The organism is Syntrophales bacterium (genome assembly GCA_023229765.1).
Taxonomy (GTDB): domain Bacteria; phylum Desulfobacterota; class Syntrophia; order Syntrophales; family UBA5619; genus DYTH01.
On record JALNYO010000011.1, the window covers coordinates 57,672 to 99,106 of the forward strand.

Below are 41,435 nucleotides of genomic sequence, written 5' to 3' on the forward strand. Positions count from 1 at the left end.
ATGAAATGGTGGGAGCGGATCTGGTTTGCCTTGGCGGGACTGCTTTTGATCGATCCCGGCGCCGTAACCGATCTGATCGGCATCGGCATGATGGCGCTGGGGATTCTCTATCAGTGGCGCACCAGCCGGACTGTAAAATCCGTCGTTCCGGCCGGATAACAAAAACTTTCTCTCTCACCCCTCCCCCCTCCCTCGCCAAGGGGGAGGAAAAGCAATCGGCGGATTATAGATTCAGAATGACTCGCTTGCAAGCGCAGAGTCGATCAGTTTGCCGGAGATGGCCCCCTCCCGGAGAATTCGGGGTGGAAAGACGGTGACGTCGAGAATGGTCGAGCCGGGCGCACCCGGCGTTTCACCGCCATCGATTATTGCATCGGGAAGACTGTCGAGTGAGGTCATTACCCCTGCGGCAGTGGCATTTTCCGGTTCCCCGGAGAGGTTGGCGCTGGTTGCGGTAAGAGGGGCGCCGAGTTCCCGGGCAAGCAGGGCGGCGATTGGGTGACTGGAGATACGGATTCCAATCTTCCCGGTTCCTGCGGTCAGGCGGGGGGAAACAGCGGGCGCTGTCCCAAAAACCATAGTGAGCGGACCGGGCCAGAATCGCTTCATCAATATTCTCGCCCCGTTCGGTATTTCCGCCACGAGAGGAAGCAGATCATTTTCGCCTGCAACTATAACCGCAAGGGGATTGTTGAAGGCCCGCCCCTTGATGTTGAATATTTTCTCAACCGCGTTTTCATTGTTTGCAGCCGCACCCAGGGCGTAGAAGGTCTCCGCCGGGTAGGCGACGACGCCGCCATCCTTAAGAATGGCAACGGCCGCGGCGATTTTCTCCGGTTCCGGATTCCGGGGATCGATCGTAAGCAGAATCGTCATGTCACTTTTTGAGGTGGAGCTGTTTTTTCTCTACATCTTCGGCCATCTTTACAACATAGGCGTCGAGCTTTGCAGCAAGGGCCGGATTCTCCCCGGCCAGTATCCGGACAACAAAAAGGGCGGCGTTTTTTGCCCCGGCCTTGCCGATAGCCATAGTTGCCACGGGGATTCCGCCGGGCATCTGGACCGTTGCCAGCAGCGCGTCAAGACCGTGGAGCGAGGTGGCATCGATGGGCACTCCGATCACCGGTAGCGGGGTCTGCGCGGCGATCACCCCGGCAAGATGGGCGGCGGCCCCCGCCCCGACGATGATTACCCGAATCCCCCGTCCGGCGGCGGCGCGGGCAAATTTGGTTGTCCGTTCCGGTGTCCGGTGCGCCGAGGTGAGAAAAAGCTCATAAGAAACGGAGAAAGACTCCAGAATTTTTGCTGCCTCTTCCATAACGGGGAGATCGGAATCGCTTCCCATTACAACGCTGACCAGCACACCTGCTTTTTTTGGCATATTTTCACCTCAAAACGACGTTTAATGTTGATAAACCCCCATGCCCGAAGCGGGCACAACCAAGCATGAAAATCCCCCCCATCCCCCCTTTGGCAAAGGGGGGATGGGGGGATTTTCATATAAATTTTTATCAGTGTTTGAAATGCCTCATGCCGGTAAACAGCATGGCGATGTTGTGCTCGTCCGCCGCCTTGATCGCCTCTTCATCCTTCAGCGAGCCTCCCGGCTGGACGATCGCGGTGATTCCCGCTCGGGCGGCGATGTCTATCCCGTCGCGGAAGGGAAAAAAGGCATCCGAGCCGACCACGCAGCCGGAAGTGGGAATGACCGCCTTCATGATCGCCAGCTTGACCGAATCAACCCGGCTGGTTTGACCGGCGCCGAATCCGACAAGCTGATCGCTGGTTGTAAAGACAATCGCGTTGGATTTCACGTGTTTGACGATCCGCCAGGCAAAATCGAGCGCCTGGTATTCAATTTCGGTAGGGCTGCGCCGGGTAACAACGCGGGCCTTTTTGATGTCATATTCAGCGCTGTCCCTTTCCTGCACCAGCAATCCGCCCATCACCCGTCTAAAATCATGGCCGGCGGTGCGCCTGTCGCACGCGGCGGGTATTTCCAGAACCCGGACATTCTGACGGGTTCCCAGAATTTCTGCCGCTTCGGAGGAAAAAGCGGGGGCAATAATCACCTCAAAAAAGGTTTTAATCAACTCTTGGGCCGTTTTGGCATCCACCGGACGGTTCAGGGCGACGATGCCGCCAAAGGCGGAGACGGGATCGCCCGCGAGCGCCTTCTGAAAGGCCACCGTCATGTCGCCATCCGAAGTCGCGGCGCCGCAGGGATTGGCGTGTTTGACGATCACCGCCCCAGGGAGCGAAAAATCGGAGACGACCTGCCAGGCGGCGTCGCTGTCCATGATGTTGTTGTAGGAGAGTTCCTTTCCCTGGAGCTGCCGTGCGTTGGAAAGCGCGGAGAGGCTGGGGTTGTTCTCCCGGTAAAAGGCCGCTTTCTGATGAGGATTTTCCCCGTAGCGGAGCTCCTGCGCCTTGGCAAACTGAAACGTGAAGGTGTCGGGGAAATCCTTTTTCTCCTCTTCGCCGGCGGCAAGCAGTCCGAGATAGTTGGAAATTGCCCCGTCATAGCGCGCGGTAAGCTGGAAGGTTTTTTTGGCCAGTTCGAAGTTGGTCGCCTCCGAGATCCTGCCCCCCGTTTCTTGCATCGCGGCGATAATTTTCGGGTAATCGGCTGGATCGGTGACAACGCTCACGAAGCGGTAGTTTTTGGACGCGGCGCGCAGCATCGTCGGCCCGCCGATATCGATGTTTTCGATCGCCTCCGCAAGCGTGCAGCCCGCCCGGGCGACTGTGTCCTCAAAACGGTAGAGATTGATGACGACCATATCGATCAGACCGATTCCATGTTTTCTCAAGGCTTCCAGATGCCCCGCGTTGTCCCTCAGCGCCAGCAGGCCGCCGTGGATCTTAGGGTGCAGGGTTTTGAGCCTGCCGTCCATCATTTCCGGGAACCCAGTGTAATCCGATACATCGATAACGGCAATCCCACCGTTGCGCAATTGCGCGGCGGTGCCGCCGGTAGAGAGTATCTCGACGCCGAATTCCTGAAGGCCCCTGGCGAATTCGACGATCCCCGTTTTGTCCGTAACGCTGATCAGCGCCCGTTTTATCTGATTTTGTTGCATCATAACCTCCCGTGTAGATTACCGAAACGGCAGTTGTGGCCATCCCTGCCTTTTATCTTAAAATACATTTTTCAGTTTTTTCATGTGATCGATGCGTTTCTGAATAAGCTCTGCGCCGCCGATGTCCGGGCGGTGATCAACCGGCCCCCGGATCGCCTGGACGGCGCCCTCCGCAATGCTTTCCGCAGCGGCAATGTCGGCGGCGATTCCGACCACCCCGATCGCCCGTGACGATGTCATGTAGAGCCCGTCCGGTTTTTGGTCAACGGAGGAGTAGTACAGCCTTGCCCCCGTTGTGTCGCCGATTTCGATCCGGGCAGCTCGGGACGTATCACCCGAACCGCGTTCCGCAAGACCGTAACCTTGCGGAACGACATATTTGCAGACCGTAGCCTTGCCCTCGAATTTTACGTCAAGATCCTCCAGCCGGCCGGTTATAATCGCCTCGCAGAGCTTAATGAAATCGGTTTGCAGAAGCGGGAGGATGTTCATCGCCTCGGGATCGCCGAAACGGGCGTTGTATTCGATAAGCCGTACCCCGGAGCTGGTTGTCATGAACCCGCCGTAGAGCACCCCTTTGTAGGGCGTTCCCGTTTCTATCCTCAGCGCCTCGGCCACCTTGCGGGTGATCGAAAGACCATCGGCAACGGCATCGGCAGCAAGAAACGGCAGAAGATGGTCGGCGCCGGAATAGGAGCCCATCCCCCCAGTGTTCGGGCCGCGATCCCCGACAAAACGCCGTTTATGATCCTGCACCGGCGGAGTGGCGACGACCGTCCAGCCATCGCACAGACATTGCAGGGAAAACTCCTCCCCCTCCAGCTTTTCCTCAATGGTAACGCCTGGATGTGCGGTGATGATTTCACGGCAGAACTTAATTGCCTCCGCCTTTTCATGAAAATGATCCCCCTGGACCAGCACCCCCTTGCCCCCGGTAAGGCCGTCCGGCTTGAGGACAACCTCTTCGAGCTCGTTGAGAAATTCCGGAATTCCGTCCATTGTCGTGAAATTCCGGAAACGGGGATTGCCGGCGATGCCGTATTTCGCAAGCAGATTTCGCGTAAAAGACTTTGAGGTTTCCAGTCGGGCAAGAGAGCTGGTCGGCCCGACGGCGGGAATTCCCTTTGCCGCAAGCGCGTCCACCACGCCGTTGCTCAGCGGCTCTTCCGGACCGACGAAGGCGAAATCGGCTTTGCACTCCCCAGCGAACGCCGTTATCGCCTGCGGGTCGTCATAGCGACCCAGATGAATTTTTTCCGACAGGGATGCTATCCCGGGGTTGTTTGCCTTCATAAAAGAGTAAAGGCAAGGGGCCTGTTGCGAGCGCATGATCGCCTCCGCGAGCGCGTGTTCTCTTGCCCCGTTACCGACAAGCAGGACTCTGGTCATAGGGTAATCTCCTTTGATGCAATTGTAAAACCATTTGTCATTCCCGAATGTCTCTATCGGGAATATGGTTTTTCAAGCAGTTAGAACCAGATTCCCGCTCAGAATCGTTGCGGGAATGACAAGAATGGGGAGTTTTGCAATTACCTCCTTTTATTGCTACAGCAATGAACAATCGCAAAACGCCTTTTTTCAATCCCCTTTTGCGACGCATTCAGGTTGAAAGGCACAAGCTTTCTTTGTTACATAACGGAAAAAGGGATGTTAGTCAAATTAATCTGCTTCTAAGAGTTGACCACCGACAGGATTGACAAAACCTTATCGATCATGATAGCGTAGTACAAAATTGATCGATAGAGGAAATGCCATGCAATCAGTAACAGTATCGCCAAAATATCAGGTTGTTATACCAAAAAATACCAGGGAGGCATTGAACATCCATCCGGGCCAAAAAATGCAGGTTATTGAATATGCCGGAAGAATTGAATTTATTCCCGAGCGGGATATCAAGGAACTCCGTGGTTTCCTCAAGGGCATCAATACGGAATTCAAACGAGAGGCAGACAGGGTATGAATGTCGTGGATTCTTCCGGCTGGCTTGCCTATTTCGCGGATGAGCCTAATGCCGATGCTTTCATGAACCCGCTGAGCAATTCAGCGGTACTCGTTGTCCCAACGGTAACCATATATGAGGTTTTTAAGGTCATTCTTCGGGAAACCGGCGAGGATGACGCACTGCAGGCGGTTGTTGCCATGCAGAAGGGAACGGTTGTAGGTCTGAACGCGCAATTGGCGATCGCCGCTGCAAAACTCAGCATCGAGCATAGTCTGCCGATGGCGGACAGCATCATTCTCGCAACCGCGCAGGCATTCAAAGCCCTGCTCTGGACTCAGGATGCAGATTTTAAAGATATCGGCAATGTTAAATATTTCCCAAAGAAATAGCTAACTTATTCAGAGGTTATTGATGATCGACAAAAAAACGGGATTTTCGACCATTATTCTCGCGGCCGGCAAGGGTACGCGGATGAAATCGGATATTGCCAAGGTATTGCACCCCCTCGGCGGCGTTCCGCTGCTTTCCTGGCCGATCAAGGCGGCGCGGGAAGCCGGTTCCAGCAGAATCGTTGTGGTGATCGGCCATCAGGCGGAGCGGATTCGCGCGCTGTTTCAGGAGTCGGATTTGATTTTCGTGGAACAACGGGAGCTCTTGGGAACAGGACATGCCGTGCTTCAGGCCCGGGAGGCGTTTCAGGGACAAAGCGCAGAGGTTGTCATCCTGTGCGGCGATGTTCCGCTCATCAGGCCTTCCACCATCAGGGCCCTTTACGAGAAGCGTAGAAACGACCGGGCAGTGGTCACAGTGCTCACGACGGTTGTCGATAAGCCGACCGGTTATGGCCGGGTGATAAAAACGGGAGATGGCCAGGTGGCCAGAATCGTTGAGGAGAAGGACGCGACCGCCGAGGAAAAGCTCGTTCGGGAGATAAACACCGGCATCTACTGCATTGAGAGCCCCTTCCTTTTTACTGCCGTCGCCAGCCTCGGCGACAAAAACGCGCAACGGGAGTATTACCTCACCGACATAATTGAAATTGCCTGTAAAAATGGCCTGTTGGCCACCTCTTTGCTGGTTTCTGATCCGGCGGAAGTCGCAGGGATCAACACTCCGGAGGACCTGCAGCGAGCGGCTCTTGTCCTTGCCAATCTACCCTGACGGCGCAGCCTTTGAAAAATTTACGCAAACGAGGTAATTGCAAAATTCCCCATTCTTGTCATTCCCGCAACGATTCTGAGCGGGAATCTGGTTCTAACTGCTTGAAAAACCATATTCCCGATAGAGACATTCGGGAATGACAAATGGTTTTGCAATTGTCTCAAACATTATTCGCTTTCTGCCTTCCCCGCTTTGCCAAGCAGAAGCGCAACTATTTTGCAGACCCTGCGACGGCATTGTTATGGATAGTAAAAATATTCAGATGAAAATAGGTAATTTGCAACTGAAAAGCACGATTTTTCTGGCCCCGCTGGCGGGGATCACGGATTTGCCGTTCCGCACCATTGTGCGTTCGTTCGGCTGCGACCTCGCCTATACCGAGATGATAAGCGCGGTCGGACTGGTCAGGAAAACGGGCAAGACCCTGCGGTATCTCGCTTCCAGCCCCCTTGACCGCCCACTCGGGGTGCAGCTTTTCGGAAATGACCCGGAAGTTATTGCCGAAGCGGCAAGAATCGCCGAACAGCACGGGGCCGATTTAATAGATTTTAATATGGGATGTCCGGTAAAAAAGGTGACCAAAGCCGGCGCCGGCTCAGCGCTGATGAAGGAGCCCCAACTCGCTGCGGCGATTATGCAAGCGGTAAGAAAGGCGACAGCCCTGCCCTTTACGGTAAAAATTCGTTCCGGATGGAGCGGCCGGCAGGTAAACGCCCTGGAGATCGGCAAGCTTGCCGAGGATGCCGGATGCGATGCCGTGACCCTCCACCCCCGCACCGCCGACCAGGGTTACAGCGGCCGGGCGGACTGGGATTTGATTGCAGCGTTGAAAGGGCAGATCGGGATTCCTGTTATCGGCAGCGGGGATATCCGCAAACCCCAGGATGCCGCGAGGATGTTTCAGGAAACGGGATGCGACGGCGCCATGATCGGCCGGGGAGCTTTGGGAAACCCGTGGATTATCGCCGAAACCTTAGCTTTTCTCGCAGGAAATACGTTTTCGCCGCCCACCCTTGCAGAAAGAGAGGAGATAATTATCCGCCATCTGGCTCTGGTCGCTGATTTCTACGGAGAACAGACCGGAGTCCGTGATTTTCGCAAGCACCTGCTGTGGTACACAAAAGGACTTACAGGGGGCGCCCGGTTTCGGGAGGCGGCAGGGAAGATAAGCAGCCGGGAAGCGGCAATAACGGCCCTGCACAACTACTTTTTGGCGATTGAAAGTGACAAATGAGTCAAGCGCCTGCCGATAATTCCTGTAAATAATTCCTTGACTTTCCGATGGCATCCCGGCATAATCGCGCCGAATTTTGCAGTGTCGGAGTTTTTTCCGGCATGATAATAATATTAACTGAAAAGGAGATTTTAAGAGCCGTGGAATTTCAGAAATTTTCCGAGCTGGAAAGCAAGATAAGCGGTCTGTTGGGTGATTATGCCCTGCTGAAGAAGAGAAATCTCGAGTTGGAGGAAGAACTTCAAAATAAGACCAGTGAGTTGGAAGAGGCTAATTCGAAATTGGAGGGGTTAAAGGAAGACAAGGATGCCGTGCGCTCAAAGGTGGATTCGCTCCTTGACTTGCTTCAGGAAATAAAGGCGCCCTGACAACAAAGTCCATGTTCATAATTTGTTGAGAGGTTTATGGTGAACAAGCGCTTTGAATTTAATATCCTGGGGCAGCAACTGTCGGTAGTAAGCGATTCGGGGGATGAGCATGTAGCCAATGTTATACGGTATGTCGGCAGCAAGGTTGAAGAAGTGCAGAAATCAGCCGGTAGCAATACCCTTACTGTCGCCATTCTGGCCGCTTTGAATATCGCGGATGAGTATTTGCAGATTGCTGAAAAAAATGAGCATATTTACGACAATTTGGAGAGTAAAGCCGAACAGTTGATACGTTCGATAAATGAGACAAGATAAGCGGGCAATCCCCTGAAATGTAAGTTATCAATATTATTTCTTTTTAGATGAGGAGTTACGGTCGGTCGCTCTTTAATGGCTGTATGCAAATCTGCCTTTTCGGAAATGATTGATATCATACGTCGCCTTTCCAAATAGTTCCAGACAACTGCCGATTACGACACAGGACTTTTTTTCATAAGCACCCCACCAACGGCGCCTCTTGCATCCCTATAAATGCCAGACAGTTTTCCTCTGTCCAGTCTTTACGTTTGGACGCAAAAACAAGGAGGTGACAACTTTGTTATATACAACAATCTTTATACTGTCCCTGCTGGCGGCCCTTGCCGCAGGCGGGATAATCGGCTTTGCCCTGCGGCAAAAACTCGCGCGTAAGAAACTGGAATCCTCCGAAAGTCTCTCGGCGAGAATCCTTAACGAGGCAAGAAAAGAAGCAGAGACAATTAAAAAGGACGCCATCCTGCAGGCAAAGGAAAACCTGCTCAAGGTCAAAACCGACTTCGATAAAGACGCAAAAGAAAGAAAGGAAGAGCTGGAATCACTGGAACGCCGACTCCGGTCGAAGGAAGAGAACCTCGAACGGCGTTCCGATACTTTCGCCCAGAAGGAAAGCGCGTTAGAAAACAGGGAGCGGTTGAGCCTGCAGAAAGAGACGCAGATTAACGAAAAAAATGAAAAGATTGAGCGCCTGTTACAGGAGCAGCGGGTAAAGCTGGAGCAGGTCGCCGGCCTTACCGCGGAAGAGGCAAAAAATGTTCTCATTCAGTCTATGGAAGCCGAGGCGAGGCGCGAAGCGGCACTGATGATTAGGAAGATAGACGAGGAGGCCCGGCGAACCGCGGATAAAGCGGCCAGGGAAGTAATCGCCTACGCGATCCAGCGCTATTCCAATGATTATGTTGCGGAAAACACCGTTTCCGTTGTCAATTTGCCGAATGACGAGATGAAGGGGCGCATCATTGGCCGCGAAGGCCGAAATATCCGGGCCATTGAAGCGGCAACAGGGATAGATCTGATTGTTGATGACACCCCGGAGGCGGTGGTTCTGTCCAGCTTTGATCCAGTCCGGCGGGAAGTGGCGCGTCTTTCGCTGGAACGCTTGATCACGGATGGGCGCATCCATCCCGGGCGGATAGAGGAAATTGTCAAAAAGGTCCGGTCAGAGGTGGACGCGATCATCAAGGAAACCGGGGAAAGGGTTTGCTTCGATGTCGGCGTGCATGATCTGCATCCGGAACTGGTGGCGATGATCGGCAGCCTCAAGTATCGGACGAGTTACTCGCAGAATGTTCTCGAACACTCCATCGAAGTGGCACATTTAACGGGGATGATGGCGGCCGAACTCAAGATGAACGTGAAGGAGGCCAAAAGGGCCGGGTTGCTGCACGACATCGGGAAATCGATCGACCACAAGGTGGAGGGCTCACATGCCGCGATTGGGGCGGATTATGCGAAGCGTTTCGGCGAACCTCCGCGCATTGTGCAGGCAATCGCCGCCCACCATGAGGATCCGATGATCAATACCCCGCTCGGTGTCCTGATTCAAGCGGCGGACAGCCTGTCGGCGGCGCGGCCGGGGGCGCGGCGGGAGATGCTGGAAAACTACGTCAAGCGTCTCGAAGAGCTCGAAAGCATTGCCAATTCCTTCAGCGGCGTGGACAAATGCTTTGCAATCCAAGCCGGACGGGAGATCCGCATCATGGTCGAAAACGAAAAGATTTCCGACAGCGATGCGGTCATGCTCTGCAAGGACATCGTCAAACGAATCGAAGCGGAATTGACGTATCCCGGGCAGATCAAAGTTACCGTAATCCGGGAAACGCGCGTTTCCGAACTCGCGCGATAGAGGCGCTTTTATGAAGATCCTTTTTATCGGCGATATTGTCGGAAAACCGGGGAGGCTGGCCGTCCGGGAACTGCTTCCCGAGCTCATCGAACAGCGGGGCATAGACTTCGTAATCGCCAATTGCGAAAACGCCGCTGCCGGGTTCGGCGTAACGGCTGATATCGTGAAGGAACTCTATAACGCCAATATCGACGTTCTGACCTCCGGAAATCATATCTGGGACAAAAAAGAAGTACTGGGTTTCATTGATAATTACGAAACCCTGCTCCGCCCGGCCAACTATCCCGAGGGGGCGCCCGGCCGGGGAAGCGTTCTGGCTTACACCGAAGGCAGAATTCCCGTCGGGGTCATAAATCTTCAGGGCCGCATCTTTATGAACCCGATAGACTGCCCGTTTCGCACCGCCGACCGGGAAATCGAAAAGCTGCAGAAGGCACAGATCATTATTGTTGATATGCATGCGGAGGCTTCCTCGGAAAAGATCGCCTTGAGCTGGTATCTGGACTCCCGGGTAAGCGCCGTTTTCGGCACGCACACCCATGTGCAGACGGCTGACGAGCGCATTCTGCCCGGAGGAACCGCCTGCATTACCGACGCCGGCATGACCGGCCCCCTCGATTCGGTCATCGGCATGCAGAAGGATGCGATCGTGCAAAGGTTCTTGCTGCAGATACCCAACAAGTTTGATGTCGCCAAAAACGACGTGCGCCTGCAGGGAGTGATTGTGGAAGTATCGCCGGAGGGCAGGGCCCTGGAGATAGAGCGCCTGAGCGTGCCTTTTCGGATGCGCTGATTAGAAAGTTTAAAGTTTAAAGTTGACGAACTCGTCGAAAGTGAAAAATGCCCAGGAATCGTCATTCCGGTGAAAACCGGAAAGCGGAGTTTAATGTTCATAACCGAGAGATTTCAAGGTGTTACAAAAGCACTGGATACCGTCTTTCGACGGTATGACGACTTGAGACCTGAATTTCTCCCGAAATGTTGTTAATTGTCATTCCCGTGAAAACGGGAATCTGGTCTTTTCGGGAACTTATAGATTATGAACATTAAGCTTCGCTTTCCCGCCTGCGCGGGAATGACAAAGAAGGGGCGTTTTTCAAAGGTCTCGACTTTTGACGAGAGCATCAAAGTTAGCGATGCAGGCTGTTAGACTGCAGGCAATAGGCTATTGGGAGGAAAAGAGTTTTGAGAAGCGTTTACGACATATTCAGGGAACGGGGTTTTATCGAACAGATCACCGACGAAGCGGAAATAGATGAGCTCCTTCAGGAAAAATCCATAACCTGTTATATCGGCTTTGATCCGACGGCGGCTTCGCTGCATATCGGTTCGCTCGTCCCGATCATGGCCCTGGCCCATATGCAACGACAAGGTCACCGCCCCATCGCGCTTGTAGGAGGCGGCACCGCGCTGATCGGCGATCCGTCGGGGAAAACCGAGATGCGCAAGATCCTCTCCCGGGAACAGATCAACGCCAATGCGGAGGGCATTAAAAAACAGCTCTCCCGCTATCTGGATTTCAGTGAAGGCAAGGCGCTGCTGCTCAATAACGCCGACTGGCTGACGCCGCTTAACTATATAGAATTTTTGAGGGATATCGGCAGGCACTTCAGCGTCAACCGGATGCTCGCCGCCGAGAGCTACCGGGTGCGTCTGGAAAAGGGGTTGAATTTCATTGAATTCAACTACATGCTGCTGCAGTCTTACGACTTTCTGCATCTCTTCAAAAACTGGGATTGCCTGATGCAGATGGGGGGAAACGATCAGTGGGGCAATATGGTCGCCGGCATTGACCTGATTCGCCGGATGGAAGAAAAGAAGGCCTACAGCCTCACCTTCCCGCTTATCACCACCTCCCAGGGACACAAGATGGGAAAAACGGAGAAGGGGACCGTCTGGTTAGATGCTTCTCTTACCTCCCCTTACGAATATTACCAGTTCTGGATCAACACGGAAGATGCCGATGTGGCGCGTTTTCTTTCCCTCTTCACCTTCCTGCCGATGGAGGAAATAGACGCGGTGAAAGGGCTTGCCGATGCCCGCCTGAACATGGCCAAGACGGTGCTGGCCTTTGAAGCAACAAGGATCACCCATGGCGAGGAGGCAGCGGCCGCCGCCTGGAAGGCATCTGCCGGCGCCTTCGGCTTGAAGCCGGTAGAAGCAGGGTTATTCCCCTCCAGCGCCATACCGCGCACAGCCGCAGGACTGGATACCGATGCGATTACGTCATTTCAAAAAAGCCGGGCTGAGCTGGAGGCGGGCATACCCGCTTTCGAACTGTTTCAGGAAGCCGGCTTGTGTTCCTCGCGGGGAGAGGCCAGACGTCTGCTCTCGCAGGGGGGAGGTTATGTAGGCGACCGGCAGATTAAGGCCTTTGATGAAAAGATTTCCCTTGCCGACGCCGACGCGAAGGGTGAAATAAGGCTGCGTAAGGGAAAGAAGCATTACGTTATCGTGACCGCTGTTTAAAACCCCCGTGCCCTGGGCGGGCACAACGAACGATGAAAACGTAGAGGTAATTGCAAAACTCCGTGTCATGCCCGAAAGCAAAGCTTAATGTTCATAATGTTTTTGTCGGGCATCCATGATTTCAAATAGTTAAAAACTGGATTATGAACATTAAACTTCGTTTTCCCGCCCAGAGTTTACCCCCGCGTAGGCGGGGGCGGGAATGACAGCGTTGGGAGTTTTGCAATTGGCTCCGTAGTTTAATGTTCACAAAGCGGAGCTTAATGTTCATAAAATGGAGGGACGCGCTCCGTCGCGTCCGGTCAGCCATTCAGCCTTTCGGTAAATTCATCAGGCTTAAAACTGTATTCCTGAGTGCCGTAACACTCCACCGCGAACGACGCGCAGACGCTTCCCATTTTCGCGCTCTGTTCAAGTTCCAGTCCCCGGACAAGCCCGCTGATCAGCCCTCCCCGGTAGGAGTCGCCGGCCCCGGTCGGGTCGGTAACCCTTCTCGTCTTTGCCGGAGCAATGCTGATATCGCCCTCCTTGGTGGAAATCCGTGAACCTGCTTCTCCCAACGTGGTGATGATCGCGCCGGCCAGTTCCAGCAGGTCTTTTTGCTTCATCCCTGTTTTATTGACGATAAGCTCCAGTTCGTAGTCGTTGACGATCAGTATTTTACAGCCCGAGATCGCCCGGAGCAGTTCGTTTGCATCCCAGACAGGCAGCGATTGCCCGGGATCAAATATGTAACTGATTCCCTTTTGCTTGCAGGCGGTTGGGTAATTGATCATATCGTCCATATTGCCGGGGGAGACGATAACAATGGTCTCTTCCGCCTTCATGCCCTCAAAATTCATGCCGGCGGGATGCTGCATGGCGCCAGGGTTGAACCCGGTAATTTGATTGTCGGCAAGGTCGGTCGTGATATAGGCCCCGGCGGTGAATTCCTCTTCGATGATCTTTATGGCCTCCGTTGAGATCCCGTTCTGGGCAAGCCATGCGAAGTAGCGCGCATAGTCCTGACCGATCGTCGCCGAGATGATCGGCTTTTCACCCATTAATCCCAAGGAGTAGGCAATATTTCCCGCGGTGCCGCCATATTTTTCCTTCATCCCGTTTACCTGAAAGCAGACGTTCAGAACGTGTATCTTGTCAGGCAGTATATGGTCGGAAAAATGTCCGGGAAAAGACATGATGCGGTCATAGGCAAGCGATCCGGAAACAATTATGTTCATAGCTGATCCTTTCTTGTGCGCTGTGGAGTGTTATTGGTGAAGACTAAGGAAGTTTTCCTTCATTTAACAGTTTCCGCTGAATTTCAATTATTTTTTTCATCAGATGCCGTTCATATTCCCTGCTGCTGCCGACAAATTTTACACAAACATGACGCAGGCTACGATCATGATGCAGGGGCGTCGTTATCCTCAAAACATTTGCCTTCAGCCGTAAAGAATCGCCATCTATAATCAGGGTCATTTCAAAATCTTCATTGATTCTCGGTAAATCATCGCCCCGATAGCTGAACTGAAATCCGCCGGCGGAAACATCGATGATGCTGAGTTTTCTGCCTTTCATTTCAATGGCGAAATTGCTGTCTGCGGGGGAATGGACGCGAAAATCCATCCTCAGGTTGCATATTTCCGGGTTGGTTGTGCGTTCCAGACCGACGGCCACAACCTCGGTGGAAGCCAGCTTGTAATTGGGGATAAAATCGGTTACCCTGGCCTGCAAACCATAACGAAAAGGGGTTCCCCCTTGCTTGAGAATAAAGGTTAGCGTTATTTCCCGGTTTAAATTATATTTGGTAAGCGGGGGGGCGGTTTGGGCAATAATGATCCGGCGGTCTATTACGTCATAGGCGATGGACTTCATGTGTCTGTCCTGATCTACCACATCGATGGATATCCCTGGTCTGATTGCTGTCCTGCTTTTTTCCATACTATCTTCTCTTATCGCCTGTTGCCAAAGTTGCTGCTGCAAGTTTTTACAAATGAGGTAATTGCAAAACTCCCAACGCTGTCATTCCCGCGACGCTTCTGGGCGGGAATCTGGTTCTAACTGCTTGAAAAACCATATTCCCGATAGAGACATTCGGGAATGACAAATGGTTTTGCAATTGCCTCAAATGGCTGATGAAAGAAATAATTGACCATTTGCGCGCCGGGTATATAGAAAGAACGGGCGCCGCCCGTCAAGGAATTTTTTCTTTTTCGGAGGAGTAGGTAGGTGGAAGCAAGCAGTCAGGACATTGCCGAACGGGGGAAATATAGACATAGCTTACCAGAACCAAGCGTAAATTACCAAGCTGCAACTGGAGAGAACCCATGAGAAGAGCGGACAAGGAAATAACAGAGCGGAAGCTTATTGATTCCATTATCCACAAATCCCTCGCCTGCAGGATAGCCATGTGCGACGGCAAGATGCCCTATGTCATTCCCATGTCATTTGGCTACGACGGGAAAAACATCTACCTGCACAGCGCCAAAGAAGGAAGAAAAATCGAGATACTCAAGGGCAATCCCCTTGTCTGTTTTGAGTTTGAAACGGACTGCGAGGTTCTCCCCACTCCCCGGGCCTGTTCGTTCACCATGCGCTACAAAAGCGTGATCGGCTTCGGAAATGCTTGTTTCCTCGAGGATATTGAAGAGAGAAGCGCGGCGCTCAGGACAATCATCAGTCAATATACGGACAAAATCGTTGCCTTGAGCGAGAATGATCTGGAAAAAATAACAATTATAAGGATTGATATCGAGCAGATCACCGGCAAACAGTCCGGATTTAATCGCGACATCTGAAACGCGCAATTTACCGAAAATCGCATTCTGCCAAAGGCCGGGGGAATGCCCCGGTAAAGGCGCAAAGACTTTAAGAGAAGCATTGCAAAACAGAAAAGGGAGAATCCCATGTACGGTTTTTTCAATCGTCTGCTAAAAATTGATGTCGGCGAGCGTTCCTTTTCGATCAGGGAGTTATCCGACGGGGAACTGGAAGAAACCCTCGGCGGAAAAGGGCTGGGCGCAAAGTTGCTTCTGGAGGAAAACCCGCCTGGCGTTGATCCCCTCGCCCCGGAGAATAACTTGATAATCGCCGTCGGCCCCGTCACCGATACCTTGATTTACGGCTCCTGCCGTCACGGAATTTTTACGAAAAGCCCGCAGACCGGGCTTTATTCCGAATCATATTCAGGGGGCAAGGCGGCGGAGAGGATCAGTCGCACCGGCTACGACGCGATCGTCATCCGGGGCGCTTCTTTGGAACCGATTTTCCTCGAGATCAGCGACGAAACCGTCCGCTTTCATTCCGCGGTGGATTTATGGGGCATGGACACCTACGCCACGGAGGACAAGGTCCTCGAAAAGATCGGAAAAAAACGCACCGGCGGGGACTCACAGCGGGCCGCCGCCCTCGTCATCGGCCCGGCGGGGGAGAATCTGGTCCGGTTCGCGCTGATCGAAAACGATTACTGGCGTTCGGCGGGACGTACCGGCGTCGGGGCGGTGCTGGGCTCAAAAAAGATCAAAGCCCTCTGTTTTCATGGAAATCGGAAACGCCCCCTCGCCTTTCCCGACGAGGTTGCAGCCTTCGCCCGGGAGATTCTGGAGAAGGGCAAAACCGACGCCGGGGCCGCCAAATACCGGAAGCTGGGAACGCCGATGATGGTGGAAGTACTGAACAAGGCGCAGGCGTTTCCTACCCGGTACTGGTCAAAGGGGGTGCTCGATGGCTGGGAGGCGATCAGCGCCGAATCGCTTAACAAACGGTGTAACGTAACCCCGAGGGCCTGCGCCCGCTGTTTTATCGCCTGCGGTCGGTTGAGCACCGTCCAGGAGGGCCCCCACAAGGGGTTGACGATCGAAGGGCCGGAATATGAAACCCTGTACGCTTTCGGAGGTTTGTGCGCCATAAAAAGCGTGGAGGAGATCATCTATTTAAACGATATCTGCGACCGCCTGGGAATAGACACGATCACCGCCGGCAATCTGGCCGGTCTGACGATCGAGGCTTCGCGCCGCGGGAAGATAAAAGAGAAGCTTGATTACGGCGATGCCAACGCAATAGCCTCGCTGCTCAAGCAAATCGCCTATCGTCAGGGCATCGGCGCCATTCTGGCCGACGGGATCCGCAGCGCCGCGCAAACGTGGGGTCTGGAGGATATCGCCATCCACGTCAAGGGAATGGAGCCGGCCGGCTATGATCCACGGGTGTTCAAAGGAATGGGGCTCGGCTACGCCACCTCTGACCGGGGCGCCTGCCACCTGCGCTCCACCTTCTACAAGGCGGAATTGGCAGGAATAATCGCCCCCGACCGGATCGATGGGAAAGCGGAACTCTTTATTGATTTCGAGGATCGTCTGATCCTTGCCGATTGCCTGATCACCTGTCGTTTTTACCGGGATCTTTACTCCTGGAAGGAACTATCCAGCATTGTGCATATGACAACCGGATTGGACTGGGGGAAGGAGGAAATCGGCAAATTTTCCAATCATGTCCTCTCCCGCTGCCGGGAATTCAATCTGCGGGAAGGAATGATGCAAAGTGACGATTCCCTGCCGGATCGTTTTCATAACGAGCCCCTGCCGGAAAGCGGCAAGGTAATCGCCAAGGCAGACCTGGAGCGGATGATCGGGGATTACTATCAACTGCGGGGCTGGGATGAACAGGGGCGGCTGTCGGATAGCATTTCTTGATTGACGAGATAGCATCGAATATAATGCGGAAAGGATTTTAATGCGGGGCTTTTCACGTTGTTGTCCACCAAAGGCTGGACATCTATCGCTGAATCCGTGATGGGAACGCCCGCTTCCAGATTAGCCTTCTATTGTTTGGCCGCCATGCGTTTTGCCGCCTTGTCCAGTTGTTTCTGTTGTCTTGCCTTTTCTTTCGTCTGCTTCCCGAAATTATACATGGATCTTCCCATTTTCAGCTCCAATTTTAGTTGGCTTTATGCCCGTGACCGGCGTTAAGTACGGTATCTGACTTCTATGGAAACCTTTTCAAGTTTCTTTTCTCGCTACGGATCCCCGTTTCCATCCTTAGTTTTAGGTGCACCCAACTCAAGCGCCTTTGTTAATTTGCACGTTACTCCCTGCTCATAGTCAAGGCATACTTCATGGCCTCCGCCCTTTCAATCGATAATCATGCTGCAATTTCAAGGTATTTTAGTCTTGACGTGGTGCGTCATAAGTGTTACCCCTGCCCAAAAAGGAGGAAGACTATGCCCGCCAAAAATCCGAGAGTGAGCATTGTTGTTGAGCCGCCGCTATATAGTGCTATGCATGACCTGGCAGCGATTGAGGGCCTTTCCATGTCCACTATTGCTCGTGACCTTATCCGGGAGGCAATTGACCTGCGGGAGGATGTCGCCCTTGCAGCTTTTGGCGATGCACGCATGAAGACCTTCGACAGAAAAGCGGCGCTCTCGCATGACGATGTGTGGAAATAATCCATGCCTTTTACATTACACTACCATCCCGATGTTTGCGTTGAGGATTTGCCTCTTATTGATCGAAAGACAAAGGACAGAATCCGTAAGGCCATCGAGGACCGATTGCGGAGTGCGCCTCACAACTATGGCGAGCCTTTGCGTAAATCGCTGAAAGGATACTGGAAGCTCCGCGTGGGTGATTACCGGGTCGTGTTCAAACTGGTCGAGTCCGAGGTGTGGATTCTGGCCATCAGGCATCGGAAGTCGGTTTATATGGATATTGGCACAAGGTTGTAAAATCTGTCTTAAATATTTACAGAAAGGAAAGAAATGTCGTCTGACCTCACCTTTCTCACGAATGAATCCGGAAACAGTCTGCGTGAAACGAGAATTACATTATGAAGCGCGCGTATTACGATGACTCCATCACAAATTTCCTGATTACCTCGCCTGAAGAGATAATAGGAAAAATAGCGCTAAAAAACGAATTTTCCTTGGACCAAACTCAGAAGGATGCTTGGTTAGCAGAAATCATCATTTTGAAAGCAGTTTTACCGTCTTACCAAGGGTCAATTTATTTTGAATATTCTATCCCTCGCATGGGGCAGCGTATTGATGTGATAATTCTTATCGGGTCGGTAATCTTTATTCTCGAATTCAAAATTGGTGAAAAAGAATACAGCTCATATGCTATCGATCAGGTTATGGATTATGCTTTGGATCTAAAGAACTTCCACGAATCAAGTCACGAGCAATTCATTGCCCCAATTCTAATCGCAACAAAAGCGAAAAGCATCTATTCGATTGTCGCAACAACACCACAAAACGACAAGCTGCTTCTTCCTATCAAGAGTAATATTGGATTACTGGGCAAAGTAATTGAAGACGTATTGTGCTTTAGTGAAGGAAGCGAGATTAACCGAGCCCAATGGGAGCAAGGACGATATTGTCCAACTCCAACAATCATCGAAGCAGCAATGGCACTATATAACAATCATTCTGTTGAGGACATCTCCCGGAGTGATGCCAGCGCCATAAATCTCAGTCAAACATCAGATGCGGTATCTGCCATTATCCGTTCTTCAAAAGAGAATTCCCGCAAATCCATTTGTTTCGTAACCGGTGTCCCTGGCGCCGGCAAAACATTGGTCGGACTCCATATAGCAACTACACACATTGATAAATCCAACGATCTCTATAGCGTTTTCCTTTCTGGCAATGGTCCTCTCGTAGCAATTTTGCGCGAAGCATTGGCTCGTGATAAAGTTAAACGAGAAAAAGAGAAGGGAGCAAAGATCAAAAAAGGTGAGGCGATGAGTGAGGTTAAGATGTTTATCCAGAATGTACACAATTTCCGGGATAATTGCCTTATTGAATTGGATACACCACCAATAGAACATGTAGCGATTTTTGACGAAGCTCAGCGCGCTTGGAATTTAGAACAAACCGCAAATTTCATGAGCCAAAAAAAGAAACAGCATAATTTCAATCAGTCTGAGCCGGAGTTTCTGATGTCATGTCTTGATCGACACAAAGATTGGGCTGTGGTTGTGTGCTTAGTTGGAGGCGGTCAGGAAATCAATACTGGCGAGGCAGGAATCAGCGAATGGATTCAATCACTGGAACGCTCATTTACTGATTGGGATATTTATATTTCGGATCGGCTCAACGATAGCGAATATAGCGCAGTAGAGATGTTGAAAAAATTAGAATCTCGTCCAAATGTGGAGTACAATGAGTCATTACATCTTGCGGTTTCTATGCGTTCTTTCCGCGCTGAGCATGTTTCACTTCTAATGAAGCAATTGCTCGATCGCAACATCGAGGAGGCGAGGAGTACACTCGAAAAAGTGAGAGCAAAATATCCAATTGTCATCACCCGCGATCTTGCCAAGGCAAAACGATGGCTAAAGCAGCAGGCACGCGGTACAGAACGATATGGAATGGTTGTTTCATCGCAAGCCGAGCGATTAAAACCTCATGCAATATTTGTAAAATCTACAATGGATCCAATCCATTGGTTTCTTGATGGGAAGGAAGATGTCCGCTCCTCATATTACTTAGAAGATGTAGCAACTGAATTTCATGTGCAAGGGTTAGAACTTGATTGGGTATGCGTAACATGGGATGCTGATTTTAGATACACTGAAAAAGGTTGGGGTAATTGGTCATTTGTTGGAAGTCGCTGGAATCAAATAAGAAAAGAAGAACGTAAAAATTATCTAAAGAATGCTTATCGCGTACTTCTAACACGCGCTCGTCAAGGTATGGTGATTGTTATTCCCCCGGGCGATATAGAGGATTGTACCAGACCGCCAAAGTTTTATGATTCAACTTTTGAGTATTTAAAAGAAATAGGTTTTACTGTGATTTAAATATTTTTTAGGTTCACTTAAATACCGATATAGTTGTTTATACAATCGCCTGGCTTGCAGAAAAAGTTTCCCGAATGAAGATGGCGGTCGACTTTTTGAAAATCTGGGAAAAGCAGACAATAAGCGATACTTTTTGTATGAAAATCCCCCCATCCCCCCTTTACCAAAGGGGGGTAAGGGGGGATTTTCATGCTTCGTTGAGCCCGCACCGGGCATGGGGGTTTATAAGACGCTGGAAGATGTTTCATATCAGATTCAACAGATAATCACTGACACGCCAGCCAGCATTTCCAACGTAACGGAATGGTGCAAGAAAGATGGTTGCTGGTTAAAGGTGAAAGCGTTCGATATGGATCTGAGTAAGGCTTTTTTAGCAGAACTTATTGGAATAGACGAAAGAGATGCTGTTGAGAAGGATGCGAAAAAGGTCCAGAAGGTTGATGACGGAATAACTTGTCAAAAAATGGTACTTGAGATTGGACCGGAAAAATGGAAAGAAATCAGCAAATTTGGAGTATTAAATAAACACCTGAACGAGAAGGATATGGGTATTTTACAGGTTGCAGTATCAATACCATCTATGATGCCAACGGAAAGTCGGTGTAAATATTTAATGAAATTGTTGATCAGACTCAAAGAGGAAGGATTCCAGTTGAATTAGAAATGTTATACGTTATTACCAAATACATAAGAGTGACGTAACATGGTGAAGCGTATATAATCTTATCAAGAAAAAACTGCCTGATCAAGTATTTCATGTTTCATACGATTCACGGAAGAAGGCGACTACGGAAACAATCAAACATTTTGAGGGAGTTTGCATATGAATGTCGTCTATGAACCGAAAGGACGGGCGCGGGAATACTCCGAACTGGCATGCAATCTTTATCGCGGATGCACACATGGCTGCCGGTACTGCTATGCGCCGTAGTGTATGCGAACAACAGAAAAAAAGTGGCATGCGACAGCGGCGCCGCGCCGTGATGTGCTGCAAAACCTCGAAAAAGACGCCATAAAACTGCGTGGCGATTCGCGGCGCATTCTCTTTTGCTTTCTGAGTGATCCGTATCAGCCGATTGAGCGCACGGAACGACTGACACAGCAGGCGCTGGGAATTGTTGCAAAACACCGACTGAACAGCCAGATATTGACCAAAGGATGTGTGGATCTCATTCAGGAAGACATAGGACTGATGAAGGATACTCACACGCAACTGGGCATTACGCTTTGTTTCGCCGATGACTCTATCCGCAAGGATTGGGAACCGCGCGCCTCGACCGTGGATGACCGGCTGACCGTTTTGAAAGCCGCTCACAAAGCGGGCATTTTTACCTGGGTCAGCCTTGAACCGGTGATCGATCCCGCGCAAGCGCTTACGGTGATTCGGATGGCGCATCCCTATGTGGATTTCTGGAAGGTAGGCAAGCTAAACCACATGAAAGAACAAGAAAAAACTGTGAACTGGGGTAAATTTCTTTACGATGCGGAAGAACTTTTTACGAAATTTGGGGCAAAATACTATATCAAAAATGACTTGCAAGCTTTTGCACTGAAGCAATGAAGGCAGCGGCGTTAATGATCAAAAACCATCACTCGGATATGGAGAAGGGGAAAACTTGCTTACATAAAAGTTACAAGAGCTTACGGGTTCGTTATTTGTTGGGAAAGCTATCGCGTCGGGCCGGGTGACCCGGCCTGCATTTTGCTGACCCATCGCAGTTTTGGTCTTGGGAGTCTCCGGTTTTTTGGAGGGATGCCGGTCAACCGGCATTCGGAAGCTTGCGATGTTATTGCGTTATTGACGAAGCTGAAAAAGTTTTGCCCTGTAGAAAACCGGCATGAAATGGGTGGAAGCAGACGTGCTGGTGTCGGATACCAGCAAGGGAAAACGGGGAACGAAGTATATGAGGGTCGGTGGTGGCTATGTACAGCAATCTTTTCTTTCATTATCCGAGCTGGTGGATAATAAACTTTCTAATGGTAAATAATGAAATGAAATAAGATAGATATGTTTTTGTTTATTATCCAATGACAAGGGATCCTGTAAAATCGGTAATCGCCGGACTCCGCAGAGGGTATTGTTTGAGTATGATGAGCAATAAAACGAAGCATGTTTATCAATAAACTTTACCGATGTTACGAAATAAATATAATCATTCAAGAGAGATGCTTTTGTTAACTGCAAGATATGGAGATTGGATTAAACAATGCGACTAACAATAAACCCTGTTGGGAAAGTTTCATCGCGATTGCACTGGGCGCGGTGGGATGAGAGCTACCTGGAAAAGATACGGCAGGAAAACGGATTTTAATGTTCATAAAGCGGACTGCTGGAAATAAAAAAACCCCAGTCTTAACGGCGACTGAGGCACAGCCACGGTTCTAAACCTTAGGCAAAGGGCCACCAGCCTTACGGCTTGATTGTCGATTTGCACATTGCGGCACGGAAGTCAAAGTAATTTTTATTTAAAAACAGGCGTTATAAAAAAAGGCTCTAAAATACAGCGACCGCCTTTTGAGGCGGTCCCCGAGCTCCTTCTACCTCCATTGGTAGATGACTGGGCCGTTTTGTGAACCTGATTGCCACCTGTTGTAAAGAAGTTTTTTACAACGCTTGCGAAAAGGTGAAATAGTGCCGAGAAATTACGGCAACCTTCTCGACTGTGTTGCCGCCATCTTTATCCAGGCAAGACGCAAGGCGATTCTGGCGTCAATTTGCCGCAGGCTTGTTACTCATACCTATTCGTCAGACACTGTCTGACGAATGAATCTGAGGGGCTATTTGAAAACGAGGCGTTATTTCCCGGTAATGTGATTTATTGGACACTCTCAGGTCGTTATTGGATATCTTAAATCGCCGTATGTCCAATCAGACGATGTCCTATTCCATGAACGCATCGCAGTGAGGTCGGGCATGAAAGAAATCCAGTCGTTCACGTATGCAATGGATGTGGGGGGGCGCATTCTGAAGGTGCGTGCCCTCGGCATCGACGTCGTCGCCTACCAGGATCCCCTCGGTACGACGATTCCGCGCATCAAAATCCAGATCAAGCGTCGCGAGTCACCTGCTTCCGTTAACGAAATCCGCGAACTTATGGGGCTTCTCCAAAAAGATGGGGATGACCGATAAATTAAACAGTCTTATCCCCCGATTGGTACCAGTCGCCCCGTGTCAACGGAAGGCCGCTTTTCCCCTGCACCCCGGGCTTGCTGAGCAAGGCCTGATAGACGTTAATTCTGCCGCGGGCAAAGCCGTTCGCCGAGCCGGACATATACAACCTCCATACCCGGTAGGTTGGCTCATCGACATAATTGAGCGCCTCTTTGTGGGCCTTTTCGAGGCGCCTCACCCAGTGGCGCAGCGTCAGCGCGTAGTGTTCGCGAAGACTTTCCAGATCCCGAATCTCAAAACCGATATCTTCTGCCGCTTTCAGGGTGACGCTGACCGGGATAAGCTCGCCATCAGGGAAAACGTATGTGTCAACAAAGTTCCGACCGGCGTGGGGAACATCACCCATGCATCGCACAATTCCGTGATTGAGAAAAACCCCGCCCGGCTTCATCAGGTCGTAAGCCTGCCGGAAATATACGGGCAAAAGCGCTTCGCCTACATGTTCGAACATGCCCACGCTCGCCAGCGCATCATAACCTTCCTTTGTTTCAAGATCACGATAGTCGGCAACCAGGACGCGGCAGCGATCGCCAAGCCCCGCCGCCGCTATCTGACCATTGGCCAGTTCCGCCTGGGGTTCGGACAAGGTGATCCCGGTGGCGTCAACCCCGTAACGCTCTGCCGCATGCAGCACTAAAGCCCCCCAGCCGCAGCCGATGTCGAGAAATTTCTGCCCCGGCTTAAGGCGCAACTTCCGGCAGATGTAATCCAGCTTGCCTTCCTGCGCACTATCGATATCTTCCTTGGGCGATTGAAAATATGCGGAAGAATAGACCATTCTCCGATCGAGCCAGAGTTTGTAGAATTCGTTGGAGACGTTGTAGTGAAAAGTTACCGCCTGACGGTCCCGCTCTTGTGAATGAGGTCTGCCGGTAAGTTTGACCGGGGGGCGGCGAAATGCGTCGCCATGAGCCTTTAACCAGGGGTGCTCGCCATCTGCCGGCAGGCTCAGAAGCTCCTTGGCTGCCCGCAATTTGACGCGCCACCCGGAGGTGCGGCGCGCCAAATCCTCGGCGAGATCGAATACCTCCTCGCAATTGCCCTCTATGTCGAAATCGTCATAGAGATAGGCCTCGCCCAGTCCCAGCTCATGCCCTGGCAGAAACATGGCCCGCAGTGCCCCCGGGTGCTTCAAGACGATCTTTGTGGAGGTGGAAACATCTCCCGGCCAGTTTGAGCCGTCCCATAAGCGAACGCCGATCCGCGGCCCCTCGTCAACACAAAACAACTCGTCAAGCAAGTGGACGGTTCTTTCCTTTTCATGACTATTCTGGTTAGCAGTTGCTGGCGCCATATTTTCCTCCTTGTTTATGAAAGATCCTTGCAATCAACCATGCATAAACATAAACTGTCTGCCGCTTTTATAAACAACTGTTTGCCTTAATCAATTCATTGCCAATGGCAACATCCTACTTCATATTCCGATTGTCAACATTTTTTTGTCCTTCTTGAGGACGCCATGCCTCTGCGCGAGCTTTGGGCCTGTCCACAAATAACCTGAACATCTTGCATCTCATCTTTGGGCCATCTTTGGCTGCGACTCAATCACAAAATCCTCACCGTAGCGCTGCTACGTCTGCGGTTTTGTTCAATCGCCGCAACCAAATCCAACCCAAATCTGAGCGCAATCTTGCCCATGTTATTTGTGGACAGGCCCTTTGCAAAAAAGCCGGGACCCGGAAAATTATGCGGTAGGTGGATTATGAACATTTGGCAAGCTCTAATTTTGATTATCAAAAGAGGTAATTGCAAAACTCCGTGTCATGCCCGAATGCTTTTGTCGGGCATCCATGATTTCAAATAGTTAAAAACTGGATTATGAACATTAAACTTCGTTTTCCCGCCCAGAAGCGTCGCGGGAATGACAGCGTTGGGAGTTTTGCAATTGGCTCAAAAGATTTCAGGATAAACACAGATATCTCCTCGCCAGCGAAGGTTTATTTTTTGTGGCAATACTTCATGAAAATTGATATACAGCCCCATTAAATATAATGTATAGGGAAATCACAGATTTTACGTCTGTTTTTCCTTAACCAGGATGGAAATAATAATAGTTAAGGAGGGAAGCAATGGATAGTTATGTTCCCAAGAGGATGTTTTTCACGAAGGGAGTAGGAACGCATAAGGATGAACTCCATTCCTTTGAACGGGCGCTGCGCGACGCGGGGATTGAAAGATGCAACCTCGTGCAGGTTTCCAGCATTGTGCCGCCAAACTGCAAGATTACCTCGAAAAGTCAAGGGCTGAAGGAATTGGTTGCAGGGGGAATCACCTTTTGCGTTATGAGCCGCTGCTGCAGCAACGAAACAAAACGGCTATTGGTGGCCTCCGTCGGGTGCGCAATTCCGGCGGATCCCCGTTCCTACGGGTACATCAGCGAACACCACTCCTTTGGCCAGACAGAAAAACAGGCCGGTGATTATGCGGAAGACATGGCCGCGGCGATGCTTGCCTCCACCCTCGGAATAGATTTCAACGTCGATGAAAGCTGGGATGAAAAGAAGGAGATCTTCAAGATCAGCGGGAAGATCGTAAAAACACGCAATGTCACCCAATCGACCATCGTCAAAGATGCCGGCTATACAACGGTGCTTGCGGCGGCGGTGTTTATTTTTTGATTTTGCGGGAGGAATGAACAATGGATGTCATGAAAGCAGTAACAACGCGCAGAAGCATCAGGAAATTCAAGGCGGATGCCGTTCCGGAATCGTTAATCAGGGAGATCCTGGAGGCTGCCCGCTGGTCCCCTTCCTGGGGAAACACCCAGCCTTGGGAAATCGTTGTCGTTACCGGGGAGAAGCTGGAAAAATTCAAAAACGCGAATCAACAGTTGCAAAGGGAGGGCGCCCTGCCTCAACCCGATACCACAATGCCGGCAACATGGCCGGAAGCCATCAAACAGCGCTATAACGATATCGGGAAAAGGGTGCTGACTGCGCTGAATATCCCCCGGGGAGACAAAGAAGCCCGGCAGCGCTATTACAGCGACATGGCCACCCTGTTCGGCGCCCCCGCAATGCTGCTGTTTTGTCTGGACAAGGAAATTGCCCGTGAATACGGGATGCTGGACATTGGCGCAATTCTCCAGACAACCTGTCTGCTGGCGCATGACCGCGGCCTCGGCACCTGTATTCTTTCCGCAACGGTTCTTTACCCGTCAATGGTCCGTGAAATTATCCCGCTTCCGTCTTCCAAGGCCATCATCATGGGCGCAGCCCTCGGCTACCCGGCCGCGGGGACGCCAGTCAATGAATTTGAGAGAGAACGAGCGCCCCTGGACTCCGTAACCCTCTGGGTAAAATGAGACAAATTTCTCCTTTTACGCGGGAAGCCGGACCCTAATTGATGCATGTCAAAGTGTCGCCTCCTACCCCTTCTGGAAATGCGTTCATAATAGGCGCGTCAGGTGAAATGAAAATCCGCACAAATCTTTATTGGTGGCAGTCGCGAGACGGCCATCAATAAAGATTGACAGTTGAGGTAATTGCAAAACTCCCCATTCTTGTCATTCCCGCAACGATTATGAGCGGGAATCTGGTTCTAACTGCTTGAAAAACCATATTCCCGAGCCAATTGCAAAACTCCCAACGCTGTCATTCCCGCGACGCTTCTGGGCGGGAAAACGAAGTTTAATGTTCATAATCCAGTTTTTAACTATTTGAAATCATGGATGCCCGACAAAAGCATTCGGGCATGACACGGAGTTTTGCAATTACCTCTCCCGATAGAGACATTCGGGAATGACAAATGGTTTTGCAATTGCCTCAGTTGGCAAACCCGTATAAAAAATGGTTTGCAATTTCATACAGAAATGTTGTACCTATCAGTAGCAGATTCAAGAATGGCGAGTCAGCCGGGAAATGTGCATTTACTTCCTGTCGCTGCTCTTGGCAGTTCCTATAGCCGTAGCCCCGGACATTGAGGCCTGTAAACAGGTAACGATAACTGGTGGGGTGGCATATGAAGGTTCTGGTTGTTGACGACGAAAAAGTTGTGCTTGACAGCTGCCGGAAGATTCTCTGCTCGGAGGGTTTCGATGTTGTGCCAGTTTCGAGCGTAGATGATGCCCTCGCCCTTCTTGAAAATGAAAGCTTTCCCCTCCTTCTGATTGACATCAAGATGCCCAGACACGACGGACTTTACCTGATGAATCTGCTTCGGGAACATGGGGTACTCATCCCCATGGTGGTAATGAGCGGTTACACTACAGATGAGACGATGGATAAGGCCAAGAGCATGGGCGCTACCGCCTTTCTCCCCAAACCCTTCACCCCTGACGAGCTGATCGAGACGGTGCGGCAAGCGATTGGAGGGGGGGCGCCATTGACAGCTCCCCTCCCCTCATGATTGCGGGGCTGCGAATTATCCTCAACTCTCGAAATAATCATGTGCAGGGATACCGAGCGATGTTGGCGCTATCCGAATGACAGAAAGGGACTTGCCAATGCCCTTGAAAACGAAAGACACACGCCTGTTTTATTCCGGTCTTCAGCTTGTCCCCCGATTCGCGCCAAAACAGACTTTTTTTATCGGTAAACAGCAATTCGCATCCAACATAATGTTGTCAGGGGCGAATCCAAACTCACACCGCCTAATCCGGATTCACTGTATTTTAAGAAGGGCTCCGCAAACTTCAGCAGTCTGTGGGACAGTGATTTTACCGTTGGATTTTCATGCTTCGTTGTGCCCGACACGGGCATGGGGGTTTATCGGAACGCCAGAAAAATAGGACATATTCTATGTTTTACTCTACACGAGCCAAGCTGATCGCCAGTTTCCTGGCCGTAGTATTTCTGGTTGGGTTTGTTTCGCTGTTGATAGGAGGCCAGCTTCTCTACGAGAGCGTTCTTGGCGAGGCAAAAAACCGCGTGCGGTTAGACCTTAACACTGCGCGTGAAATATACCTGAACCGGATAAAAAGCATCGCCTGTCCCATATCGGTATCTTCGATGGAACCGGCGTTACAGGTTGCCGTGAAAAAATTGGACGTCACGGAAATCATCCCGAGATTGCAAATTGTCAAGAATCGTGCCGATCTTGATTTTATCGGGGTCGTCAATAAAGAGGGAAAAATGCTCTGCAGAATCGGCAGGGGGGATGTCCGCTGCGAAACGGTGGAGGTGAAAAACCCCATTGCAGAGCTTGTCTTTGCCAGGCTGGTGTCCGTATCCGGCACGATAATCGTCAGCAAAAGTTTTCTTGCCGCCCATAGCCTGGAGCTTGCAGATATGGCGCGAGTCAGACGGCTTCCCGTAACCGGTGAACCCCAGCAGAAAGAGGAAGTGGAGACATCAGGGATGGTGCTCGTGGCCGCATTCCCGATATTCGACAAGGGAAATATTATAGGTGTTCTATACGGAGGAGCGCTTCTCAACAGGTCCGATAAAATTGTCGATACGGTCCGGAACACGGTTTTCCAAAATGAAATCTACAAGGGGCGCAATGTCGGGACGGCCACTATCTTTTTCAAGGACATGAGGATTTCAACGAATGTACTGACTCCGAAGGGTGCACGGGCCATTGGCACACAGGTTTCACGGGAGGTAAAGGAACACGTCCTGGTCAAGGGCGAGCGCTGGACGGGTCGGGCATTAGTGGTGAGCGACTGGTATATAACCGCGTATGAACCGATTGAGGATATCTTTGGCAGCCGCGTCGGCATGCTCTACACCGGTGTTCTGGAGGAACAATATGTCGATATCAGGAACAAGGCCCTCTTCATGTTCATTATCATCACCGCCGCAGGCATGCTGCTGGCAATCGGGCTCGGGTATTTTCTATCCGACAGGTTCACACAACCTGTAAACCGTTTGATAAAGGCCAGCCAGGAGGTTTCAGAAGGCAATCTAAATCCCGAAATCGGTCCGATATCCAGCGATGAGATTGGAGTCCTGCAGACAACCTTCAGGGATATGGTCTTATCTTTGAAGGATCGTGACAGGCGAAGAAACGCGGAGAGCGAAAACCGGCTGCTACAGTCTGAAAAACAGGCAAGCGTCGGCAGACTGGCCGCAGGCGTCGCTCACGAGATCAACAACCCGCTCACCGGGGTTCTGACGTACACGCACATGCTGCTGCGGCGGAAGGATCTGGGGGATGATATTCGCTCTGATCTTGAGGTTATTGTGCAGTCCACGGAGCGGGTGCGTAAAATCGTCAAGGGTCTGCTCGATTTCTCCCGACAAACAAAACTTGACCGGGAGCCGACCGATGTAAACCGCCTTGTGAGGGCCACTGTATCAATGATGGAAAATCAGGCACTTGTCAAAGGGGTTAGTATAAACTTCAATAACGGGGAGGCCCTGCCGCAGGTCACTCTGGACCGCAGTCAAATTCAGAGCGTATTGTTGAACATGATTCTCAATGCCCTTGATGCGACAGAACCGGGGGACAGCATCAACATCAATACGGCAACCGATCTGTCCGCGAGCGAGCCCCGCCAAATGGGAGTAGAGATTACCATCGCGGATAACGGTTGTGGCATTCCCCCGGAAAACCTCGACAAATTGTTCGATCCTTTCTTCACGACAAAAGAGGTGGGACAGGGTACCGGCCTTGGCCTCTCTGTTTCTTTAGGCATCGTCCACGAACATGGCGGCGCCATCCGGGTGCAAAGCAAACCTGGAAAGGGAACAAGATTTTTTATCTGGCTGCCGGTGGAGAAACAGCATAGTGAAACCGCTTAATGGTAATGATGCTGCAAATAGGAGAATCAAAAAGGGCTTTGGGAAAGCTAAGGATGACAATTTGCGGAGTTTTTTGAAGGAAAAATTCGGAATTAAAGCAAAGCATGTAAAAACACAATGATTACGGACGGGCACATTTAATGCTCTCATAATTTCTTCAAAGAAGGAGGGTAAAAATGGAAAAGAAAAGGGCGCTTGTGATTGATGACGAGCAGATCGTGCTCGATAGCGTGCGGAAGATTCTTGCCGACGAGAACTACGAAGTCGATTCCACCTTGAGCGGGCGCGAGGGAATCGCTCTTGCCGTCAAGGCAAACTACGACATTGTGCTGACCGATATCCGCATGCCTGATATCGGCGGCATGAGGGTATTACGGGACGTAAAACGTGCCAAGCCCTCGCTTCCGGTGATCATGATTACCGGCTACGCCTCGATCCAGTCATCGGTTCAGGCCATGAAAATGGGGGCAACGGACTATATTGAAAAACCGTTTACCCCGGATCAATTGATCAAAGCCATCGCTGCGGCGCTCGACACAGCAGCGGCCCAGGAGCCCGAAGCGCAGGTTGTTACCCACAGGGAAGAGATTCTGAAGGTGCTCGAACGGGCTTCATCAGACAGCGATTTTATTGCCGATTTGCTTTATCACGGCTCCGATGCGCTCGAGGAATACGAGCTGACCCGCCCCGAAAGACTGGCTATTCTCACGGGCGACATTGATTGGATCGAAAGCCAGATTGGTCCGTTAACGCCGAATCAGCGACGATGGCTGGAAAAGAGACTCAGTGCCGAAATCTGGTAGCGACAGGGGCCCAAGCTCAATGCAAGCCATCACAAAGGAGGCGCTTAATGGTGCAACGGATGCTCGTTATAGATGACGAAAAGATTGTTCTGGAATCGTGCCGCAAGATATTTTCGAGCGAGGGATTCGACGTGACGGTCACATCAAGTCCCCAGGAGGGGCTGAGCCTTGCGTCCCTCTCCTCCTTTGATGTTATCCTTGTTGACTGGAAAATGCCCGGTTTCGATGGAATGGACGTGATCGCCGAGCTGGACCGCCATGCCCCTGATTCGGCCGTGGTGATGATCAGCGGATACCCGTCGGTGGGCCGGGCGGCGGAGGCGATGAAAAGGGGCGCAATGGATTACGTCCCCAAACCTTTTACGCCCGAGGAAATCTCCGAAACGGTCAAAGGGGCAATCCAGAGAAAACTGACCGAAGAAAAAAAGGCCCTCGGTCGCTTCGAAAAAATCATGCAGTCGGTTCAGTTTCCCACTGCCACCATGGAGGACAAGCCGCCTCAGACGATAGCGGAAACCGTTGCCTCGACGGTGGGAGTGGGCAAGACCACGTCGCCATGGATTACCGTGTTTGTGCTCGGCATCCTTGCCGGCGCATACATCGGATTCGGAGGACTTCTTTCCACAACCGTGACCTTCGATCTTCCCCAAATCATGGGGATCGGCTTTACAAAATTTCTCGCCGGCTCGGCCTTCAGCGTCGGCCTGATGCTTGTGGTAATCGCCGGCGCCGAACTCTTTACCGGAAATAATCTGATGCTTTCGAGCGTAATGGCAGGAAAAATCACCTTCGGCACCATGTCGGCGCGATGGGCGGTGGTCTGGTTTGCCAATCTGCTGGGATCCGTCCTGCTTGCCCTAATCCTTTATTTATCGGGACTCTGGAAAACCGGCGACGGGGCGCTCGGCGCGTCCGCCGTGGGTATCGCCTACACTAAGGTAAACCTTACCTTCGTGTAGGTGCTTGTCCGCGCAATCGGCTGCAACTGGCTCGTCTGCCTGGCGGTCTGGATGGCGCTTGCCGCCCGCCAGACGGTGGGCAAGATCTTTGCGATCTACTTTCCAATTATGGCTTTTGTTGCAATTGGCTTCGAGCATGTTGTGGCGAATATGTACTTTATTCCGGCCGGGATATTTCTGCACAACTGGGCTGGGATTGCGGCTCCGGCGGTCTATGACCCTGAATCGCTCAACTGGATAAGTTTCTTATGGAAAAACATGGTTCCTGCGACGATCGGCAATATCATCGGCGGCGGTGTATTTGTAGGAATGAGTTACTGGGGCGCCTACCTCCGGCCACGTTCCGTTAAACCAGACAAACCGTTGTGAAGGGGGAAGCTGAAGGAGACACTATTTTTTTACCCTCCTTAAATCTGCCGCAATACCACCAGCGCATCAACCGCCACCGGTTTGCCTTGCCTGACGATCAGCGGATTGATATCAATCGCCATGATGTCTGCCCGTTCCAGCCCGATTTTGCCGACCGCCATCAGGCAGCCGATCAGCGACTCCCTGTTCACCGCCGGCATCCCCCTGACCCGGTCAAGAATTTTGTTCCCTTTTATCTCCTGCAGCATCTTCGCCGCGTCCCTTTCGCTGAGCGGCGCCGGCCGAAAAACGACGTCGCCGAGAATCTCCGTAAAAATTCCCCCCAACCCAAACATAACACAGGGGCCGAACTGGGTATCCCTGACCATTCCCACCACCAGTTCCCGCCCCCCCTTAACCATCTCCTGGACGAGATATTCCGGTTTGGCTATTGCTGATGCCTCCCGTATCCGGTTAAAGGCAAGCTCCAGATCAGCCTCATTATGCAGGTCAACCGCTACGACCCCTTTTTCGGTTTTATGACTTATCTCGGAGGAAGAGAGCTTCAAAACAACGGGATAGCCGATAGTTTTTCCCGCCCTTTTGACCGCCTCCCAATCGTGTGCCAGAATCGCCTTCGCTGTCGGAATGCCGTAGCCCGCCAGAAGCTTTGCGCCTTCGAACTCGGAAAGATTATTTAAACTTTGTTCCGTTTGCCTATCGCCAAGGCTTTTCCTATTCATATCAGCTCCGTTCATTATGTACATTAATCGGGTTTTATGTCGCCGCTGTACGGCTCTCGAAAAAAGCTTCTTAAGCCCCAAGGACATCCTTTTACAAATCCCCCTGCCTTTTCTCGTAAAGGTAGATTTTACTACCACAATAATGCGAGAATGATCAATTCTTTGCTGAATATTCAATAGAAGACGGCCCTCAGCGCCCTCCGTGACGGCAAGCAAATGCCAGTCTTTCTATGATGAAGATTTTATTATATGAATCACTTATGTTTGTATGAAAATCCCCCCATCCCCCCTTTGCTAAAGGGGGGCAAGGGGGGATTTTCATGCTTCGTTGTGCCCCACGGGCATGGGGGTTTATTACCAGAAGAGCGGCCTGCGGTTTGCCTTGACGCACCTTCTTTTTTATGTAAATAGACCGCGACTGGGAATAAGGGTTTTGTAATCAGGGGAACTTTTAAGGATGATTCGACGCGCTTTTATATGAAAATCCCCCCATCCCCCCTTTGCCAAAGGGGGGCAAGGGGGTTTTTAAAAAATTGAGTTGATTAAATTTTGAATGAGGGGTTGGCATGATCGAGGAAGAACTTTGGCAGGAATTGGAAAACGTCCCTCCGCAAGAGGTGGCTGTTCGCGCCATTGCTGAATATGATGAGAATAATGGAACGTTTGCAATCAATGTTTTCAATAAAAGGTATGTCGTTGACGTAAAAAAAAGGTTAATTGCCGAACCTGAAAACACTAAAAAATCAGGCCTGTTAGACGAGATACTTCTGCACTACCTGTCCCACGCGCAGGACGTTCCGCTGAGCAATAATCTGGTTTCTCCCAATCAGTTGACCGACGGCAGCTTTTTCTTCCGGGCGAGTCATGAACTGCCCCTGCCGAAGATCGCCAATAAATTCGGTTCTGACCTCGATAAATTTATTGAGAAGGGCCTCCAGTTGGGGGGTGAAAGGGCAGATTTCGGCGATGCCGCCGTAAGGCTGCGGCTCTTTCCGCGGGTGCCGTTCATCTTTGCCCTCTGGAAGAAGGACGAGGAATTCGACAGCGAGGTACGCGTGATTCTCGACAGCAGCGTCGAACAGCATATGAGTCTCTATGGCGTATTTCTGGCGCTGCTTTACTCTATCGGAAAAATGCTCGCCGATTGAACCGGAAAACCCCTATTCCTCTTTCCATTCAGGGGCTTTTTTCTCCAGGAAGGCCCTGATCCCTGCGGCGGCGTCTTTTGTGGAGCAAAGACGGGCGAAGGCCTCGTTCATATATTCGAAGGCCGTTTTATAATCCATATCCTCGGCGGCGTAGAAAGCCTTTTTGGCGATCTGCAGGGCGATCGGACTTTTTTGCGCCAGAACCGCTGCCCATTTTCTTGTCTCTTTTTCCAGATCAGCTTCCGGGACCACGCGGTTGATGAGTCCCATTTTCAGCGCCTCCGGGGCGGGAAACAAATCCCCGTAAAACAGCATCTCGAGGGCGCGTTTTCTTCCGATCGACCGGGCTACCGGAACAACCGGCCCGATGCAGTTCAGCCCCACGTTGATGGCAGTCAGGCCGATCCGGGCGTTTTCAGCGGCGATCGCCAGATCGGCGGCCCCCACCAGCCCGGCCCCATTAGCCGTGGCTACCCCATGAACCTGCGCGATCACAGGCTTCTTCATCGTGCTCATTGTCACCAGCGGTTGTTCCATGCATTCTATCCATTTCTGGTATGCCATAACGTCTTTGCCGAAGAAATCGGAGACGTCGATGCCGGCGCAGAAAGCCTTGCCGTTGCCCTTGAGAATAATGACCCTGGCCCCTTTTTCCGCATCGAGCTCCTTCAAGGCACTGTTGAGTTCAACCGCGAGCTGGGTGTTAAAGGTGTTCAGGTTCTGGGGGCGGTTAAGTGTGATTGAGGCGACAAAATCCTTTCCGGTTTCAATGACGACATTCTCGTAATTCATAAATATCCTCCCTGTTTTTTGAAGATTAAGACAATGTTCCTATAGAACCCGTAGCGATTCGCAATTTTTCCCCGCTGATTTCGGCGTGGAGCGAAGCCGCATCGCAAAGATCAAAAATGGCTGTAAGAAGAGGTAATTGCAAAACTCCCAACGCTGTCATTCCCGCGACGCTTCTGGGCGGGAAAACGAAGTTTAATGTTCATAATCCAGTTTTTGACTATTTGAAATCATGGATGCCCGACAAAAGCATTCGGGCATGACACGGAGTTTTGCAATTGCCTCAGAAGATATCTTTTTTCGAGAGACCCGGGGCAAGGAGGACTGATCAGACATCCCTGCACCTTTAGAACCATCTTCAAAGATTTTGCCCGATCCTTCAGGGCACCCATTAGTAGTGGAGAGCTTGATCCCCTCAGCGAGCAGCGGTCGAGGGGAGAGGGCGCCGGTCAGCGCAGCTCTGCACGCATTTCCACGGTTACATGACCCCATCCTCCGCAGGCAGGTCCCACATCGAAGCAGGCGGTGCGGTTAAACATCACCTCGTTGGGGTCCCTGCCGTTCATGATGTTTTCGAAGAAGGCATTGATGAGCACCGTGAGGTTCGGCATCAGAAAGGCGCAGATCCGCTCCGGGCACTCGCGGGTTAAAAGGTTTCCCGCCGAGTCAAAGACCAGTTTCTGCCCCACATGATGGCCTGATTGACAGCCCTTGGATTCTATTACCTTGGCCACCAGCCGGTATCGTGACCCTTTCAGGGCGTTTTCAAAAATGTTTTGAAACCTGGGATTATCCCGAACGAGCGAGAACTCATTGTCCTCCAGCCCGAGTCTCCGCTGTATAATCTCTGTCAACTGTTTTGCATCCATGTTTTTACTCGTCCGTATTTAGGGCCTGTCCACAAATAACCTGAACATCTTGCATCTCATCTTTGGGCCATCTTTGGCTGTGGCTCAATCACAAGATCCTCAACGTAGCGCTGCTACGTCTGCGGTTTTGTTCAATCGCCGCAAGCAAATCCAACCCAAATCTGAGCGCAATCTTGCCCCGGTTATTTGTGGACAGGCCCTTAGTTGTGCGCAGCGACTCACCCGACTGCTCGCTGTACGTTTCCTTGATTGCGCTTCCTATCGTTACTTCCTCTTCCGATCCGGCCAGTTAAGCCGTGGTGAAAAGCTGCCATTGGTAATGGTTTGTTAATATCATAAATGCCCAAAATGCACAGCAATAATTGCGAGGCAAATTATGGAAGCCATACATCATAAGCCCCGTTCACGGGATAGGAGCGCATGGATAAAAACAAAGAACCGCCTTCAAGTGCGATTGAACTTTTCGAAAAAACTGTCTTGACAAAGGGGCTCATCATAGTTCATCCTGCACCTTGCCTGCGGGGAAAGCGGCCAGAAAAACGAAACAGATGTGAGAATAATATGCTTCCGACCAGTATAGAATCGTGGACGCTTATATTTGTTGCCTGTCTTGCCGGATTCACGGTGGGTAGGCTGATAAAAGCTCAAAGGAAGAAAGCCGTAAAAAGGGATGAGTATCTTGATAGCTTTAAAAGGGCGGTCTTGGCAGAAGCGCGTATTCAGACCAAAAAAGAGAGAAAGAAAAAAAGAAGAGCCAATAAACAGAGCCAATTGCAAAACTCCCAACGCTGTCATTCCCGCGACGCTTCTGGGCGGGAAAACGAAGTTTAATGTTCATAATCCAGTTTTTAACTATTTGAAATCACTACTGTCCGGAAAAAGACAAAAACGGTCAAAATCTATCTGTAACCTGTTGAATATATTAATGACCATTTTCTAAAAAAATGAAGTCGAGGACACTGTAAAACTATTGTAAGTATATGTATTGTTGAAGTAATATTCGCAATATGTAAGTCTTAACCGGACACTATTGATTTGAAATCATGGATGCCCGACAAAAGCATTCGGGCATGACACGGAGTTTTGCAATTACCTCAACAGAATGGTGAATAAAACGCACTGCGGTGCAGAAAAGGAGGAAGTGGGAGATGCCGACAATTATCATCGAAGCCGATGAGGGCAGAACCGTTGAGCAAAAGAGGGGGCTGGTTAAGGACATCACCGAAGCCGTTTGTAAAAATTTCAAGGTTGACGCTCAGGCTGTTACTATTTTTCTGCACGAAGGGAAAAAGGAAAATCGCGGGAAAGCCGGGAAATTAGCCATCGATTTATAATCACAATCCTTGGGGATCCATTAATGAGCTGGAAGAAAAAACAGTTTTCTTCCGGGGGTGTCAAGGTCTGATGCTCTCGTCAAAAGTCGTCACACCGGTGAAAACCGGTGTCCAGTGTTTTTGTAACCCTTTAAAATCTCTGGATTCCGGTTTTCACCGGAATGACGATTCTTGGGCATTTTTGACTTTTGACGAGTTTGTCAAGGTCTGGGCAGTTTTGGACAAGAGCCGGAAGGAAGGATGAAACATGCCGCTTTTTAAAGTTGATCAGCAGAAATGTCTGCGGGACGGGCTCTGCGTTGCCGAGTGCCCGGCAAAAATTATTGAAATCCTTGGGAAAGACGGATTTCCCTCTCCTGTAGCCGGGGCCGAACGGTTTTGCATCGAATGCGGGCATTGTGTTGCCGTTTGTCCCCATGGGGCTCTGTCGCTCAAGACGATGTCCCCGCAAGCTTGCCTGCCCATACGGGAGGAACTGCTTTTAAGTCCGGAACAGTGCGAACATTTTTTGCGGTCGCGCAGGGCTATCCGCAGTTACAAAGACAAGCGGGCGCCACGCGAGCTCTTGCAGAAGTTGATCGAAATAGCTCGCTATGCACCCACGGCTCACAACAGCCAACCTGTCCACTGGCTGGTTATTGAAGACCCGAAAGAGGGAAGGCGTCTGGGAGGGCTGGTGGCGGAATGGATGCGCTCCCTGCTTGTGCAGAACGCCGAACTTGCCATTTCCATGAACATGGACAAGGTCGTGGCCGCCTGGGACAAGGGGATTGATCTAATCCTGCGGGGCGCGCCCCATCTGGCCGTGGCGCACGGCTTAGCGACCCTTCCCGCCTCCCAGTCATCCTGCGTCATCGCCCTGACTTATCTGGAGCTGGCCGCGCCTTCTTTCGGTATGGGAAGCTGCTGGGCCGGTTATTTTACCGCCGCGGCCACCTTCTACCCACCGCTGCAGGAAGCACTGGCCTTGCCGAAGAATCATCTGACTTACGGGGCGGTAATGATCGGGTATCCGCAGTACCGCTATCAGCGAATGCCCTCTCGCCACAAACCGGAAATAACCTGGCGATAAAAATAAGACAACTTTTCAACGCTATTCCCGGACAATTGGAAAAGGCATCGAGATCGTTATATAAAGAGCATTAAAAAAGCATTGACATGATATCATATTGTGCTATCATCTGCTCATGACTGGCAAGCACAGGGAAACCCTTGAAGCCATATTTGCCAACCCCGTCAATGGAAACATTGCCTGGTCAAGGATAGAGGCGTTGTTGGTTGCCGTGGGATGTACTGTGGTGGAGGGTTCCGGTTCTTCCGTTACTTTTGAGAAAAACGGAAAACGGGCCTACTTTCATCGTCCTCATCCTCAAAAAGATTCTTTGCGGTACCGGGTGACAGACGCCAGAAATTTTCTTGAATCTATCGGAGTAAAACTATGAACGCCATGCAGTACAAAGGATATGCTGCACGTATCGAGTACGACGCCCACGACCGGATATTTGTCGGTCATCTGGTCGGAGTGCGAGACATTGTGGGATTTCATGGGGAGTCGGTTGAAGAGCTTGAAACGGCATTCCATGAGGCAGTTGACAATTATCTTGCCGCTTGCGCCAAACTTGGCCAACAACCCAATAAACCGGTCTCCGGCAAGATATTGCTGCGCGTGCCGCCGGAAATTCATTCCGCAGCGATAATGGTGGCCGAAAGCGAGGGCAAAAGCCTGAACCAGTGGGCCGCTCATGTTTTGGCAGAGGCTGCGCACTGCTCTTAATCCAGGCGTAGGGTGCGTCGTAACACACTGCTCCCTTTGATCGGTGTGTTACGGTTGCCGCCGATCACCATGAGTTTCACTACAACTTAATACTGATATCTATTCTTGCTTTATGCAATGTCAGAATCTTACAAATTTTTCCTGCCCACCTTACATGTCGCACCCAAATCCGCACCTAAAATAAAAAAACGGCTTCTCCCGCAAATGTACGCACCAGTGCTTCCGTTATTTCCTTATCTGTTGGTTTGCCACCCTTTTCTTTGTAATCTTCCCATTGTGTTTCGGCTTTACAATATTTCCTGCATTCCCGGCCTAATGTAACGAGGTCGGTGGCACAATCTCCATCGCCTCATAAAGTTCGATCTGCTTCTTCGTTACTTCGCCCATGCGGAGTTCATGCTCCGGATACTCAAAGCATTCAATAACATCTATATCATCAAGAAGCTCCTGCATCGTGTACTTTTTGAAAAGACCCTTATCCTGCATCTTTTTTTTCAGATAAGATAGATATATCAAGGCTATAAACTCAACGAACAGCTTACCGTCCAGACTTTGATCAGAGGAAACCGCCGTACGATTTAAATTAAGACGCTCTTTCAGGTTTCCAAAGGCCTTCTCAACCAAGTCTTTGTTCCTGTAGATTTCCAAGGCTGTTATGGGATCCTTGACGTCATTGCTGAGCAGAACAAAGTATCCGTAATTCTTCCTCGCTTCCGCTATGGCCTCCTCTTTGGCCGTAGCCTTTGCTCCTCTGGCCGGAGTGCTCCTGGTATCAAAATATTTTACATACTGATTCTCGTGTTCCGGACAGGTTTTACTACTTTCCAGCTCAGTCTGAAGCTTGCCGAGCAGAAGGTTGAAGTTTTTCTCATCCTCCAAAGCTCTTTCACCGTTAAAATAAATGTGCATATACATCCGGCGTTTTCCCTGCAAGAGATCGCCTTTGTACGGCCGCTCCTGTGAATAATCCCAGTCTATTCTGGTGGAGTATGCGTACAGATCATGCTTCTGGCTGTAGTTTGTCCATGTTCGGATGGAATCCCGAACCTTATCCAACTCGGCCTTCACGAACTTCAATGATACCTTAACGGCAATAAGAAATTTCAGATGGTTTTTATACAGGTCATTGATGTTCGCCTCGCTGTAGAATCCCCTGTCCATGACCAGTTTGATCTTGTCGTACCCGAAGAAATCGATGTCCACCAGCAAATTTTTTACCGTCTTCACGTCGGGTATATTTCCCGCCAGCTTGCGGTAATAAAAAGGCAGGTTGGATTCTTCGCCGAACAGGAGCGCGAGATTAATCTGCGGCAGCGGGTCATGGTCTTTGTTCATGCCATATCTGACTTGGCTCAAGCATTGGGAATAGCTCGATATGGATGTCGTGTCGTAAGCCCAGTATTCATTTTCTACCCGACGTTTACCCTGTAGCCGGAAGAAACGAGCCTTGGCATCTTCGGTAATGGATGCGAACAACTCACTACTCCGCTGGGAAGGAATGTTCTTGCCATAAGGATGTTTATGCGTGGCTGACCATTTAGGAAAACGGCTCAACGGATTTTTATCCTCCATAATGAGGTAGTATGCCGTGGACAATATCTGCTTGTAAGTATCTGGAAAACACTTCTTTAAATCGGCTGTGACCCCAAGGTTATCGCCAATAGTATCAAAAAGATATGTTGCCCCGTAGAAGCTGTGGGCTACATTCATAATGGGAACGGGACCTCTTTTGGAGGAAGCAGCATGATTACCAGCGTCATCGGCAGGCATCCTTTTTCTGGTCGGAATAATTTCTTTGGTGTCGGGATCAACCTTCCCAAGGCATTTGCGTTTTGCGCGAGACTGTCGTTTTTCTTTATCCCAGTAGGATAGCGATTCATATGCATAAGTAATCCCCGTTTGCTTACTGGTTTGATATACAATCGCCGCCATAAAGCACTCCCCCCCTTCATCGTTACATCAGTAATAACGTGTAACGATGAAAAAGTCAAGGGAAAATGCTCTGAAATGTAAACATTTATTCGATTTTCTGGTGATTCATCGTTACATTACTCCGGAAATGCAGGATATACATCAGCGAGGGAAAAATGTCAATCGAATGGCACAAAACCCAATTCCCAGGTGTCAGATTCCGGGAAAATCCATCAAAGAAACATAATGGTAAGCCAGACCGCTATTTCACTATGCGCTACAAGCTTAATGGCATATTGAAGGAAGAGGGGTTAGGGTGGTCGTCTCAGGGGTGGAACGCTCAGAAGACATCCATAACGAGAAATGAATTAATTAAGGGTCAAAAAACAGGAGAAGGTACAGCCACACTGGCCGAAAAAAGAAGGATTGTCAAAGCAAAACAAGATGATGATGAAATACGAGCTGTTTTGGCGGCAAAAGAGAATGTTATATTTAAAGACTTTTTTGCGAACAATTATTTGCCGAATGCAAATATAAATAAAAGCCGCAAAGCTATTGACTGTGAAGAATGCCAGTGGCGACCTGGAATTGTATTAAAGCTGGCGGGACGAACATGGTGTGTGACGTAACTGAGTCTTCTTCCCTGGGAATAAATTTATAAATATTCTTCTTCGGTTTTCTTCGTTTTGTTCCCGC

Annotated in this window: 41 protein-coding genes and 1 pseudogene (1 of these 42 only partly in view); 31 read left to right on the forward strand and 11 right to left on the reverse strand. The window is 50.7% G+C overall.

Annotated elements, in window-relative coordinates:
- Positions 1-159, forward strand: partial view of a TRAP transporter permease gene (locus M0P74_08045; GenBank protein MCK9363533.1) — the 3' portion only. It extends 1,854 nt beyond the left edge of the window; 159 of the gene's 2,013 nt are visible here — the last part of the coding sequence; the start codon falls outside the window, past its left edge; the stop codon is at positions 157-159.
- Positions 160-231: 72 nt separating this feature from the next.
- On the opposite strand, the gene M0P74_08050 is transcribed toward M0P74_08045, so the two are convergent.
- The 4 genes from M0P74_08050 to purD form a co-directional block, all read right to left on the reverse strand.
- The gene (locus M0P74_08050; GenBank protein ID MCK9363534.1) at positions 232-876 is read right to left on the reverse strand and encodes an L-threonylcarbamoyladenylate synthase; all 645 of its coding nucleotides are present in this window, start codon (positions 874-876) and stop codon (positions 232-234) included.
- Between the two features lies 1 nt (position 877).
- The gene (gene purE, locus M0P74_08055; GenBank protein ID MCK9363535.1) at positions 878-1,381 is read right to left on the reverse strand and encodes a 5-(carboxyamino)imidazole ribonucleotide mutase; all 504 of its coding nucleotides are present in this window, start codon (positions 1,379-1,381) and stop codon (positions 878-880) included.
- A 130-nt stretch (positions 1,382-1,511) separates the two neighbouring features.
- Positions 1,512-3,086: a bifunctional phosphoribosylaminoimidazolecarboxamide formyltransferase/IMP cyclohydrolase gene (gene purH / locus M0P74_08060; GenBank protein MCK9363536.1), complete on the reverse strand. Its 1,575-nt coding sequence runs from the start codon at positions 3,084-3,086 to the stop codon at positions 1,512-1,514.
- 54 nt (positions 3,087-3,140) lie between these two features.
- Positions 3,141-4,472 (reverse strand): phosphoribosylamine--glycine ligase, encoded by a 1,332-nt coding sequence (gene purD, locus M0P74_08065; protein MCK9363537.1) that lies wholly within the window; start codon positions 4,470-4,472, stop codon positions 3,141-3,143.
- Between the two features lie 364 nt (positions 4,473-4,836).
- On the opposite strand from purD, the gene M0P74_08070 reads away from it, so the two are divergent.
- The 9 genes from M0P74_08070 to tyrS all read left to right on the forward strand — a co-directional run bounded on the left by M0P74_08070 (position 4,837) and on the right by tyrS (position 12,418).
- Positions 4,837-5,043, forward strand: a complete 207-nt coding sequence (locus M0P74_08070) for an AbrB/MazE/SpoVT family DNA-binding domain-containing protein (GenBank protein ID MCK9363538.1) — start codon at positions 4,837-4,839, stop codon at positions 5,041-5,043.
- Entirely contained in the window at positions 5,040-5,414 is a 375-nt protein-coding gene (locus M0P74_08075) for a type II toxin-antitoxin system VapC family toxin (protein MCK9363539.1), read from the forward strand. Before M0P74_08070 ends, M0P74_08075 begins: the two co-directional genes overlap by 4 nt.
- A 22-nt stretch (positions 5,415-5,436) precedes the next feature.
- Positions 5,437-6,186 (forward strand): NTP transferase domain-containing protein, encoded by a 750-nt coding sequence (locus M0P74_08080; protein ID MCK9363540.1) that lies wholly within the window; start codon positions 5,437-5,439, stop codon positions 6,184-6,186.
- A 241-nt stretch (positions 6,187-6,427) separates the two neighbouring features.
- On the forward strand, positions 6,428-7,420 hold the full coding sequence (dusB, locus tag M0P74_08085; protein ID MCK9363541.1) for a tRNA dihydrouridine synthase DusB: 993 nt from the start codon (positions 6,428-6,430) through the stop codon (positions 7,418-7,420).
- Positions 7,421-7,560: 140 nt separating this feature from the next.
- A complete protein-coding gene (locus tag M0P74_08090) occupies positions 7,561-7,788 on the forward strand; it encodes a cell division protein ZapB (GenBank protein ID MCK9363542.1) in 228 nt (75 codons plus the stop codon).
- Positions 7,789-7,824: 36 nt separating this feature from the next.
- Complete coding sequence (locus M0P74_08095) at positions 7,825-8,103, forward strand: cell division protein ZapA (GenBank protein ID MCK9363543.1); 279 nt, start codon at positions 7,825-7,827, stop codon at positions 8,101-8,103.
- A gap of 280 nt (positions 8,104-8,383) precedes the next feature.
- Complete coding sequence (gene rny, locus M0P74_08100) at positions 8,384-9,949, forward strand: ribonuclease Y (GenBank protein ID MCK9363544.1); 1,566 nt, start codon at positions 8,384-8,386, stop codon at positions 9,947-9,949.
- A 10-nt stretch (positions 9,950-9,959) separates the two neighbouring features.
- Positions 9,960-10,742, forward strand: a complete 783-nt coding sequence (locus tag M0P74_08105) for a TIGR00282 family metallophosphoesterase (GenBank protein MCK9363545.1) — start codon at positions 9,960-9,962, stop codon at positions 10,740-10,742.
- A 392-nt stretch (positions 10,743-11,134) separates the two neighbouring features.
- Positions 11,135-12,418 (forward strand): tyrosine--tRNA ligase, encoded by a 1,284-nt coding sequence (gene tyrS, locus M0P74_08110; GenBank protein ID MCK9363546.1) that lies wholly within the window; start codon positions 11,135-11,137, stop codon positions 12,416-12,418.
- Positions 12,419-12,720: 302 nt separating this feature from the next.
- On the opposite strand, the gene M0P74_08115 is transcribed toward tyrS, so the two are convergent.
- Positions 12,721-13,638 carry a carbohydrate kinase family protein gene (locus M0P74_08115; protein ID MCK9363547.1) on the reverse strand — a complete coding sequence of 306 codons (918 nt, stop codon included), beginning with the start codon at positions 13,636-13,638 and terminating at the stop codon, positions 12,721-12,723.
- 43 nt (positions 13,639-13,681) lie between these two features.
- On the reverse strand, positions 13,682-14,341 hold the full coding sequence (locus M0P74_08120) for a PilZ domain-containing protein (GenBank protein MCK9363548.1): 660 nt from the start codon (positions 14,339-14,341) through the stop codon (positions 13,682-13,684).
- A 386-nt stretch (positions 14,342-14,727) separates the two neighbouring features.
- Between M0P74_08120 and M0P74_08125 the strand changes: the two genes are divergently transcribed.
- The 9 genes from M0P74_08125 to M0P74_08165 all read left to right on the forward strand — a co-directional run bounded on the left by M0P74_08125 (position 14,728) and on the right by M0P74_08165 (position 23,333).
- Entirely contained in the window at positions 14,728-15,198 is a 471-nt protein-coding gene (locus tag M0P74_08125) for a pyridoxamine 5'-phosphate oxidase family protein (protein ID MCK9363549.1), read from the forward strand.
- A 108-nt stretch (positions 15,199-15,306) separates the two neighbouring features.
- Positions 15,307-17,091 carry an aldehyde ferredoxin oxidoreductase family protein gene (locus tag M0P74_08130; protein ID MCK9363550.1) on the forward strand — a complete coding sequence of 595 codons (1,785 nt, stop codon included), beginning with the start codon at positions 15,307-15,309 and terminating at the stop codon, positions 17,089-17,091.
- A gap of 527 nt (positions 17,092-17,618) precedes the next feature.
- On the forward strand, positions 17,619-17,846 hold the full coding sequence (locus M0P74_08135; GenBank protein ID MCK9363551.1) for a hypothetical protein: 228 nt from the start codon (positions 17,619-17,621) through the stop codon (positions 17,844-17,846).
- 3 nt (positions 17,847-17,849) lie between these two features.
- Entirely contained in the window at positions 17,850-18,125 is a 276-nt protein-coding gene (locus M0P74_08140) for a type II toxin-antitoxin system RelE/ParE family toxin (GenBank protein MCK9363552.1), read from the forward strand.
- 101 nt (positions 18,126-18,226) lie between these two features.
- The gene (locus M0P74_08145; protein MCK9363553.1) at positions 18,227-20,203 is read left to right on the forward strand and encodes a DUF2075 domain-containing protein; all 1,977 of its coding nucleotides are present in this window, start codon (positions 18,227-18,229) and stop codon (positions 20,201-20,203) included.
- 133 nt (positions 20,204-20,336) lie between these two features.
- Positions 20,337-20,864 (forward strand): hypothetical protein, encoded by a 528-nt coding sequence (locus tag M0P74_08150; GenBank protein ID MCK9363554.1) that lies wholly within the window; start codon positions 20,337-20,339, stop codon positions 20,862-20,864.
- 324 nt (positions 20,865-21,188) lie between these two features.
- Positions 21,189-21,764 carry a hypothetical protein gene (locus tag M0P74_08155; protein ID MCK9363555.1) on the forward strand — a complete coding sequence of 192 codons (576 nt, stop codon included), beginning with the start codon at positions 21,189-21,191 and terminating at the stop codon, positions 21,762-21,764.
- A 277-nt stretch (positions 21,765-22,041) separates the two neighbouring features.
- Positions 22,042-22,191, forward strand: coding sequence for a hypothetical protein (locus M0P74_08160; GenBank protein MCK9363556.1), 150 nt, complete (start codon positions 22,042-22,044; stop codon positions 22,189-22,191).
- A gap of 926 nt (positions 22,192-23,117) precedes the next feature.
- Positions 23,118-23,333 (forward strand): restriction endonuclease, encoded by a 216-nt coding sequence (locus M0P74_08165; GenBank protein ID MCK9363557.1) that lies wholly within the window; start codon positions 23,118-23,120, stop codon positions 23,331-23,333.
- 1 nt (position 23,334) lies between these two features.
- Here M0P74_08165 and M0P74_08170 read toward each other — a convergent pair whose 3' ends face one another.
- On the reverse strand, positions 23,335-24,669 hold the full coding sequence (locus tag M0P74_08170; GenBank protein ID MCK9363558.1) for a cyclopropane-fatty-acyl-phospholipid synthase family protein: 1,335 nt from the start codon (positions 24,667-24,669) through the stop codon (positions 23,335-23,337).
- A 775-nt stretch (positions 24,670-25,444) separates the two neighbouring features.
- Between M0P74_08170 and M0P74_08175 the strand changes: the two genes are divergently transcribed.
- The 6 genes and pseudogenes from M0P74_08175 to M0P74_08200 all read left to right on the forward strand — a co-directional run bounded on the left by M0P74_08175 (position 25,445) and on the right by M0P74_08200 (position 32,192).
- Entirely contained in the window at positions 25,445-25,993 is a 549-nt protein-coding gene (locus tag M0P74_08175; protein MCK9363559.1) for an arginine decarboxylase, pyruvoyl-dependent, read from the forward strand.
- 20 nt (positions 25,994-26,013) lie between these two features.
- A complete protein-coding gene (locus tag M0P74_08180) occupies positions 26,014-26,679 on the forward strand; it encodes a nitroreductase (GenBank protein MCK9363560.1) in 666 nt (221 codons plus the stop codon).
- Between the two features lie 656 nt (positions 26,680-27,335).
- Positions 27,336-27,722 (forward strand): response regulator, encoded by a 387-nt coding sequence (locus tag M0P74_08185; GenBank protein ID MCK9363561.1) that lies wholly within the window; start codon positions 27,336-27,338, stop codon positions 27,720-27,722.
- 392 nt (positions 27,723-28,114) lie between these two features.
- Positions 28,115-30,061, forward strand: coding sequence for a cache domain-containing protein (locus M0P74_08190; GenBank protein ID MCK9363562.1), 1,947 nt, complete (start codon positions 28,115-28,117; stop codon positions 30,059-30,061).
- Between the two features lie 176 nt (positions 30,062-30,237).
- Complete coding sequence (locus tag M0P74_08195; protein ID MCK9363563.1) at positions 30,238-30,864, forward strand: response regulator; 627 nt, start codon at positions 30,238-30,240, stop codon at positions 30,862-30,864.
- A gap of 59 nt (positions 30,865-30,923) precedes the next feature.
- A pseudogene (locus tag M0P74_08200) lies at positions 30,924-32,192 on the forward strand (formate/nitrite family transporter).
- 38 nt (positions 32,193-32,230) lie between these two features.
- On the opposite strand, the gene M0P74_08205 reads toward M0P74_08200, so the two are convergent.
- Positions 32,231-32,914: an acetate--CoA ligase family protein gene (locus M0P74_08205; GenBank protein MCK9363564.1), complete on the reverse strand. Its 684-nt coding sequence runs from the start codon at positions 32,912-32,914 to the stop codon at positions 32,231-32,233.
- Between the two features lie 566 nt (positions 32,915-33,480).
- On the opposite strand from M0P74_08205, the gene M0P74_08210 reads away from it, so the two are divergent.
- On the forward strand, positions 33,481-34,062 hold the full coding sequence (locus M0P74_08210) for a DUF3786 domain-containing protein (GenBank protein ID MCK9363565.1): 582 nt from the start codon (positions 33,481-33,483) through the stop codon (positions 34,060-34,062).
- A gap of 12 nt (positions 34,063-34,074) precedes the next feature.
- On the opposite strand, the gene M0P74_08215 is transcribed toward M0P74_08210, so the two are convergent.
- Both M0P74_08215 and M0P74_08220 read right to left on the reverse strand, forming a co-directional pair.
- A complete protein-coding gene (locus M0P74_08215) occupies positions 34,075-34,854 on the reverse strand; it encodes an enoyl-CoA hydratase-related protein (GenBank protein MCK9363566.1) in 780 nt (259 codons plus the stop codon).
- Positions 34,855-35,300: 446 nt separating this feature from the next.
- Positions 35,301-35,705: a hypothetical protein gene (locus tag M0P74_08220; GenBank protein ID MCK9363567.1), complete on the reverse strand. Its 405-nt coding sequence runs from the start codon at positions 35,703-35,705 to the stop codon at positions 35,301-35,303.
- A gap of 435 nt (positions 35,706-36,140) precedes the next feature.
- On the opposite strand from M0P74_08220, the gene M0P74_08225 reads away from it, so the two are divergent.
- The 4 genes from M0P74_08225 (at position 36,141) to M0P74_08240 (ending at position 38,828) form a co-directional block, all read left to right on the forward strand.
- Positions 36,141-36,551, forward strand: coding sequence for a hypothetical protein (locus M0P74_08225; protein MCK9363568.1), 411 nt, complete (start codon positions 36,141-36,143; stop codon positions 36,549-36,551).
- Between the two features lie 317 nt (positions 36,552-36,868).
- Positions 36,869-37,054, forward strand: a complete 186-nt coding sequence (locus M0P74_08230; GenBank protein MCK9363569.1) for a tautomerase family protein — start codon at positions 36,869-36,871, stop codon at positions 37,052-37,054.
- A gap of 247 nt (positions 37,055-37,301) precedes the next feature.
- Positions 37,302-38,126, forward strand: coding sequence for a nitroreductase family protein (locus M0P74_08235; protein MCK9363570.1), 825 nt, complete (start codon positions 37,302-37,304; stop codon positions 38,124-38,126).
- Positions 38,127-38,492: 366 nt separating this feature from the next.
- Positions 38,493-38,828, forward strand: a complete 336-nt coding sequence (locus M0P74_08240; protein MCK9363571.1) for a type II toxin-antitoxin system HicB family antitoxin — start codon at positions 38,493-38,495, stop codon at positions 38,826-38,828.
- Positions 38,829-39,140: 312 nt separating this feature from the next.
- On the opposite strand, the gene M0P74_08245 is transcribed toward M0P74_08240, so the two are convergent.
- On the reverse strand, positions 39,141-40,760 hold the full coding sequence (locus M0P74_08245; GenBank protein ID MCK9363572.1) for an IS1634 family transposase: 1,620 nt from the start codon (positions 40,758-40,760) through the stop codon (positions 39,141-39,143).
- 155 nt (positions 40,761-40,915) lie between these two features.
- On the opposite strand from M0P74_08245, the gene M0P74_08250 reads away from it, so the two are divergent.
- Positions 40,916-41,368, forward strand: a complete 453-nt coding sequence (locus M0P74_08250) for a hypothetical protein (protein MCK9363573.1) — start codon at positions 40,916-40,918, stop codon at positions 41,366-41,368.
- The last annotated feature ends 67 nt before the right edge of the window (positions 41,369-41,435 follow it).

Bases quoted from the DNA above. Each gene is read 5' to 3' on its own strand.
- M0P74_08195 (MCK9363563.1), top strand. From the start codon at position 30,238: ATGGAAAAGAAAAGGGCGCTTGTGATTGATGACGAGCAGATCGTGCTC.
- M0P74_08185 (MCK9363561.1), top strand. From the start codon at position 27,336: ATGAAGGTTCTGGTTGTTGACGACGAAAAAGTTGTGCTTGACAGCTGC.
- M0P74_08240 (MCK9363571.1), top strand. From the start codon at position 38,493: ATGAACGCCATGCAGTACAAAGGATATGCTGCACGTATCGAGTACGAC.
- M0P74_08050 (MCK9363534.1), bottom strand. From the start codon at position 876: ATGACGATTCTGCTTACGATCGATCCCCGGAATCCGGAACCGGAGAAA.
- M0P74_08130 (MCK9363550.1), top strand. From the start codon at position 15,307: ATGTACGGTTTTTTCAATCGTCTGCTAAAAATTGATGTCGGCGAGCGT.
- M0P74_08070 (MCK9363538.1), top strand. From the start codon at position 4,837: ATGCAATCAGTAACAGTATCGCCAAAATATCAGGTTGTTATACCAAAA.
- M0P74_08120 (MCK9363548.1), bottom strand. From the start codon at position 14,341: ATGGAAAAAAGCAGGACAGCAATCAGACCAGGGATATCCATCGATGTG.
- M0P74_08115 (MCK9363547.1), bottom strand. From the start codon at position 13,638: ATGAACATAATTGTTTCCGGATCGCTTGCCTATGACCGCATCATGTCT.
- M0P74_08135 (MCK9363551.1), top strand. From the start codon at position 17,619: ATGCCCGCCAAAAATCCGAGAGTGAGCATTGTTGTTGAGCCGCCGCTA.
- M0P74_08105 (MCK9363545.1), top strand. From the start codon at position 9,960: ATGAAGATCCTTTTTATCGGCGATATTGTCGGAAAACCGGGGAGGCTG.
- M0P74_08145 (MCK9363553.1), top strand. From the start codon at position 18,227: ATGAAGCGCGCGTATTACGATGACTCCATCACAAATTTCCTGATTACC.
- purD (MCK9363537.1), bottom strand. From the start codon at position 4,472: ATGACCAGAGTCCTGCTTGTCGGTAACGGGGCAAGAGAACACGCGCTC.
- M0P74_08095 (MCK9363543.1), top strand. From the start codon at position 7,825: ATGGTGAACAAGCGCTTTGAATTTAATATCCTGGGGCAGCAACTGTCG.
- M0P74_08215 (MCK9363566.1), bottom strand. From the start codon at position 34,854: ATGAATTACGAGAATGTCGTCATTGAAACCGGAAAGGATTTTGTCGCC.
- M0P74_08080 (MCK9363540.1), top strand. From the start codon at position 5,437: ATGATCGACAAAAAAACGGGATTTTCGACCATTATTCTCGCGGCCGGC.
- M0P74_08165 (MCK9363557.1), top strand. From the start codon at position 23,118: ATGAAAGAAATCCAGTCGTTCACGTATGCAATGGATGTGGGGGGGCGC.
- M0P74_08125 (MCK9363549.1), top strand. From the start codon at position 14,728: ATGAGAAGAGCGGACAAGGAAATAACAGAGCGGAAGCTTATTGATTCC.
- M0P74_08230 (MCK9363569.1), top strand. From the start codon at position 36,869: ATGCCGACAATTATCATCGAAGCCGATGAGGGCAGAACCGTTGAGCAA.
- M0P74_08160 (MCK9363556.1), top strand. From the start codon at position 22,042: ATGAAATGGGTGGAAGCAGACGTGCTGGTGTCGGATACCAGCAAGGGA.
- M0P74_08245 (MCK9363572.1), bottom strand. From the start codon at position 40,760: ATGGCGGCGATTGTATATCAAACCAGTAAGCAAACGGGGATTACTTAT.
- M0P74_08225 (MCK9363568.1), top strand. From the start codon at position 36,141: ATGGATAAAAACAAAGAACCGCCTTCAAGTGCGATTGAACTTTTCGAA.
- M0P74_08250 (MCK9363573.1), top strand. From the start codon at position 40,916: ATGTCAATCGAATGGCACAAAACCCAATTCCCAGGTGTCAGATTCCGG.
- purE (MCK9363535.1), bottom strand. From the start codon at position 1,381: ATGCCAAAAAAAGCAGGTGTGCTGGTCAGCGTTGTAATGGGAAGCGAT.
- M0P74_08180 (MCK9363560.1), top strand. From the start codon at position 26,014: ATGGATGTCATGAAAGCAGTAACAACGCGCAGAAGCATCAGGAAATTC.
- M0P74_08190 (MCK9363562.1), top strand. From the start codon at position 28,115: ATGTTTTACTCTACACGAGCCAAGCTGATCGCCAGTTTCCTGGCCGTA.
- M0P74_08205 (MCK9363564.1), bottom strand. From the start codon at position 32,914: ATGAATAGGAAAAGCCTTGGCGATAGGCAAACGGAACAAAGTTTAAAT.
- dusB (MCK9363541.1), top strand. From the start codon at position 6,428: ATGGATAGTAAAAATATTCAGATGAAAATAGGTAATTTGCAACTGAAA.
- purH (MCK9363536.1), bottom strand. From the start codon at position 3,086: ATGATGCAACAAAATCAGATAAAACGGGCGCTGATCAGCGTTACGGAC.
- M0P74_08210 (MCK9363565.1), top strand. From the start codon at position 33,481: ATGATCGAGGAAGAACTTTGGCAGGAATTGGAAAACGTCCCTCCGCAA.
- M0P74_08140 (MCK9363552.1), top strand. From the start codon at position 17,850: ATGCCTTTTACATTACACTACCATCCCGATGTTTGCGTTGAGGATTTG.
- M0P74_08170 (MCK9363558.1), bottom strand. From the start codon at position 24,669: ATGGCGCCAGCAACTGCTAACCAGAATAGTCATGAAAAGGAAAGAACC.
- M0P74_08175 (MCK9363559.1), top strand. From the start codon at position 25,445: ATGGATAGTTATGTTCCCAAGAGGATGTTTTTCACGAAGGGAGTAGGA.
- M0P74_08075 (MCK9363539.1), top strand. From the start codon at position 5,040: ATGAATGTCGTGGATTCTTCCGGCTGGCTTGCCTATTTCGCGGATGAG.
- M0P74_08235 (MCK9363570.1), top strand. From the start codon at position 37,302: ATGCCGCTTTTTAAAGTTGATCAGCAGAAATGTCTGCGGGACGGGCTC.